Below are 57,671 nucleotides of genomic sequence, written 5' to 3' on the forward strand. Positions count from 1 at the left end.
GTTTATCCGCAGGCCGGGAATCGTCTTTTTCAGGGCATCGAGGACGGGGCATATTTTTACTTTGTGCACAGCTACGCCATGCCGGTCAATCCGTGGACCATCGCCCAGTGCCACTACGGCGAACCGTTCACTGCTGCCGTGCAAAAAGATAACTTCTTCGGCGTGCAGTTCCACCCGGAGCGCTCCGGTGCCGCTGGCGCGCAGTTGCTGAAAAACTTTCTGGAGATGTGATGATTATTCCGGCTTTAGATTTGATCGACGGTACCGTCGTGCGTCTCCATCAGGGCGATTATGCGCAACAGCGTGATTACGGCAGCGACCCGCTACCGCGTTTGCAGGATTACGCGGCACAGGGTGCCGAAGTGTTACATCTGGTTGATTTAACGGGTGCGAAAGATCCGGCGAAACGGCAGATCCCACTGATTAAAACCCTGGTCGCGGGCGTGAACGTACCGGTTCAGGTGGGCGGTGGCGTACGCACCGAAGACGACGTCGCCGCGCTGCTGGCAGCGGGTGTCGCTCGCGTGGTGGTCGGCTCCACGGCGGTAAAATCGCCGGAGATGGTGAAAGGCTGGTTCGAGCGTTTTGGAGCCGACGCGCTGGTCCTCGCACTGGATGTACGTATTGATGAGCAGGGAAACAAGCAGGTAGCCGTAAGTGGCTGGCAGGAGAACTCCGGCGTTTCGCTCGAAGAACTGGTAGAAACCTATCTACCGGTGGGCCTGAAACATGTGCTCTGTACGGATATTTCTCGCGACGGCACGCTGGCGGGCTCAAACGTCTCTTTGTATGAAGAGGTTTGCAAAAAATATCCACAGGTGGCCTTTCAGTCTTCTGGCGGGATCGGTGATATCAACGACGTCGCCGCATTGCGCGGAACTGGCGTGCGCGGCGTGATCGTCGGACGTGCGCTGCTGGAGGGTAAATTCACCATTAAGGAGGCGATCCTATGCTGGCAAAACGTATAATCCCATGCCTCGACGTTCGCGATGGTCAGGTCGTGAAAGGCGTGCAGTTCCGCAATCACGAAATCATCGGAGACATCGTCCCGCTGGCAAAACGCTATGCCGATGAAGGTGCCGATGAGTTGGTGTTCTACGATATCACCGCGTCCAGCGACGGCCGTGTGGTCGATAAAAGCTGGGTTTCGCGCGTCGCGGAAGTGATCGACATCCCTTTCTGCGTGGCGGGTGGGATTAAGTCGGTCGACGATGCGGCCAAAATTCTCTCGTTTGGCGCAGATAAAATCTCCATCAACTCGCCAGCGCTGGCTGACCCGACGCTGATTAGCCGTCTGGCGGATCGTTTTGGCGTGCAGTGTATCGTGGTCGGTATTGATACCTGGTTTGACGCGCAAACCGGCAAGTATCATGTCAATCAGTATACCGGCGATGAAAGCCGCACCCGCGTCACCACCTGGGAAACCCTCGACTGGGTGCAGGAAGTGCAAAAGCGCGGTGCCGGCGAAATCGTCCTTAACATGATGAACCAGGACGGCGTGCGTAACGGCTACGACCTGGAGCAGTTGAAAAAGGTGCGCGCAGTGTGCCGCGTGCCGCTGATTGCTTCCGGTGGCGCGGGCACCATGGAACATTTCCTTGAGGCCTTCCGCGATGCCGATGTCGACGGTGCGCTTGCCGCCTCCGTCTTCCACAAGCAAATCATTAATATTGGTGAATTAAAAGCGTACCTGGCAACACAGGGCGTGGAGATCAGGATATGTTAACAGAGCAACAACGCAGCCAACTGGACTGGGAAAAAACCGACGGGCTGATGCCTGTCGTCGTGCAGCACGCGGTGTCCGGTGAAGTGTTGATGCTGGGATATATGAACCCAGACGCGCTGGATAAAACCCTTGCAACCGGCAAAGTCACCTTCTTCTCACGCACCAAACAGCGCCTGTGGACCAAAGGCGAGACGTCAGGAAACTTTCTGAACGTCGTCAGCATTGCGCCAGATTGTGATAACGATACCCTGCTGGTGCTGGTGAATCCGATCGGACCCACCTGCCATAAAGGCACCAGCAGCTGCTTTGGTGACACCAGCCACCAGTGGCTGTTCCTGTATCAGCTTGAACAACTGTTAGCCGAGCGAAAAACGGCCGACCCGGCGAGTTCCTATACCGCGAAACTCTATGCCAGCGGCACCAAGCGTATCGCCCAAAAAGTGGGTGAAGAAGGTGTCGAAACCGCACTGGCCGCCACGGTGCATGACCGATTCGAACTGACCAATGAAGCGTCGGATTTGATGTATCACCTGCTGGTTCTGCTGCAGGATCAGGATCTCGACCTGACAACGGTCATTGAGAATCTGCGCAAGCGGCATCAATGATCTTAAGGCGTAAAAAAACCGGGCAAGGCCCGGTTTTTTTATTATATAAATCAGATTACTGTGCTTTTGGCTTGTAGTTACGCAGCGCATTGCGTCCCAGTACCACACCTGCGCCAATCACCCCACCGAGCAGTGCCGCCAGTATCAGAGTAATTGCCCTTTTCGGACTGTCGCGACGAATCGGTAACGTTGGTTTCATCACGTAACGATAGGCATGAATGCTGTCCGTATCGACCTTCAGCGCCTTAACCGCTAAAAGGTTCTGGCGGGTCAGGTAGTAGTCATCCGAAAAGGTTAACGGGCGAGTCGCTTCGTTATTAACCATCGATGAAAGCGCATCGCTACCCAGCATAAACATGGTGTCCTGGGAGACCTGATCGGCCTGCTGGACCTGTGGCAACTTGATGTTCGCCTGTTTGGCTACGGAGAGCGCCTGGTTGATCTGCGCAATACGTAGTGTTTTTTGCTCTTTCGCCACCTTTTCCTGCGCTTCAAGTGAATGTTCTAAGCCAGATGTCCGAGTTTTAATGCTCATATCAAGGTCGACGATAATTTCTTTGGATACCGCTTCATCAACCTGCTGAATGTACTGCGCCAGCGTTTTTTGCGCGGATTCAGCCGAGGTTGCCTGATAGGAGACTTTCAACGGAAGAGGCTGGCCTTTTACAGATGCGTCAACGGTCAATTTCTCTGGCTCTTCCTGATTATCGAGCATTTCAGAAAGCGCGGCAAAGGCCGAGTTAAAACGGCCAATAACACCCGACTGAACATCATTTACTTTTGGCGCATCCTGACCGTAAAGGATACTCATGGCATTGGTATAGGTCGCTAATTGACCGGCGTCCGGTTGAGTGATTATCGCCGTCGAGGTCCATTTCTCTTTCGCGATTGCCAGGTAACCTACAGCCAAGAAGATAGCCACGATAACGCAGAGGATCACTGTCACTTTTCCGCGCCATATTTGAATTACTAAGTCAATCAAATCAATCTGTTCCGGTTCGTTACTGCGCCCGGACACGTTGTTATTTTCCACTGTCATCATTGCCCTAAATAAGAAAGGTCTACTCACGCCACAGTTTATCGGGAAACGTAATTTATGCCATAGGAAAATTGATAAGATTGTGAAAATTCTGGTAGGTTTTTAACCCATTATCAGGGACTCCCTTCCCCTCTACTTACAGCTCAATCACTGCCAAAGAGGTCCCGGGTATAGACTTTTTCGGACACATCTTTGAGTTCCTCAGCCATACGATTCGAGATGATTACGTCCGCCTGTTGCTTAAACTGCGTTAAATCACGCTCGATACGAGAGTTAAAAAACGTCTCTTCCTGCATCACCGGTTCATAAATCACCACTTCCACACCTTTGGCTTTAATGCGCTTCATGATCCCCTGAATGGAAGATGCGCGGAAGTTATCCGAGCCGCTTTTCATGATCAGACGATAGATTCCCACAACCTTTGGTTTTCTGGCGAGAATAGCATCAGCGATAAAGTCTTTACGAGTACGGTTGGCATCAACGATTGCGGAAATAATATTATTCGGGACTGACTGATAATTAGCCAAAAGCTGCTTCGTATCTTTTGGCAGACAATAACCGCCGTAACCAAATGAGGGATTGTTATAGTGATTGCCAATACGCGGATCCAGACAAACCCCCTCGATGATCTGGCGGGTATTTAAACCTAAACTTTCAGCGTAGCTATCGAGCTCGTTAAAGTAGGCCACACGCATCGCCAGATAGGTGTTGGCAAAAAGCTTTATCGCTTCTGCTTCGGTAGAATCCGTAAACAGCGTAGGGATATCTTGCTTCACCGCTCCTTCCTGAAGCAAAGCGGCAAACCGCTCTGCTCGTTCAGAGCGCTCGCCAATGACAATACGCGACGGATATAAATTGTCATAGAGCGCCTTACCTTCACGCAGAAACTCCGGAGAAAAAATTACATTATCAACTCCCAGCTGTTCTTTAATAGCTCGAGTGAAGCCGACAGGAATTGTTGATTTGATAATCATTACTGCATTAGGATTAATTTCCACCACATCACGAATTACAGATTCAACACTTGAGGTATTAAAATAATTAGTCTTTGGGTCATAGTCTGTTGGGGTCGCAATTATAACGAAATCGGCATTTTGGTACGCATCGTATTTATCTGTCGTAGCACGAAAATTGAGTTCTTTAGTTGCCAGATATTCTTCAATCTCTTTATCGACAATTGGTGAGTGCTTCCTGTTGAGCATATCCACTTTAGCCTGCACAATGTCCAGTGCGACAACTTCGTGGTTCTGCGCAATGAGAATGCCGTTTGAGAGGCCGACATAACCTGTTCCTGAAATTGTTATCTTCATTAGCTCTGACTTCTTCTGGTTAAATATGTTGAAGGGATCTAAAGCACCCAACAACCGATACAATTGTAGGGGTTGTAACCCTGATGCTGATTCCCTGTCAAGGTAAGGAGGTAGGCAGTAAAGCGCGTATTATAACCCTACTTTTCTTAACTCTATGCTCTTTCTCCCCCGGTGATGTGGGTCTTCACGCAATAAAAAAGCCCGAAGAATCTCTTCGGGCTTTGCTCCAAAAATGGGACTGAATCAGATTAATCCAACCATTCCGTATGGAACACGCCTTCTTTATCAGTACGCTTATAGGTATGTGCACCGAAGTAATCACGTTGTGCCTGGATCAAGTTAGCCGGCAATACCTCTGCACGGTAGCTGTCGTAGTAGGCAACAGCAGCAGAGAATGTCGGTACCGGGATGCCATTCTGAACGGCGTAGGCGACGACATCACGCAGCGCCTGCTGATATTCATCTGCGATGTTTTTGAAGTAGGGATCCAACAGCAGATTGGCAATGCCTGCATTCTTCGCGTAGGCGTCCGTGATCTTCTGCAGGAACTGCGCACGAATAATGCAGCCTGCACGGAAAATCTTCGCGATTTCACCGTAATTCAGATCCCAGTTGTACTCGTCAGACGCTGCACGCAACTGAGAGAAGCCCTGCGCATAGGAAACGATTTTACCGAGGTACAGCGCACGGCGCACTTTCTCAATAAACTCAACTTTATCACCCGCGGGTTGCGCTTTCGGACCTGTCAGGACCTTAGAGGCAGCAACGCGCTGATCTTTCAGTGAGGAGATGTAACGTGCAAAGACCGATTCGGTTATCAAAGACAGCGGTTCACCGAGATCCAGAGAGCTCTGGCTGGTCCACTTACCGGTCCCTTTGTTAGCCGCTTCGTCCAGAATGACATCAACGAGGTATTTACCTTCTTCATCTTTTTTGGTGAAGATGTCTTTAGTGATGTCAATCAGGTAGCTGCTCAGCTCACCATTGTTCCACTCAGTAAAGGTGCTGGCCAGTTCTTCATTAGAGAGATTCAGACCACCTTTCAACAAGGAATAAGCCTCAGCAATAAGTTGCATGTCGCCATATTCAATGCCGTTGTGTACCATCTTCACATAATGGCCTGCGCCATCTGCACCGATGTAAGTCACGCAAGGTTCGCCATCTTCAGCAACTGCGGCGATCTTAGTCAGAATTGGCGCAACCAATTCGTACGCTTCTTTCTGTCCGCCAGGCATAATAGACGGCCCTTTCAGCGCACCCTCTTCGCCACCGGAAACACCGGTGCCGATAAAGTTGAAACCATCAGCAGAAAGTTCTCGGTTACGACGAATGGTGTCCTGGAAGAAAGTATTTCCGCCATCAATGATGATGTCGCCTTTATCCAGATACGGTTTCAGAGAATCAATGGCAGCATCGGTACCCGCGCCCGCTTTCACCATTAACAGGATACGACGAGGCGTTTCGAGGGATTCAACAAACTCTTTCACCGTGTAGTAAGGCACCAGTTTCTTGCCCGGGTTCTCGGCAATCACTTCTTCGGTCTTTTCACGGGAGCGGTTAAACACGGAGACGGTATAACCACGGCTTTCGATGTTGAGCGCCAGGTTGCGCCCCATCACTGCCATGCCGACGACGCCGATCTGTTGCTTAGACATTACATACTCCTGTCAGGTGTGGTCACCGCGCGACTCATGCGCGGCTTGAAATGTGGCTTAGATGTTAACTCAGGTTGCAGGAGACTGTGTAGTGTAAGATGCCCTTATCTTATGATAATCGCCTCTTATCAGTGTATGTCACACAGGAATGAAGCATTTACGTGGATTTATATGTTCCTATCAGAAAAAGAAATCTTAGTTCAGCGTAACGACTTTGTGCAGAATTTGTTCCACATACTCTTTAGCTTTTATCTCTGTACTCGCTTCTGCATAACAGCGCAATTCAGGGGCATTACCTGATGGACGGAGATGGAAAATATCCGAGCAATCAAGCGTTATTCTCACACCATCAGTTTGATCAATGCTGACACATTTAACAGAAGCTAATCCGAGCTTAGTTAAGAGTTGCTCTGGCGAAATCAGTGCTTCAGTAATAATTTGTTGGCTTTTCTCTGAAGGGAAATCTTTCACTCTGTCGGACCAGGTGAATCGTTGAGGCAGTTGGTCGACAAGTTGTGAAATTTTCTTGTTCCTGGAAGCAGCCAATAACATCAACGCAGGCAATACCGCGTCTCGCGTAGGTAAAGACCTAAGACGTTTACCGTTGATTGTTAAGTCCGATGCCAGCAGGAAACCACCATTAGCTTCGAATCCTGCAACGTTTGAATAACGATTTGCCAGAGAATTAAACGCAGCGATAACGTACGGGGAACCAATTTTTGTACGCGTCACAGTTTTGAATTCATTAGATAACTCGATCGCTGTGTTACAACTAACTGGGATGGCGAGAGCTTCAATGCCCAGCTCGTTTGCCGTCAACAAACCCAGTATATCGCCACGCAGCCAATTACCGGTTTCATCAGAGACTAAAGGTCTGTCACCATCACCATCTGTTGAAAAAATCGCGTCAAGTTTAAACTGTTCCGCCCAACCTTTTGCAAGCAACCGATCTTCTTCACTGACTGCTTCAGTATCGATAGGAACAAACTCATCGCTTCTTCCTAAAGAAATCACTTCAGCACCAAGTTCCTGGAATAATGGGGCGTAAAGATCCCTGCCGGCACTCGAATGTTCGTAAATGCCAATGCGCTTTCCGGCTAAAATCTTATCAGCATAGAGTGATGTGTACCGGGAAACATAAGCTTCAGCTCCCAGAGAGCTGATTTGCAATTCAGGAAGCTGTTCCACAGATGAAAACTCGAAAGCGCTGCCGATAATAGCCAGCTCATCTTCTTTGGAAATTTCTCCATCTGGACGATAAAATTTCAGGCCATTACGGTCGAACGGAATGTGACTCCCTGTAACCATAATGCAGGGCATATCATTCTGCATGGCATAATACGCTAATGCAGGGGTCGGAATAACACCATGATATTCAATCTGAAACCCATGCTGCTTAATTGCAGCTGCGCAGGCCTGAGCTATTTCATAGCTGCTTGGCCGATTATCAATTGCCAGAGCGACTGTTTTGAACTCAAATTTGTCACTGGTAACCTGAAGAAAAGCATGCGCGAAAGCGGCACAAACATTATGCGTGAAATCAACTACCAGACCACGAGCGCCACTGGTACCAAAAGCGATTCCACTTTCATTAATTACTTTACTAGCAGTTAGCATATTTGTTATTTCTTTATGAATTGAGGAATTTTGGAAAGATTTTTATAGGCCAACGCCAGCGGCCATATAATCCCATTTTTCTTCATAATCCTGACATCTTCCATCGACTTACTCATCATTGAAGATAATGAGCGATTACTAATCCCCCCGACCCTCATTTTCACGAGAACTTTAGGGAGATAAGCCATTCCAATGCCACTTTTCAATATATATCGCAAAAGAGAGTCATAATCAGCTGAAATACGGTAATCGAGGCTAAAACCGCCATATTCAATGTAGCATGAACGTTTCATGTAAAAAGAAGGATGTGGCGGCATCCAGCCTAACCGCATTTTGGTGCGGCTGAAAGGACCGCTTTTCCACATTCTGATGCGTTTACCCGTATCCTCCTGCGAAACATACTCCAGATCGCCATATACAGCATCACAACCTGTTGTTTCGAAGGTATTGGCTATATCAGCCAGTGCATCGTTATAGGCTAACAGATCATCCGAATGCAAAAATCCAATAACATCACCCGTGGCAGCATTGATACCTTTATTGAGTGCATCATATATTCCCTGGTCAGACTCACAAATTATTTTAGAGACTTTCGTACAGTTATCTTTGATTAGCTGAATAGTATTATCTTTCGAAGCTCCGTCAACGATAATGTACTCAATATCGGTATAAGTCTGATTCTCCAGAGAACGAAGAGTATCGATCAGCGTTTTTTCGCTATTATACGTTGCTGTAATTATGGAAATCCGCATTAATAACCCACTCCAGAAGATGACACTCTGACCACATCATCCTCTTCAAGATATACACCCGATCTGACCTCAATAATTTCAAGAGGTATCTTGCCAGGGTTTTCAATTGCATGAGGTACACCGACAGGAATATAGGTCGATTCATTTTCAGAGACCAGATATGTTTTGTCTTCAAGATGAACTTTCGCTGTTCCAGACACGACAACCCAATGCTCTGTACGATGAAAATGAATTTGTTTTGCCGTAATCTGACCAGGAAGAACAATAACATGTTTTACCTGATAGCGTTGTCCTTCAGCAATAGTGTCATGACTTCCCCAAGGGCGGAAAATTTCACGATGCTGTAAGTATTCAGAACGATTCTGCTTCTTGAGCTGAGCGACAATACCTTTAACTTGCTGAACCTTATCTTTATGCGCGACAAGAACCGCATCTTTCGTCTCCACGACGACCAGATCTTTCACACCAACAACACCTATTAGACGATGTTGTGAATAAAGGTAGCTATCAGAAGCATCCTCTAAAAGTACATCCCCTCGTATTGCATTCCCATTAGTGTCTTTTTGGCTAATTTCCCACAACGCAGACCAGGAACCTACATCGCTCCATCGCGCATTCAAAGGCACCACAACAGCATCCGTTGTTTTCTCCATCACCGCGTAGTCAATTGACTCTTCCGGACAGCAATCAAAAGCTTCTTTGTCCACTCTAATAAAATCGAGATCCTGGCTGGATGACGTCAAAGACCTCTCACACGCCTGAAGGATATCGGGGCGGAACTGGCGGAGTTCATTGATAAAAGCCGAGGCTTTAAACATAAACATACCGCTATTCCACAAATACCCTCCATGGTTAATGTATTGATTCGCCAGCTCAAGCTCAGGTTTCTCAACAAATGCAGCGACTCTATATCCTTCACCATCGAGCTTTTCTCCGGTTTTGATATAGCCGTATCCCGTTTCCGGCGCAGTAGGGACAATTCCAAATGTCACCAATTTGCCTTCTTCTGCAAATTTCTTGGCATGCGACACAGCCTGTCTGAAACTATCTTCATCCTGGATTTCATGATCGGCGGCAAGCACCAGCAAAATAGGATCTTCACCCAATGAAACGGCCTGCAAAGCGGCTAATGCAACCGCTGGCGCGGTGTTACGTCCGGCAGGTTCAAGTAAGATCCCGCCATGCTTGAGCCCTTCTTTACGCAACTGTTCTGCCACAATAAAGCGATGAGACTCATTACAAATGACCAGCGCCGGGCTATGCTCAACGTTCTCAAGGCGACGTAAGGTCTCCTGTAGCATTGTGAAACGAGTATTAAGCGAGAGAAACTGTTTTGGATAAAGTGTGCGAGAAAGAGGCCAAAGTCTGGTCCCCGAGCCACCGGCCATTATGACAGGAAGAAGCATATCTATTACCTTGATAAGAAATAATTTTTGGTGTACTGATGCACTATATTACTACTGAGAAGAGTCTGGATATCAAACCACTGATACGCGGTGTGTTGAGTCCGCGGCAAATCAGGATCCAGAAGCTCAAGTTCTAACCTGTAGCCATGGACGACATAGTGGGTTGTAAAATCAGCCCCGGTAAAATTATCACGGTAAAAGTGCTCATATACCCCCAGGAATGTCGACTCATTCAGGCATACTTCTTTCCCAAGCTCTTCCTTCGTGATTCGTTTAAATGCCGTTTCGAAAGATTCATCCTTGAAGATTCGCCCACCAGGCACAAACCAATAATTTTGTGCTGGCCGGTTTTGGCGCTGCCCAAGCAGCGCGTTTCCTTCATTATTCACTACGATGAGATCTATCGAGATTAGCGGCGTATTCTCAACGATAGTTGAAAATAAATTTTGCTCCAATCTCTTGCTCATGCTCTACCCCCGGAATGAGTAGAGGTTTGCCAAATACCACTTGTAAGTTAACTCCAGGCCATCTTTTAAATTATAGTGGAATTTCCAACCCAATTTTTCCAGACGCGAAACATCCATTAGCTTACGTGGTGTACCATCAGGTTTTGAAGCGTCAAAAACAATATTGCCTTTATAGCCAACAACCGTTGCTATTGTTTCCGCCATTTCGCGAATAGTACAATCAACACCCGTGCCAACGTTGATGTGCGAAAGCATCGGATCGGTGTGCTTATGGTACACTGATTCATCGAGCTCCATCACATAGATTGACGCAGCGGCCATATCATCAACGTACAGAAACTCTCTCATAGGTGTCCCCGTCCCCCAAACAACCACTTCTGGGGCATTTTGCTCTTTGGCTTCATGGAAACGACGCATCAGAGCTGGAATAACATGTGAATTTTGCGGGTGGAAGTTATCATTCATCCCATAAAGGTTCGTCGGCATTACGCTACGGTAATCACGACCATATTGTCGATTATAGGATTCACACAATTTAATGCCGGCTATTTTCGCAATAGCATAAGGTTCATTTGTTGCTTCAAGAATCCCTGTCAACAGTGCCGATTCTTGCATAGGCTGTTTTGCGAGTTTAGGATAAATACAGCTTGAACCTAAGAAGAGTAATTTTTGCACACCCGCTAAATGCGCGGAGTGAATGATATTACTTTCGATCATTAGATTCTCATAAATGAATTCAGCAGGATAGGTATTATTAGCATGAATCCCCCCGACTTTTGCTGCTGCAAGATACACTTCATCAATTTTTGTAGTAGCAAAAAATTCCTGAACGTCTGGTTGTGAAGTTAAATCTAATTCTTCGTGCGTTCTCAGCACCAGTTCGATATCATTGCGAGAGCCAAGCTCACGACAAATTGCCGAACCCACCATGCCTCGATGACCAGCAACGTAAACACGTTTGTTAGACATCAGATTAGCGCTCCAGTGAAACTGCGACATCATAACCATGGCTTTTTAGCAATGCATGCTGCTTGGCTTTCGCCAAATCGTTAGCAACCATCTCTGCACACATTTCTTCCACCGTAATTTCAGGCACCCAACCCAGCACCTTTTTAGCCTTCGTTGGGTCACCAAGCAAAGTTTCAACTTCTGCAGGGCGGAAGTAACGAGGATCAACGCGGACAATAATATCGCCAATATTCACACCAATGGCGCAATCTGAAGTTTTGCTGATAACAGTTGCAATTTCATCTACACCTTCGCCGCTAAATTCAAGTTCAAGCCCAACTTCTTTAGCAGACATGCGAACAAATTCACGAACAGAAATTTGTTTGCCTGTAGCGATGACAAAATCTTCAGGCTGATCTTGTTGGAGCATCATCCATTGCATGCGGACATAATCTTTCGCATGGCCCCAGTCGCGCAGGGAATCCATATTGCCAAGATACAGGCACTTTTCGATTCCTTGAGAAATATTGGCTATCGCACGAGTAATCTTGCGAGTGACAAATGTTTCACCGCGGCGTGGTGATTCATGGTTAAAAAGAACACCATTACAGGCATACATGCCATAGGACTCACGGTAATTGACCGTAATCCAGTAGGCGTAGAGTTTTGCAACAGCGTATGGGGAGCGAGGATAGAATGGTGTTGTTTCGCGCTGAGGAACTTCCTGAACAAGCCCATACAATTCAGATGTTGAAGCCTGGTAGAAGCGAGTTTTCTTTTCCAACCCACAAATACGGATAGCTTCTAACAACCGTAATGTCCCTAATGCATCTACATCAGTAGTATACTCTGGCGATTCAAATGAAACGGCAACATGCGATTGTGCGCCAAGATTATAAACCTCGTCAGGTTTTATTTCTTGAATTATACGAATTAAATTTGAAGTGTCTGTCAAATCACCATAGTGTAGAATGAAATTAGGATCATAATGATGTCGATCTTGATAAATATGATCTACTCGCTCTGTATTAAAAGAGGATGCACGGCGTTTGATACCATGAACTTCATAACCCTTTTCCAAGAGAAGTTCAGCAAGATAGGAACCATCTTGACCAGTGACACCCGATATTAACGCGATTTTTTTTCTCATCTTATTTCTCATTTCTTTTAATTAATTCATTGTAGACAGCTAATGTCTCCTGAAAACAACGATTCCAAGAAAACTTTTCAGCTTGTTTAAAGCCATCACTAATTAATTGTTCACGACAAGAACGAGATGTCAATTGAGTCAACGCATCTCGCAGTGAATCGGCAGACAGAGAATTGACCAATATAGCAGCATCACCTGCAACCTCAGGAATTGAGGAAGTATTAGAAGCTATCACAGGACATCCTGCACGCATCGCCTCTATTACTGGTATCCCAAAACCTTCATAACTTGAAGGGTACAGCAGGGCATAACTTTGATTATATGCAATATTAAGCTCTTCATCACTTAGTCGACCAAGCCAACGATACCGTTTTGGCAGTTTATTCTCTAAAAGCTTTAGCTCTTCTGTTGTTAAACTACCACCACCAACAATATCCAACTCTAGATTCTCAATTGAAGATACTGCATCAATTGCTAAGCCAAAATTCTTATAACCCCCACGAGCCCCAACGAATAACACCCGGTTGCTATTCTCCCTATTATTATCAAGTAATGGATAATAGGCTTCAGAGACACCATTGTAGATAACACGGATACATTTTGGATCTACAGAACAATATTCAACCAGATCTTTAGCAGTATTTTTAGAAACACAAATGATAATATTACTTCTTTTTATCGCTCTTTTTTTTTGCCATGAATGTAACCATTTTGCTGGTCCCTTGACAAATTTTTCATAAGTGAAATCATGAACTGTAGTGACCACTGGAATTTTTGAAGAGTTAGGCAATCTATAATAAGTAGAATGGAATACTGAGCCAATGCCCCTCTCTTCAGTATTCAATATAACATCTCTGTATCTCTCGAATAATCTAGCTTTATATGTAATCTGGTTAGCAGGCAGTGATAGTTTGGAGTCTTCATCGTAACATATATATATGTAATTATTCATCCTAGAGATGATCTCACGGAATACGACACTTACTCCTCCTCCAGATTGCAGTTTCTCAATAATGCCGTCATAAATAATCATTTTGATACCTATCTGATTTCTTTTTTCAGTGACAGCATAAATGTTTCATTGAAAATATGCTGATTATGATACTTAATGAAATGATTTCTAATGGATTTTTTTTTACTGAGAATATTATCGATACTTAGTTGACCAGCTTCCCATATTGCTTTTTGCACAGCTTGCAATGTCAAGGATTCGATTTGAATCATATCTAGATTGAAGTCAAAACCACATTCCTTCGTAATTACAGGGATAGTACCAAAGTTGTAAGATAAGGTAACTATCGACGTTGCCATTGCTTCACTGCAGGAAGGTAAAATAGAAAAAGGTATTTTTTTTGCTAGCAAATTAAACTCACTCGACTCAATATCAAGAAAACCTAAGTAATCAAAGTTTTCAGGATATTGAAGCAATTTATCTTGGAAAAGTTTTATTTCATCATCCAATGGACCAGCAATATATAACTTATAATGACTTCCCGCAAACGCGTCGATACACAGATCTAATCCCTTATGTATACATCCCTTGCCACCAAACCATATAAAGCTATTTAGCTCAATTTCTGAATTTTCTATACTGCCCTTATTAGCAGTAGTACTATCTAAGCTAAAACATGTCGAAGGTACACAATATATCCTGTCATGAAACAACTCAAATAATTTTTTTATATATTCGTTTCCAATAGTAATTATTGCATCACTTTTTACAAGTTGGTTTGGCCAGACATTTTCAGTTATTCTCACATATTTATTTGCCGAACCAATTACTTTGTTTGGATAATTTTTCTTAAACCTAAATAAAGCTTCCAAAGCATTTTGATTCTGAATAAAGGCAGGAAATCCTGTTGAATAAAGTATATTTTTTTTCCCAAGATTGTGAGTTATAGCATATTCGAAACAATCACCAAACCCTATAACTAAATCATACATTCCAAATATTTTCTTTCTACGATAATCTACAACCGTTATATGATAATCTAGTTTCTCTAGAATTGAGACAATGTTTTCGAGTTCAATACTATTTGGATGTTTTTTCCCTTTGACAAAAAAGGGATGAACAATAAAGCAAAGCAAAGCTTTCTTTTTACCACATTTATTTTTTGTGATAAAAGTGAAACGAATAAAGAACTCCTTCAAAATTTTCTTGATCATTGGAATTTACTTTTCAATAGTCTCATTAATCTTTTAAAATAATATTTTTTCTTAACAAATTTATTAAATTCTTTAAGAATTTTTTCGTTAACTTCAAATTCGTACGACAATCTAGTTGGTAGTTTTTCGTTTAAAATCCGATTAATAATATAACTTTCGTTGACGCCTTTATGTGTCCCAGAACCATCAGTTCCAATGTTAGAGATATAGGACTTAACAGGATAAGAAGCCAGTTTCTTTAGGAGAAAACAATTGAATACAAATCTTACGGCCCAAGAATCGATCTCACCTTTAAGTTGTTTTTTTAGCATCCTATCTATATCTCGACCTGCATATAGTTTAAAATCTTCTTGCATCCTCTTGTTATACAGATAATCCTCATAAACCTTTCCATCCCACTGAACTTCAGTCCAACGATCCTTCCATGTAGCCCATCCCCACGAACAAGGTCTTCCCGAGAAATAGTTATCGAATTCATATTCAGAACTTATTTTTACGGTGCTATTTGGATATGAATAGCTTGTAATTGACATTATCGATTCAAAATTCTGATAGGTATTCAACATCAAATTTAAATATTCAAGAGTCAATGGACTTGAGATTAAGTCATCTTCAAAAACAATTACTTTCCCGTGCTTATTGATTACATCTGTCACACCAGAAATGATAGAATTTGCTAATCCCTTATTATTAGATGATTCAATTATAGTCACTGATTTAAAACCATCAATCAGCTTTATATAATTTCTTATTTTTTGCACAGGTTCAATAGCCTGATTATTTTTAGCCGCATCACTAAAAATGTAAATATCAGACTGCTCTGCTAATTTGTTCTTTTTTAGAGCCTCTATTGTTTTTAATGTATGCTTGTATCTATTATACACAAACAGACATATCGGTGCTAATTCATGATTCATTGATCAATACCTATCTTATTCTTTGCGTTATTTTTAATGCATAATATGAAAGAGCCAGCCATAGATATATAAAGAAAAAAGAATCTATAGGACCTCTTAGCAAATGAAAACCTGTTAAACTCAGTGATAAAACCAAGGACGAATATAATAAATTATTCTTGTTGCGTAAATACGTGTTATCTATTAAGCCCAAGAGATAACCTAATGCAGCATATATAACTAAAGAGAAATATGAGAAGTTCCAATATAGCTCGCCAAATAAGGTTACAGGTTCACTTCCTCCCACTGAATAAAATGGTGGGTTAAAATATTTAGGAAATAATCTACTAGATGTTTCTGGTTTATCCGGAAGTAATTCCCTTGGAATAAATGAAATAAAAGGCTTAACTAAAGTTAAACCATATAAATAATCTACACTCGAATATCTGTCATCGAATAGTAATAAATAATCATCATAAACGATGCTAAAATCAGTTTCTACTTCAAGTACAACTAGAGTGGATTGAATTGATTCAGCCCTGTCTTTTACAGCTTCAATATTAAATATATTACCACCACTCCGAAATGCTACGCTGACATAAACCAGCAAGAGCAATCCCAAAGCACCAGGAATAATTATTTTAACTACACTTTTCATATATACAAATAAGTATATATATATAGGCGCTCCTATTGCTACCAACCAATCCCTTCTGTCGTCAGATAGAAAGTAGAGCATAAGCATTAAAAAAACATAATAGAATAGACAAAGTAATAAATTACTATAAACACCAAACCTCTTGAACTTAATAATATTATAGAACATTAAGCACAAAATAAAAACGAAACAAATATAAAATGGTAGAATAGTTAATGATAATACAAGAAAAATCACTTGAAGAAAATGAAAAACATTAATTTTGCTATTTGCCGCAATATCATTTGAACCATCAGTTTCTGAAATTTTGAATGTTTTTTTCGTTCTGAAGTAAACTAACAAAAAAATTAAGAATGATAATAGAGTATATAGCAAGCATATCATTAATCCTTTCTCACTATAGTCATCTATAGACTTATTCAAATAAGCATATATATTATAGTAGCCTAAAGCTAACAATACTGGACGAAGAGACAAATATATAGTAAAAAAGACACAAAAAATAAGCAACATTGGTTTTTTTTTCGTTATTGCCTTAATTGTAGTAATTATACCGAAGGATAATATAAAAATTGACAAAGCTATATTCAAATTGGGCACCTTTAAATTATAGTAATAACAAGAAAATTATCATTTATTTTTTACATCATAAGTAATGTTATTAATTACTTGCTGTATAATTTTCAAACATGTCGATATATTTAATACAAGAATACAGCCTTGCCTATTATATAGCATAGAGAAAAATACCTTGATCAATTTTATTTATTTTGTATAGTGTCTCACTTGAATTTTATCAAGAACAAACTAAAAAATTGCATATAAAAAATTTTGCGACACAGAACGAAGTTAGCCAAAAATGATGAAAACGCTTGCGCCAATAATGCGCTTATCGCTGCGCCTGTAATTCCAAATCTTGGAATCATAATTAAATTAGACACCACACAAACTACAGCACCTATTACTGTCCGATAAAGACTAATTTTTGATTTCCTTTCATTTAATATCCATAGACTTTGCGCAACTCCCATACTAATGAAAACATTCGAAAATACCACGATAGAAAGTACAATTGTACCACCACGATATTCTTGACCTAATAGAACATTGATAATAGTATTTGATAATAAAGCTATGGGAACACTAATAATCCATGCTTGCATTGCGAATATACGAAATATATTGCTAAGACAGTCCCAATATTCGTTCTCCCCTTGTTGTTTCATTCTGGCAACTAATGGGGCAAGACTGACAGAAAGAGTTACTGGTATAAAAGACCACAATGTTGCCAGAGGTAAAACTGCTGCATAGATACCTAAATCAGCATCAGTTAAAAACTCCTTAATCATTATTTGATCTATACGCATATAAATAGCAATTGATAAACCACTTAAGATAAATGGCCATGACTCATTAATAATTCCTGATGCTTTTTTCTTTAAATATATCCATGAATTACCACATGGAAACTTTCGATATGCGTAGATCAAAGCAATAGCGCTAATTAATGTTTCTAACGCGACGACTACTGCAAACGCAATTAATGGAGCTTTACTTAAAATTAAAGCGACCTTAATTCCATTTGAAATAAAGTATGAGAATAATTTAGCAATAACTGTTCTCCGACTTTGACTTTGACTTTGAAACCATAAGTCGATCGTATCAACCGCTTGAAAAATCAATATAGCTCCTGCAAGGGCCGTAATATATACACTACGATCTTGCCAACCATTAACTATTATCATACCTCCAACAGCAATAAGCCAGCATACCGTGCCAACTGCAAGCCTAAGTACAAATGCTGTACCTAATATTTCCCCTGCTTTATTATTATCTCTCGCTATATCCCGCACGATGATTCCATCCATACCCAATATGGATACTGTTTGAAAAAATGCTAAGTACGCTAGCACATACGATAATTCACCAAACTGAGCAGGTCCAAGATAACGAGCAACCCATGCGCTAACCAATAAGCCTAACAACAGTCTAACAAGCTTATCAAAGAGCAACCATGCGCCATTATTAATAACTACTACTAGTTCCTTTTTATTTATAAGCTTAAGAGCTAATGTTTTAGGCAGCAATTTTAACCATAGTGGCTGCGAACTTTGTATTTTTAACAATAGAAATTTCCTTCCTGTATTAAATTAAAGCTATATGATTTTATTTCCATTGTTCATTATTCAGACACGCTACCGCCCCTGGCTTTACAGCTACCAGTGCACTGCGTACTCTCACAGACGTGTTAAGCTCTGCTTTCTCTGCCGCAAAGCCTCAAAACTCAAACGCTAATTGTCTTACCAATTGATGTCAGAAACAAGAAGAAATCTTATAAAAAGCGGTGCTAAATTTTGTAGTTAAACCAATGAAATCACAAATCTTTTTCTAAAATAGAAAAACGGCAGCAACATTCCAGGCATACTTGCATCGCCGCGCCGAATGTTGACTACCGTTATTTTTTACGCCTGTCGGGACGTCTATTTTTTAAACTTACTCGCTAAGCAACTTCTCAATACCTTTGCGGAACTTCGGCCCTTCTTTCAGGTTACGCAGTCCGTATTTCACAAACGCCTGCATGTAGCCCAATTTCTTGCCGCAGTCGTAGCTGTCGCCGGTCATCAGCATGGCGTCAACAGACTGTTTTTTCGCCAGTTCTGCAATTGCATCAGTCAACTGGATACGGCCCCAGGCTCCTGGTTCGGTTCTTTCCAGTTCGGCCCAGATATCCGCAGAGAGGACATAACGCCCTACCGCCATGAGATCGGAATCCAGCGTCTGCGGCTGATCCGGTTTCTCAATAAACTCGACAATGCGGCTCACCTTGCCTTCATTATCCAGCGGCTCTTTCGTCTGGATAACAGAGTACTCGGAAAGATCGCCCGCCATACGTTTCGCCAGCACCTGGCTACGCCCTGTTTCTTCAAAGCGCGCAACCATCGCAGCAAGGTTATAACGCAGTGGGTCGGCACTGGCGCTATCAATGACGATATCAGGCAATACGACTACAAAAGGGTTATCACCAATTGCCGGACGCGCGCAGAGAATAGAGTGACCCAACCCCAGCGGCTGCGCCTGGCGCACGTTCATGATGGTGACGCCCGGAGGACAAATGGATTGCACTTCCGCCAGCAGTTGGCGCTTCACGCGCTGCTCAAGGAGTGACTCTAGTTCATAAGAGGTGTCGAAATGGTTCTCAACGGCGTTTTTAGACGCGTGGGTCACCAGGAGGATTTCTTTGATCCCTGCAGCCACAATTTCGTCAACGATGTATTGAATCATTGGCTTGTCGACGATCGGCAGCATCTCTTTGGGAATTGCCTTGGTGGCTGGCAACATGTGCATACCCAGACCCGCTACCGGTATAACTGCTTTCAAATTACTCATTATTTCATCCACCTGTAAATGGTTGCTGAATTATAGCCTTTTGACTCGTTTTAGCCAGCATGAATTAGTTGAGGAAATCATTGCTGCTTTGTGACTGATGCTACGCCGCTCGGTGTTAAATTGCAGTAGCCATAATCTTAAGTATGGACCGGTTTTGCCAGGAATGGTCGCAAATCACCCCCTCCCCTCCGGCAACCGGAAGTTGATCGCATCAACATTCACTACATGATGGTTTATCCGGTCGATATCCACTGAACTTTGCCCTTTCTCATTCACCGCGTGCACGTTCGCCAGCGACAGCAACGTGTCGTCTTTTGCCATGAACTTGCCGCGTACGTCTTTACGCAGGTCAAAGTGCATTTTCAGCGCCGGACCGGTTGCTGATTCCTGCATCACCTTGATATTGCGCAGAAAGAGATGCTGGGGCTGATTGTGCAACTCCAACGTCGCCCGCTTCATCTCGATGTTGGTCAGTGCAACGAAAGAGGTCGCATTACCCGACGAAATTTGAATGCCGCGCAATGTGTATTCAAGCTGCGTGTTATCGAGGGAGATATTATTGAGTTTGAAATTTTGTGGGATGGAGAGATATTTCCCTTTAACCACGCCATAGCCAATGAGCATCCCGGCACTGTCGACCATGTTGATATTATCAATCACAAAATTATCGCAGCCGTAAATGGCGACCGTCGCATTGTCGATGCCCGCCTTCTTGCTGAAATCCGGGGTGATGTTCTTCGCCTTAACATTGCGAATAACAAAATGTTTGCCGTTTTCGACATGTACCAGCTGCCGACAATCTGATCCGGTAATGTTGGCAACCACAAAGTTTTTGACCGTCTGCTGTTCGGGATAGGTGTTGTCATAAGTGCTCCCCGCGAGCCCAATGCCTATCCCCCAGTTAATCTTGCCGTTGGTACAGTTGATCCGTTCAATCACGTGGTCGGAAATCAGGATATTGCTGTCGTTAATCGCGACGTTCCATTCGATGGCGTCCCCCTGCAAATCACTGAAGCGACAGTGAGTAATACGCGCACCGTCAACCTGATTGTGGAACCCCTGGCGCAGTATCGCGTAATTGGCCTGGGTCACGGTGAGATGATCAATGACCAGATTGCGCATCACGCGCGGCTTTTTCCCGCCGATATAAATTTGTGTCACCGGCCCGAAACCGCTCATCGTAAGACCGGTAATTGCGCAGTCGGAACCGCGGACATCCAGCGTGATATTGTGCAGGCTGCCGCCCTTCTCTCCAGTCACCTGGCAGGCATCCTGGAGCACAAAGCGACCGCGCCCGTTGCCGCTCAGACGGCCCAGCACATGCAGCGTTTTGCCCGGTGGAATAACAATGCCGGTATTGATGTTCTCACACACCAGTCCCGCCGGCACCACGACGGTCCCGGCGTCGTTAAAGGCCTGTTTAAACGAGGCAATCCAGTCTTTCGCATCGTAATCCTGAATGTTGACGGTTTTACGGGACGCAATAGCGCGGGCAAAGGGAGAATGGAGGACAGGAAGTACGGCAAGCGCGGAGCTTGCCGTCAGGAAGGTACGTCGGGAGAGTGTTTTCTCTGGCATACAACCTCGGTTTACATCGTTTGCAGCAGGCAGGCCAACTGACGATTGATCACCTGCTGATTAAAATCATGTTCAACTTTTTCACGCGCGCGCTGAATAATGGGTTCCAGCGTACGGCGGTCAAATTGGCTGAACGAGGCGAGCTGTTGCGCCAGCGCCCGGGCATCGTTTTCCGGCACCAGCCAACCAGACTTTCCGGCATCCACCAGTTCCGGGATCCCGCTGTGAACGGTAGAGACCACCGGGATCCCCACCGCCATCGCTTCCATCAGCGCCACCGGGATCCCTTCCATGTCGCCATCCGCACCGGTGATCGACGGCAGAAGAAAGACATCCGCGTTATCCAGCATCGTTTTCACTTCATGGCTGGGCTTAAAGCCCGGCATATCAATCACATCGTCAAGCTGATACTGCTCAATCAGCGTGCGCAACCGCCGCTCCCAGGGACCGATGCCCAGAATGCGATAGCGAAACGCCACGCCCTGCTCCTTCAACTGGCGACAGGCCTCTATCGCCACATGCAGCCCTTTTTTCTCGGTCAGTCGTGCAACAGAGATAATCTCCAGCGGCGTGCCGGGTGCTTTCACTGGCCGGTGTGTAAAGCGCGTCATATCCACGCCCATTCGCGAAACGGCAATCTTCTCGGGAGGACAGCCCATGCTTCTCAGCCGTCCAGCCCAGAGATCGCTAATCGGCAGCATCAGGTCGCCACGGCGGAACAGTTGCTGGTACTCCGGTGTGTAATGGTTAAGGACGTCCCGACTGGAAATATCGATGCCGTGGAAAATCGTTGCAATCTTGCCCTGAATGACCCCCAGCTCGCGCAGCTTCGCCGCCGTCACGCCTGCCGGACCGAAGTGAGCGATAAAGACATCCGCACGCAGCGGTTTACTCACCTGCGCACAGATCGACGAGAGGATCAGATTACGCGACTCATCACCATAGCGGGTGAAGTTAAGTGATTTCCACGTTGCCGCCCGGTGCAACCCCGGCAGCGTTTTTATTGCCCGAGAGCGCAGTTTTGCCAGGCGTCCCTGCGGTTCATCCTGCAACCAGCGTGTTCTGGCCGCCAGACCATATTTTTCCCAGGCGGCATGCGTATTTTGCGTATCGCCTTTCTGTAGGGCGACAATCTCAACGTCAAAGCCCATATCGATAAACGCGGTAATTTGATTGAGGACGAAGGTTTCCGACGACAGCGGAAATTTCAGTAAAAAGAAGCTGACCTTCATTTCCCCTCCCCGATGCGTGTTAACACCGATTCCACCATGCGGTATCCCTGCTCGCGTTCGCGACGCACCGCCTGTGCAAGGCGCTCATTGATCTGCGGTAATTGTCCCAGCGTATCCGCCACCATCGCTTGCAGACTGCCATCCAGCAGGTGACGAATATCTATCGCCATCTCCGGCATCCCCAACTGCTGCATGATGCCTGCCGATTTGTGTTCGTAGTTAATGGCAATCGCAGGCGTTGCGAAGTTCATCGAGATAATCGCGGAGTGCAGGCGCGTACCAACCGTCAGGTCGCATGCGCCAAGGATCTTGCCCATCTCAAGGTCGTTCAGTTCATCCATCACCACGTGGTAGCGCGACGGATCGCTGACGTGCTGGCGCAGATTCAGCGCCACCATGCGATCGTCTTTGTTATAGCTGTCGATGCCGGTACAGGTGGACAGCGCGATAACCTGATACCCCTCATCCAGAATGCGGTTTACCACGCCAGCGAAGGCCTTCTCATAAGCCTGCTGAGTGGTGCCCAGACGTTTATCAAACGGAGCAAGTTCACGCAGGGTGATCGCCACCGTCTTCTGCTGCGCCGCCACCGTCAACCAGTGCTGAACGGCATACCCTGGTTCAAAGTCCGCCTCGTGATGATCCACCAGCCACGCGGTATCCACGCCGTGTTCAACGTTATCCGTGGTGATTTCACTGCGTTTCATTAGTTCCAGACTGACGGATTCGCGCAGGATCAGCGCGTCACAGTGACCGAAAACGTAATTAGCCAACTGGTTGAACTGAGGATCCTGGAACGGCCCCACGCTGTGGCCTACCATGTACAGCGGTTTTTTCGCCATAAAGGTACACAGCGCGTGTTCAAACTGTGGGACGCCGTACAGATCGACGAAGAACGAACCGCCCACCTGGATGATGGCATCATAGCCCGAGAGCAGACGCACGAAGTCGGTAAAGCCCTGAGCAATCGCGATATTTCGCAGCTTGCCGGTATCGGTAACGCGGGAAAGCAGCACCTGGTGCTGGTAGCGACGGCGGAGGACTTTTTTCACCCGCCCCACCACGCCAGCCGCGCTGTTGTGCTGTTTCATCTGTAAAAAAAGCGGATCGCCCATCACCGGACGATTCAAAAGCCAGGACGAACTCACCGGGTAGCGGCTCATGACGTCCACTTCCGCATCAGGTTCGAGGCGGTTAATGGCGTCCAGCAGGCCGCGCAGAATCGCGCTATCGCCACGGTTGCCGCAGGTATGGTTGCCCAGAATCAGTAATTTCATTTCACCCTCGTAAAATCGTTGCCGGATGGCGGCTATCGCCTTATCCGGCCTACAGCGTTATTTCCCGGTCCGATAACCGCAGCGCCATGCGCCCCGTGAGCCTGATAAGCGCAGCGTCATCAGGCATGGTTTGCCGGATGACGGCTATCGCCTTATCCGACCTACAGCGTTATTTCCCGGTCCGATAACCGAAGCGCCATGCGTCCCGTAGGCCTGATAAGCGCAGCGTCATCAGGCATGGTTTGCCGGATGGCGGCTATCGCCTTATCCGGCCTACAGCGTTATTTCCCGGTCCGATAACCGAAGCGCCATGCGCCCTGTAGGCCTGATAAGCGCAGCGTCATCAGGCATGGTTTTGCCGGATGGCGGCGGTAAGGTTCAACCTGCGCGAAGCAGGGCTTTCATTTTTTCGCTGCGGCAAAACTGGCGCTTCATCTCCACCACCAGCGGGTGGCGCGAGAGCACGATCATCACCGCGAACGCCAGGACACCGGCGGTAATCTGTGTCGCCAACAGCACGCCCAGTGACAGATGCCCCTGTAGCGCAATGCCCAACCCATAACTCACCGCCAGCGTTGGTAGTGAGAGATACAACGGCAGCCACAGGCTCAGGATGTACTGACGATAGCTGGAACCCAGCACCGGTTTGATCATCACGAAGTAGCTCAGAATGGTGTTGATGATTTGCACCAGCAGGAAGCCCAGCGTCACGCCGATGGCGCCCGCCATGTGCCCGCCAACAATAATCGCCGGGATGAACAGGAACGTTTTAAAAACATTGAATTTAAAGCTGATATCCACGCGCGCTTTCGCCATCAACAGCGAACCAATCGGATTGCCGACCGAGCGCAGCAGCCCCACCACGCACAGCAGTTGCAGCACGGGAATGATGCTGTTCCACTTTTCACCAAAGACCAGCGGCACGACGTTATTGGCAACCACCATCAGGCCGAGCAGCGCCGGGAAGTTAATGATCCCCACCACGGAAAGCAGCTTGTAAAAGTTCACGCGCAGCTTCTGTGTGTCGTCCTGAATTTTGGCAAATGCAGGAAACAGCACGCGGGTGATGATCGGGTTGAGCTTCATCGGCGGCACCACCGCTACGTTGTACGCCAGGTTATAGCCCCCCGCGACACCGGCCCCGAGAATGCGCGCCAGTACCAGCGTGGAAAGGTTGGTATTGACGTAGTTGATAATGCTGTCCGCCGTCAGCCACGCGCCAAAGCGCAAATTCGACGAAACGGACGCCAGCGAAAAGTGCAGGCCCGGACGGTAGATCTTGCGACCAAAGTAGCCAAACAGCAGCGTGCGTACCGCGCTGTTGACCAGGTAGCCAAGAATGGCGGTCATCGCCAGCGGCCAGAAATGGGCGCTGATGACGGTAAACGTAAAGCCCGCCAGCACGGAGCTGGTTTCAATCATCCCAATCTTGTTGAACTCCAGTTCCTTCTGCATCAGTGCGCGAAACTGCTGTCCGTGCGGGATCGCCACGAACGCCAGCGACAACGTTTTAATCAACGGCACCAGATCCGGGTTATGCAGCACATTGCCAATCACATCACTAAGCAGGAACACCGCCACACAGACAACAATCCCCAGCCCAACGTTCAGCCAGTACAGCGTGGTCAGTTCAAGATGGCTTATCTCCTTGCGCTGAATAATGGAGTTGGCAATACCGAAGTCAGACAGCGTATCGGCCAGCGCAATGATCACCAGCGATACGGTCAGCAGGCCGAACTGGTGGTTATCGACGATCCGCGCCAGCACCGTCATCTGGATAAGCCCCAGGCTGATGATAATCACCGTGGCGATAGCCGACCATTTCGCACCGCTGATGGTTTTTTCACGTAAGCTCATAACCGTTCCTCAGTACGCCGCTTTGTTGACAAAGCCCTTGAACACCGTCAGAAAAACGATCTTGATGTCGAACCACACGCTCCACTCGCGGATGTACTCCAGATCGTACTCCACGCGTTTTTCCATTTTCTCCAGCGTGTCGGTCTCACCGCGCCAGCCGTTGATTTGCGCCCAGCCGGTGATCCCCGGCTTGACCTTATGGCGCAGCATGTAGCCTTCAATCAGCTGACGATACTGTTCGTTATGCGCCACCGCATGCGGGCGCGGCCCGACGATGGACATCCCGCCGGTCAGCACATTGATAAACTGCGGCAGTTCATCCAGCGAGGTACGACGCAGGAAGTTCCCCACGCGGGTGACGCGCGGATCGTTCTGCGTCGCCTGCGTAACGACCTTGTCGTTTTCCATCACCTTCATCGAGCGAAACTTCCACACCTTGATTGGTTTACCGTCCATGCCATAGCGGGTCTGACGAAAGATAATCGGCCCCGGCGAACTCAGCTTCACTGCCAGCGCAATGCAGCACAGCACCGGGGAGATCAGCAACAGAATCAGCGATGCCAGCACAATATCTTCCGCACGCTTAAGCAGACGGTTAATACCCGACAGCGGCGTGTCATACAGTGGCACCACCGGCACGCCGCTCACCTCTTCGATACGGGAATGCAGAATGTTAAAGGTAAACACGTCCGGAATGAGGATCACCGAACAGGTGGTATCCGCCAGCTCGCGCACCAGTTTTTTCACCCGCGCGCCGTCGCACATCGACATGGCGATATAGACGTTATGAATCCGCGACGCTTTGGCATCTTCAACCAGCTGTTCCAGGTTCCCTGCCCAGTCGGACGTTACGCCACCCGGTTTCGGGTCGTGATAGACGCCGACCACTTCAAAGCCCAGCCACGGTTCATTGCGAAAACTGTCGAGCAGCGACTGTCCGGCAGGCAGATCGCCCGCGACCGCCACCCGGCGCGTGTTATAGCCACGATGACGCAGCCAGCCCGCACCGTAGCGGATAAACGACCGACAAAAGACCAGCCCGACGCTGGTCAGCAGATACCACGCCAGCCAGATGGCGAGACGGTTATCGAAATCGGCGTTAAACGCGACCAGACCGGCAGTAAAGACGAGGCTAAGCGTCCAGTTTTGCAGCAGAAGTGTCAGTTCTGTGAAAATTTTGACGCCGCGCCATGAGCGATAGAAATCGGTTATGCCGCCCAGCATCTGAAAAACAACCAACGTGATCAGCGCCACCAACAGGTGCATATACAGGAAAGGCAATCCACTGACTTTGCAGACGACCCACAGCCCGCCAAACATGATGGTGATATCTGAAAAGCGTTGCACCATAGAGATTAACGATGCATTGGTTTTGGCCCGTTCGCGCTTTTTTAGATTTGTCATCGTTGTTCCTGTTATTAGCCCCCCTTACCCGTTAACGAGTAAGGGGAGATCTGACCTTACTGATTCAGTAACGTAAGCAGAGTGCGCGTTCGCGCTTCCATCAGCGGGATATCCCCGCGAGACTCCACGTTCAGGCGCACCACCGGTTCGGTGTTGGAGGAGCGCAGGTTGAAGCGCCAGTCGACGAACGACATGCTGATGCCGTCCGTTCTGTCCACCGCCAGCGCCTCACCGGCGAAGTGCTGTTCCACCCGCGAAATCGCGGCCGCCGGTTCGTCCAGCGTGCTGTTGATTTCACCACTCGCCGGGAACGCCTCCATCCGGTCTCGTACCAGTTCACCCAGCGACTGCCCCTTCAGACACACCAGTTCCGCCACCAGCAGCCACGGGATCATCCCGCTGTCGCAGTAGGCAAAATCACGGAAATAGTGGTGGGCGCTCATTTCTCCACCGTAGATGGCGTCTTCGCGGCGCATCCGTTCCTTGATGAAGGCATGGCCGGTTTTCGACATCACCGGCGTGCCACCCGCCGCCGTTACCACATCCACCGTGTTCCAGGACAGACGCGGGTCGTGGATAATTCTGGCGCCCGGCTGTTTTTCGAGGAACGCTTCCGCCAGCAGGCCGACAATGTAGTAGCCCTCGATAAACTGCCCTTTCTCGTCGAACAGGAAGCAGCGGTCGAAATCGCCGTCAAACGCGATGCCCATATCGGCACCATGTTCAACCACCGCATTACGGGTGTCGGCGCGACACTCCGGCAACAAGGGGTTAGGAATACCGTTCGGGAAATTGCCGTCAGGAATGTTGTGCACTTTGATCAATTCCACCGGCACGCCCTGCGCCTTAAAGCGCGCTTCGATGGCATCCACCACCGGGCCTGCCGCGCCGTTACCGGAGTTAATGACCAGCTTCAGTGGCGTGAGGTTTTTGACGTTGATGTAGCCGAACAGGTGGTCGATATAGGCGTCACGCAGCGTGATTTGCTTATAGCTTCCGCGCGTCGCATCGTTCACCGGCGGAAAGTCGTTGGCTTCCGCCAGGCGCTGCACGTCGCGCAGACCGGTATCGCCGCTGATGGGGCGTGCGCCTTCGCGCACCAGTTTCATCCCGTTGTAGTCCATCGGGTTATGGCTGGCGGTCACTTCAATCCCGCCATCCACGCCGAGGTGGAAGGTGGCGAAATAGATCTCTTCGGTCCCCGCCAGACCGATGTCCAGCACGTCAACGCCCGCGTCCTGCAACCCTTTCGCCAGCGCCAGCTTCAGCGCCTCGCTGGTCAGGCGCACGTCGCCGCCCAGCACAATGGTTTTCGGCTTGAGAAACTCGCCGTACGCGCGACCAATCCGCCACGCAATCTCTTCATTCAGTTCTTCGCCGAGCCTGCCGCGAATATCGTAGGCTTTGAAACAGGTTAAATTCGTCATGTTTTTACCCTTATTCAGGCAACAGTTAGCCCTGACCCGTAGTTGGCCAAAAAAGTGTTTTGTTGTTTTTGCCGGGTAGTGGCCCGGCGCGCGTCGTAGGCCGGATAAGCAACGCGCCATCCAGCGGTCATTGCCTGATGGCGACGCTTCGCGTCTTATCAGGCCTACACGCTACAGAATCGTAGGCCCGGTAAGCACAGCGCCACCGGGCGCAATAAAGGCGTTACACCCGGCCGTAGCGATCCATAAACCGCACCACGTCATCCTCTTCGAGGTAAGAACCCGAGCGCACTTCAATCAGATCGAGCGGAATTTTCCCTGGGTTTTCCAGACAGTGGGTGGCTCCCAGCGGAATGTAGACAGACTCGTTTTCACCGAGCAGTTTGATATCACCGTCAATGGTGACTTTGGCAGTACCGGCCACTACCACCCAGTGTTCAGCGCGGTGATGGTGCATCTGCACCGACAGCCCCTCCCCCGGTTTCACGGTAATGCGTTTGACCTGATAGCGGTCACCGGCGTCGATGGAGTCATATTTCCCCCACGGACGGTACACTTCGCGGTGAATATGGTGCTCGTGGCGGCCATCGGCTTTGATTTGTTCAACCACTTTTTTCACGTCCTGTACCGCATTACGGTCGGCGATCAGTACCGCATCTTTGGTCTGCACCACCACCAGATCTTTAACACCGACGGTGGTCACCAGACCCGATTCGGCATAGACGTAACTGTTCTGGGTTTTATGGCTGATAACGTCGCCGTGGTGGACGTTCCCCTCGGCGGTATGGGCACTGATTTCCCACAGCGAAGACCACGAGCCAACATCGCTCCAGCCCGCGTCCATGGGCATCACCACCGCATCCGCCGTACGTTCCATCACCGCGTAATCGACGGATTCTTCCGGGCAGGCGAGGAATGCAGCTTCATCCACGCGGATGAAATCGAGATCCGGATCGGCTGCGCTCATCGCGTTTTCGCAGGCGTCCAGAATATCGGGACGGTATTTTTTCAGCTCTTCCAGATAGCGTCCGGCGCGGAACAGGAACATCCCACTGTTCCAGTAGTAGTCGCCGCTGGCAACATAAGCCTGAGCCGTTTCCAGATTCGGTTTTTCCACAAACTGCGCAACGTCAAACGCCACGGCATCTTCCTCACCGGGCGTAACATTGCCGCGACGGATATAGCCGTAGCCGGTTTCCGGCAGATCCGGAACGATACCAAATGTGACCAGCTTTCCGGCTTCGGCGTACGGCATTGCGTTTCGCACCGCATCACGGAAAGCGTCTTCATTGGCAATCACGTGATCTGCCGCCAGCACCAGCATCAGCGGGTCGCTGTCCGGACTGTGGCGTTTTGCCGCCAGCGCCGCTAAGGCAATGGCCGGCGCGGTATTGCGGCCTGCCGGTTCGAGAATAATGTTCTCAGTCAGTTTGTTGAGCTGGCGCAACTGCTCAGCGACGATAAAACGGTGCTGCTCGTTGCAGATCACGACCGGGCTTTCGCACTCCACGCCGTTCAGACGACAAATGGTCGTTTGCAGCATGGTGAGATCGCCTTTCAGGCACAGGAACTGCTTGGGATAAAGTACGCGGGAAAGCGGCCATAAGCGGCTACCGGAGCCACCGGCCATCACGACCGGATAGAGTGTTGTCTGACCCATAATTTAATCCCGAATATCAGTAATAAATTGACGTAACACGTTCTCTTTATCGAGCGTGCGTTCGGCATATTCACGTGCCACCGTGTTGTTTTTTGGCATGGCGAGCGCCTGAGCAATCCCAGTCACCAGCGCATCGACCGATTCCGGCTCAACGCACACCGCAATGCCTGTAAAGTTGTCGCAAAGCTGGCCGAGTTCCGTCTCCGGTTCTGCGGTAATCACCGCATTGCCGCCCACCGCCAGAATATTGGTCAGTTTGGAGGGCAGAACGGCATCCGCCGCCCCGCGTTTTTGCACGACCAGATGGCAATCGCCCATCTTCAATAGCGCAGGCAGCGCCTCGTACGGCTGCAACGGGAAAAAAAGCACGTTGTGCAGACCGCGATCGCGAGCCATTTTTTCCAGGCGCGCTTTACCGCCCCCCTGACCGACGATGGCAAAAATGAGCGGCTGCTCACGCAGTTGTTCCGCCGCCATAATCACGTTTTCCAGCCCCTGCTTCTCGCCGATATTGCCGGAGTAAAGAATGATTTTTTTGTCATCCGGCAGACCAAGCCGTTGGCGGAAGGCAATGACGTCGTCATCATTAACGTTTTGAAAACGGGCGACTTCTGACCAGTTGGGGAAAAAAATCACCTTCTCTGCCGCCACCCCTTTCTCCTGGGCTTTATTCATCATTGAGCGGGAGATGGTGGAAACATTGTCGACGTTATGCAGGCCGCTACGTTCGAAAGCGGTCGCCAGTTGCGCCACTTTGCCGGCTTTACCGTTACCCGCCATACCAAGGCCCAGCATCGCATCGACTTCGTAATCCTGAATGTGCAGCAAGGTGCGGGCACCGGAGAGTTTTGCCAGCAGACGCATCCCCGGCGTACAAAACAGTGTGGGCACCACGCCAATAATGCGATCCGGCTTCCAGCGACGCTGCGCCATCAGCGGGAAAAAGCTGCTGAGGGCAAAGCTGCCCAGATGCAGTAATCGTTTCAGTGTTGACGGCTGCTTTGGCACATACAACGGGCAGCGCCAGACGGTGGCGTCGCCCTCTTCCCGGCGATAGCGCCAGGCAGAGTAACGCGCACCCACTTTCCATTGTGGGTAGTACGGCGGCGCGGTAATAACCCGTACTTCATGGCCTTCACGCGCCATCCACTCCACCATTTCACCGGTGTATTTGCCGATGCCGGTCAGTTCTGGTGAGTAGTTGATGCCATAAACGAGGATTCTCATAATCCCAGCGCCTTAGCCTGACATTCCGGCAAAAAATACGCCCGGCTGTTGTCATGGACATTGTCGCTCGCCAGCAGCGCCGCAGGCGTCAGCCAGCGGTAAGCGTTGTGCTGCGCGTCAGGCAGAGGCAAATCGCGCTCCTGCAGCCGCAGACGGAAACCGAGCACGATGTAATGCGTCGAGAAGTCTTCGCCGGAAAAGTTATCGTCATAGAAATGCTGCCAGACGCCATAAAATTCCCCGGCGGACAGCGGTAAACGTTGCCCCAGTTCGGCTTCGGTCAGGCGTTCGAAGGCCGCACTCAGTGGCTCATCTTTTTGCACCCGCCCACCGGGCACAAACCAGTAGCCCTGCGCCGGTCGGTTCAGCCGTTTACCCAGCAGAAATTCCCCCTGCGCGTTTTCCACGATCAAATCGATGGAGATAAGCGGCGTGGAACGCACGACGGTGGCAAAATCTTCCTGACGTAAAAACATGTTTACCCCCGGAACCGATGCTGATTCTCAAGAAACCACTGATACGTGCTGGCAAGGCCGGCTTCCAGTGAGATCTCGTGATACCAGCCCAGTTGATGCAGACGCGTCACATCCAGCAGTTTTCGCGGCGTACCGTCCGGCTTCGTGGCGTCAAACACCACGCGGCCTTTATAGCCCACTACCTGCGCGATGGTCTGCGCCAGTTCGCGAATGGTGCAGTCCACACCCGTGCCGACGTTAATGTGCGACAGCATCGGCTGGGTGTTCTCCTGCCAGACTTCGCTGTCCAGCTCCATCACGTGGATGCTGGCAGCAGCCATATCATCGACGTGCAGGAACTCACGCATCGGCGTCCCGCTTCCCCACACCACCACGTCCGGCGCACTCTGCACGGTCGCTTCATGGAAACGACGCAGCAGCGCCGGGATCACATGCGAGTTGCTCGGATGGAAATTGTCATGCGGGCCGTACAGGTTGGTCGGCATCACGGAACGATAGTCGCGCCCGTACTGGCGGTTATAAGATTCGCACAGCTTGATACCGGCAATCTTGGCAATGGCATAGGGCTCATTGGTCGGTTCCAGCGTGCCCTGTAACAGTTCACTTTCCGCCATCGGCTGTTTCGCCAGTTTGGGATAGATACAGGATGAACCGAGGAACAGCAGCTTATTCACGTTGTGCAGATGCGCGGCGTGAATAATGTTGCTTTCCATCATCATGTTCTCAAAGATGAAATCGGCCGGATACGTGTTATTAGCAACAATGCCGCCTACCTTCGCCGCCGCCAGATAAACCTGATCGATCCGCTCAGTGGCAAAGAAGTCCTGCACCGCGCGGCTGTCCAGCAGGTTCAGCTCATCACGCGTGCGCAGAACTAGCTCCACATCGCCGCGTTGTTCAAGCTGGCGGGCAATCGCGGAACCCACCATTCCGCGATGACCGGCAATAAAGATACGTTGTTTGCTCATTCTCAGGACTCCAGCGCGATGGCAACCTCGTAGCCGTGAGATTTCAGCAGGGAGTGTTTCTTCGCCGCTTCCAGATCGTTGGCGACCATTTCGGAAACCATCTCCTGCAACGTAATTTCCGGTTTCCAGCCCAGCTTCTCGTGCGCTTTGGTTGGGTCGCCCAGCAGGGTTTCCACTTCCGCCGGACGGAAATAGCGCGGATCGACGGCGACCATGATGTCACCCGGTTTCACGCCCGGCGCGTCATGACCGGTGACCGAAACCACAATCCCTTTCTCTTCCACGCCTTCACCTTCAAAGCGCAGTTTGATCCCCAGTTGAGCCGCCGCCATTTCGACGAACTGACGTACGGAGTACTGCACGCCGGTGGCGATGACGAAATCTTCCGGCTGTTCCTGTTGCAGCATCATCCATTGCATTTTGACGTAGTCTTTCGCATGGCCCCAGTCACGCAGGGAATCCATGTTGCCGAGGTACAGGCAGGACTCCAGACCCTGAGCGATGTTGGCAATCGCGCGAGTGATTTTACGGGTGACGAAGGTTTCGCCACGACGCGGCGATTCGTGGTTAAACAGAATGCCGTTACAGGCGTAGATACCATAGGATTCACGGTAGTTGACGGTTATCCAGTAGGCGTAAAGTTTGGCAACCGCGTACGGCGAGCGCGGATAGAACGGCGTGGTCTCTTTCTGCGGGATTTCCTGCACCAGGCCGTACAGTTCGGAGGTCGATGCCTGATAGAAACGGGTTTTCTTCTCAAGGCCGAGGAAGCGGATGGCTTCCAGCAGGCGCAGCGTGCCCATCGCATCGACATCGGCCGTGTATTCCGGTGATTCGAAGGAGACCGCCACGTGGCTCATGGCCCCCAGGTTGTAGACCTCATCCGGCTGCACTTCTTGCAGGATGCGCGTCAGGTTAGAGGAATCCGTCAGGTCACCGTAGTGCAGATGGAATTTCGGGTTGCCCGCATGCGGATCCTGATAGATGTGATCGACGCGCTCGGTGTTAAATGAAGAAGCCCGACGCTTAATACCGTGAACTTCATAACCTTTTTCCAGCAGAAGTTCTGCCAGGTAAGAACCGTCCTGCCCGGTTACACCGGTGATGAGAGCGACTTTTGACATTTTATTACCTCTTAATTGATCCCATTAGGGTGTAACGTTGTAACGCGTTCACGCGTTGCCACTGCGGGATTGCCACGGCAAATCGTATTTGCCGGTAGCGATTTAAAAACACTGCTGCGCGCACCGACGACGGTGCCATCGCCTATCGTGACGCCTGGTGCCACGAACACATCCGTTGCCAGCCAGCATTTCTCGCCAATCACAATCGGGGTGGCATTAATATCAAAATGCGCACTTGCGTGATCGTGACTGCCGGTACACAAATAACTTTTCTGCGAAACCACCGCATGGGCGCCAATTGTAATATCGCCAAGCGTATATAAATTAACGTCATCCCCCACCCAGGCATAATCACCAATGGTTAATTTCCACGGATAGGTAATTTTCACTGACGGTCGAATGACTACGTTTTTTCCTATTTTTGCGCCAAACAGTCGGAGCAAAAAAGCGCGCCAGCGATACAACACTTGTGGCGACCAGGCAAATAATGTCGCCTGTACCGCCCACCACAACTGGACTTTGATTGCATTACCGCCCCGAAATCCTTTGGGTACGGTGAAACCACTCAGATCCTGCATATTGCATCCTTATATTTTAAACTTTGTTATATAAGGCTTTCGTTTTACCCGTTGTACGTAAACGTAATAGTTTCGATAATTCAGCCCAAAAACCCGGCACGCGTAATATCTGACGCTGCACTTTTTTCGCGTCTTCGCATAATTCCAGATTATTCGTCGTTGACACGCCGCCCATTGAAAATTCAGACACCAGCCCGTCCAGTTTTTTAAAGTCATAGCCTTCTTTATACAATCTGGCGGCCAACGCATAATCCGATGACACTTTATATTGCAGGTCATAGCGCCAGACTTTCAGTCCTGCCAGCGGGAAAAAGATGGCCTGATGACTTGCCGGCAGGCTGTGATAAATATACCAACCGGGTTTCGCGCTACGTTTCGTTTTATGACCATCGCCAAAATCAAGCAGCGCGTCGCCGGTAATCATCACGTCATCTTTTTGTGTCTTGAGCTGACGGACAACGTGGGTAACATCCGGATGGAAAATATCGCCGGAGTTGAGGAACAGCGCGAACTTTCCACGCGCCATTTCAATGCCCTTGTTCATCGCATCATAGATGCCGTTATCCGGTTCGCTGACAAAGCGTAAGTGATAGTGACCACAGAGGTTTTGCAGAAATTCCTCTGTACCATCATTTGAACCGCCATCCACCACGATCCACTCAAAGCTGATGTCACTCGCCTTCGCCAGATGCGCCAGAGACGCATGGGTTTTGGCGATGCCGTCCAGATTGCGAAACGCGACGGTGATAACACTGAGCAGCATAGGATTAACCTCATCATACTTTTGTAATATTCAGCGCTTTGCGCAAAATAAACGGACAAACAATTAAAAATGCATATTCCGGGCTAAATATTGAACCGGTAAAAAACAGCGACACCGGCGTAAAAAGATAAAGTTGCACCCGAAAATTCTGATTATCGCCAAATGCGTTTAACGTCATTTTAAAGATTTTCCACATGTACCACAGCGTCATTAACACCGCGAACCAGGAAAAATAAATAATCAGCAGATACAAACCATTGTCTATTGTTTTCCCGACATCTGCACCGTTAAAGATTCCGAATGATGCGACATATTCATAAAGTGAGCCAAATCTGACTACGCCATCAATATGGGTTAAAGAATAACCGACCATGACTAACGGGCCCACAATGCGATAATAAGAGGACGACCCTTCCGTGCCTAAATCTCCCAGACGCGTAGAGATATAAGGGAATGCAAATATCACCCCTACCAAAAATACGGTTAATGAGATTATCGCCAGCGGTAATTTTTTCTTTATCGCATCCTTATTCAGATACTGAAACGCCCATTCCAGCAGGTAAAACAGGATAAATGTCATTACCCCTGAAAACGATCCTGATAATATTATCCCTGCCAGAATCATAGCATCGGTTTTAGGCGTTTTGATACCAAACTGTTTGATACTGAGCCAAATTGAGATTAACGCCAGAGCAAAAAATGCCGGTTCGAAATAGAGCGCGGTCGTTCGCTTGCCGCCAAATTTAATAAAATTCAGTACATAGCTATTACTGTAAATTAGATACTTCGAAATGCCTTCCATCAGGCTGCTGCCGCCGGTCAGGATAATTTGCGCCATTTCCGCCGCGGCCAATATCACCACCAGCGCCACCACCAGATAGAAAAAACGCAGGATCTTGCGGTAGTTATGCGGGGAAATGGTTTTGAAACGTATGCTCCAGACCATGCCGATAATGATCACGATATAGACAAACAGCATCGTCGACGTGACGTACTTGCTGGCGTCCAGCGACAGACCGAACAGATAGTTAAACGCCGTAAGCCCTGCCCCAATCCCTAACGCAATCATCAGCTTTTTAATGCTGATGCGCTCAACGAACAGCAGCAATAAAACGGGTAAAAAAGTGACAATGGTGATGGGGAAGCTTTCGCCCAGTTGGGCAATTTTGACGTTGACCAGCAGGTAGATCAGCGGCAGCAGCAGATAGCTACAGATTCTGATAGAACGAGACATATTCCTCCAGCATCTGTTGACCACTGTATGCCGCACGACTGCGCTCGCGAAACGCGCTGAGCGAGGTGCCAAAAACGGTCTGCGCGATCCCGGCCTTATCCATCTGCACCAGTTGTAGCACCTCTTCAGCCGCAAACGTTTTTCCGCCCGACTTATGCAGCACTTCTTGCGCCGCGTCGCTGTGGGTAGCGACCACCGGCACGCCTATCGACAACGCCTCGCATAAAATCAGCGGGTAATTGTCCACGCGGGAGCTGAACACCAGCGCGTCCATCTGATTGAGCGCGCTCATCAGCTTGCGCTTGTCGGTTTCGAAGCCATGATTCACCACGTTTGCCCCGTCAAACGGCGAGAATTTGCCAAAGGTATGCAGCTCAACCTTATCGCCCAGTGCCATCATGTCGCGCACCAGACGCTGATTGGTTTTACCGTCGTAGCGCAGGTCATGAGCAACAATCGCAATTTTCGGTTTTCCCCGGGTCTCATTGACCGGGGACAACTCCGCCAGAATCGCTTCGGTCGCCACATCGATACCGTTATTAATAATGCGACAACGCCCCGCGCCGTACAGACCGTTAAACGCGTCGGCAACGTGTTGGCTCGGAGAGATAAACTGACAGCCCAGCGCCAGCATCTGGCGGAACAATTGACGTTTTCCGTCGACCAGCGCATGCGCACGGTCAACCTTCACCGGCGGGTAATTATTCAGCGTCGGGCATTTCTGACAGCCAGATTTCCACCCCTCGCAGCCGTCGGTAAAGGCGCAACGCCCGGTCACACTCCAGTGATCGTGCAGCGTCCAGACCAGCGTCACGTCCGGCTTGTGGTTTTTCACCTTTTCGCAGAACGCCACCACGTCAGCCAGATTCAGCCAGTAGCTGTGCAGAACGTGAAAGTGCAGCACCAGCGGACCCGGTGTGCGGGTCACGGTACGGTAGAGATTGTTCAGATTGCCAAACAGATCGCGATTGAACAGACGAAACAGGGCGATATTGGCTACCGACGTTAAACGTGGCGTCTGTTTGATGACATGGGAATAGTGACTATGGCTGACGCTCTTCTTCCCACCCTTGCCGTAGCCGTAGATAAATTGCGAAGCCAACCCTTTTTGCAGCGCACGCTGATGCAGATCTAATGCCACTCCAGCCGCACCGCCTTCCGCCAGTCGCACATTAAATTGCAGAATGTTCATTTAATTACCTTAACCCGGGCCTTCTCACCCACCACCAGCGTATTGTCCGGGATGCTGTCTAGCACCACGCTGCCTGCACCAATGGTCACGTTATTACCAATGCGAATGTCACCCAGCAGGATAACGTTGGCCCCCAGCTCCACGCCGTTGCCAATCACCGGACAGGCCAGGCTGTCTGCTCCACGATTGCCGATAGTGACGCCATGACGAACCGTGAAATCATCACCGGCCACCACGTTTTTGTTGATCACCACGGCGTAACCGTGATGAATGGTGAAGCGCCGTCCGATGGTGGCCGCCGCCTGAATTTCATAACCGAACAGGCATTCGGTCATCAGCCGATACAGCACCAGCACCGGCGCTGCCCACAGATTGTTCAGCCCGTTTTTTTTGCGCCAGACGGAGCAGAAATGGGCCACCCGGTAGGCCAGCACCATGCAGCACGGACGCAGACTCCAGCTGTTCGCGCGGATATCCTCCAGCATGCTTATCGTCCTCGCAGTCCATCCGCCAGACGCTTGCCGTTGCGCAGTGAGAACAGCGTCAGCAGCGTGCGCCAGGTCATGCGCTTGTTGCGGATCTGGTAGAGCGTAAACAGCTGATATTTCTTGCTGGCGCGGTCGAATTTGTCTTTGTGCTTGCGGTAAAAATGGAAGTAGCCGGAGAACTTCTTCGGCGACGAAGTGATCTGCATTTCGCCATGATTGATGTGCAGGATTTGCGTCGCCTCCTCCACCTTCCACGGCTCGCCGTACTCCACCACCATTCGCAGAAAAATGTCGTAATCCTGCGCGGCCTTCAGTTCGGTATCGAACAGGCACTCTTTGAAACGCCACGCCCACGTAAAGACCTGATTACCAATGATGTTGCGCTTGTAGAACAAGTGACGCGAGTAAGGGGATTTCGGATACAGCGGCAGGCTCGCCGGCTGAGAATAAACCTCGCCTTCGCAGACATAATCGTTGGCGTATAAAAATGCGTGGGTCACCAACTGATGCTTGTGCGCAAGGAACACGCTCAGGCGGTTTGGTGTCCACTCGTCATCATCATCAATTCCGGTGATGTAATGCCCCTGCGCCTGGACGATGGCCTGATTACGCACCGCGCAGGCGCCAGAGTTGATCTCATTATGGGTGTAACGCACGCGGGGGTCGTTTAATCCCTCAACAAACTGTTGTAGCTGCTCATAGGAGGAGGAGCAATCATCAACAATGATCATCTCCCAGTGGGGATAATCCTGGCGCAGTACCGATTTAATCGCCCGAATGGCAAGCTGTTGCCGGTTCCAGGTTGGCATATAAATGGAAATCAATGGCTTGTCTGTTTTCATCTTCATTTCCCAGGAAATATTGCCGGAGGGCCGAACGTGTAGGCCGGATAAGGCGTTTACACCGCCATCCGGCAGCGATGCCTGACGGCGCAGCGTGTAGGCCGGATGACGCTTTGCTTATCAGGCCTACTCAATGAGCAGGCCACTCACGATTTATTATTTTGTGTCTGATTTATATTCGTACTCGTAGTACCCGTAGTCCTGGTACCCGGTGGCGCGACGGAAGATAGAGTTGAGGATCACCCCTTTCACCTGAATGCCGTTTTGCGCAAAGCGGCCCAGACTGGTTTCCACCTCTTTCAGGGTGTTGACGGCATAGCGGGCGACCATCAGCGTCGTACCGGCATGGCGTCCGACAATTGCGGCGTCGGTGACGGCCAGGATGGGCGGGGTATCTATAAGCACCAGATCGTAGTGGCTGCTCGCCCAGCGCAACAGCTCGCCTAAACGATCGCTCATGAGCAGTTCAGACGGATTTGGCGGCACCTGACCACGCGGTACGAGGTCAAAGTTGGCAATGGACGTGGGTTTCGCACAGGAGGCAATATCCCCTTTGCCGACCAGAATCTCAGACAGGCCGTTGACGTTGTTGGTACCGAGCAGTTCGTGGGTATAGCCCTTGCGCATATCGCAGTCGATCAGCAGCACACGCTTGCTGGTCTGGCTGATCACCGCCGCCAGGTTGGCGCAGACAAAGGTTTTCCCGATGGACGGACTGACCCCGGTGAGCATCAGCACATTGTTTTGCGCCTGCATCATGGCGAAATGGAGGCTGGTACGCAGGCTGCGCACCGCTTCGATCGCCAGATCGGTCGGATTGCCCACCGCCAGCAGTTGACTCTGTTTGTAACGCTTGACGCCCTTCACGGTCTTGACGTTATCCCGCGCTTTCTGCCATTCCGACAGCGGAATGCTGGCGTACACGCTGATGCCATTCTCTTCCAGCACCTGCGGGCTTTCGATACCGCGGTTGAGCAGTGAACGCAGCAGCACGCCCACAATGGAAAGCATCAGGCCCAGGATGATGCTACCGAGAACGATCAGCGCTTTCTTTGGTTTCAACACGCCGGGCTGAGCAATGGCCGGGTCAACGATCCGCACGTCCCCCACGGTGCTGGCCTCGGTTATCTTCAGCTCCTGCTGTTTGTTCAGCAACTGCATGTAAACCTGCTGGCCGGACTCTACATCACGCGTCAGACGCACAATCTCCTGCTGCGTTTTCGGCATCGCCGTCACACGTCCGTTCAGTTTGGCTTTTTCATCTTCCAGCGCCTGACGTTTTTCCAGCAGCGTGCGGTACGCCGGGTGTGCTTTGGTGAAGAGCTTGGAAATTTCTGCTTCTTTAAAGGTCAGTTCGTTGAGCTGCGCGTCGATGTTAACCATCGAGTCCAGCACCGCTTTGGCCTCCAGCGGTAAGTCGACGGAGTCTTTATCCTGACGGAAGGCATTGAGTTTATTTTCCGCCACGTCCAGATGGTTTCGCACCTCCGGCAACTGTTTCGCCAGGAAGGCCAGGCTTTTCCCCGCCTCTTCCGATTTGCGCTCAACGTTCTGTTCCAGATAGTTGCGGGTAATGCTGTTGAGGATGTCGCGGATCTGTTCGCGATCCTCACCGGTAAAGCTCAGGCTAAGCACCCCGGTATCCTTGCCGTTTTCCGTCACCGTCAGGTTATTTTGCAGATTATTGATCATCCCCAGAGTGGAGAATTTGGTGACGGTAAATTCGGTATCCGGGCGGGCGTGAATTTCACTGACCACCATCGTGACGCCGTCTTTACTTAGCGTCTGACCAGTCTGTCCGTGCGCGCTGAAACCGCCGTCGCTGTACAGCTCATAACGTTTATCGTTCAGTACTTTCAGGGTGAAGGTCTGTTCGTTCATCCCTTTCGGCAGGGTAAAGGTGGTGACTTTCGCCGATTCATTCTGGCGCCCCATCAGCCGTTCCCAGCCCGCACCAAACAGCGGGAAAGTGTTCTTAGTAACCGAAATATCCAGATCCAGATCGTCTACCGTTTTGCCTAATACCAGACGCGACTGGATCAATTGAATTTCCGCTTCGGAGGCCGGCGGTTTATTGGATAACGCAGAGCCAATATCCTGCACCAGTGAGTTGCCGGTGTTTTGTTCAATCTGTACCAGCGCATCCGCACTATAGATAGGCGTAGCGAAAAGCGTGTAAATCACCGCGCATAGCGCAAAGACCGCCGTAATGCCCAGCACCCACCAGCGTGCTTCAATGACGGTTCCCACCAGGCGACCGATATCAATCTCATCGTTGCCCGTTACCGGAGCGGCAGACTGTTTTACTTTTTCTGTCATTATTTTACCTGCTCTGCGTTCAATGCCTGCGCCCACTGGCGAGCAGACCGTTCAAGTAATGCGTACACCGCTTCAAACGCCTCGCGGCTTTTGCGATAGGGGTCGGGAATGTCGCGCTCGTTATCCCAGTGACCGAAAAGCATGACCTTGCCGCGCATCTCGGGCGCCATTTCGTGCAGAGAGGCGATATGCCTTTTTTCCATCGCCAGGATCAGGTCATAGTCCCGGCACAGTCGTCCGGTAACCTGCCGCGCGCAGTGCCCTTCGAGAGAAAGTGCATGGCTGGCTGCGACGTTCACCGCCGAGGCATCAGCGCCTTTTCCCACCAGCGCCCCCAGACCGGCGGATTCCACTGTAATCTGCGGGTGATACTGTCTGAGCAGGCGCTCTGCCGTTGGGGAACGGCAAATGTTCCCCACGCAAACCACTAATATTTTGTTAAACATGACGATTACCAGTTATGAAGGTCGCTGGCCGTATCCGTCATGTAACGGACACCGCTGATGGTCGGCAGCAACTGATTGATCAGACGGTTCCAGCGCGCAACCGGTGCGGTCGTGACATACACCACGTCATACGGTTGTAGACGGAATTCCGTCGCCATGACCAGAGAGGTCGCATCAGACATATCGAGCTGATAGATGTTGGCAATCTTGCCGCCCGGGCCTTTGCCTTTCAGCGGACGGATCACGAAGATGCCGCTGGCGTTGGAGGTGGTCATATCGATACCTTCGGCATTACCCAGAGCTTCGGTCAGCGTCATGCCGCTGAAGTCCATTTTGAGTGTGCTCTGTTTTTTCACTTCCCCCATCACGAACACTTTCAGATCGTCATTACGCGGCACATAGAGGATGTCACCCGGATAGAGCAGACGGTTCTGGCTGAGATCGCCGTTTTGCATCAGCGCCTGCAGTGAAATGCGTTGTTCTTTACCCTCGTGCGTTAGCACCACGTTGCGCCAGTCGGCCACTTCCGTCAGGCCACCGGCGGCGTTAATCGCGTCCAGCACGGTCAGCGGCACGTTGGTGATCGCCTGCTGTCCGGATTTATTCACTTGCCCGGAGATGTAAGCTTTTTGCGAACGGAACGCGGCGATATTAACGTCCACCTGCGGGTCAGCAATGTACTTCGCTAAGCGCCCGGTAATATCACTGCGGATTTCTGCCAACGTTTTTCCGACCACGCTAACCTTGCCGATGTAGGGATAAAACATGGTGCCATCGGGCTGAACCCAGTTGCCGGTATCGCTGGAGCTACGGTATTGCCCAGCAGGCGTGGTGAGTTCCGGGTGATCCCAGACGGTCACACTCAGCACATCCCCCGCGCCAACGCGGTACTGATAGCTGGCGAGTTCCTGGTCCAGCGACATATTCGGTTGGGCGACGTTAGGGCGAGGACGTAATTGTTCAACCAGTCGCGGAGTGAGTGGATACACGTTCACCATCCGGTCGAGATCAAAATCAGCGTCTTGCTGTTTAATCACGTCTTTACCCATCGTAGACATATTGCTGCCCGGAAGTACTGTGCAACCGCTTATCAAGGTTACCGACACCAATAATGGCATCAATTTCATTTTGGATTTCATCATTGATTATTTATCACTTTGGCAGAGTAATTATCCTGTGCAATTTAAATAGCGACTTCGCCGTACACATTTACATTGCAGTTAATTGAAAAGAAATTTAACTGGCATCAGTCCTAAAAAAATTGAATTCATCCGTAAGCTATTGACAGAATAATGCAGACTCGTCATCAGGCGTTCAGGCACGCTACCGCCCCTGGCTTTTTAGCTACCAATACACTGATTAGGTTATGTTTTTCAAGCCTCGTCATTTCGTGATTTGCCGCAACAGAGAAATACGTAAGGCATTCTGAATGTCAGCCATTAATGAAACGGGATCCAACTTAATATATTTACTCTTCCATCATTAACGCTGGAAGAATTGTTACAGCTAACGTAATTGCAGGCAAGGTAACAAGCCTGCTATTCTCTGTTTTTAAGATTAATATTAAGCGATATATTGACCTGTTTTTAGGAATTACTTGAGGTTGACAGAATCTATTTCCTCAATTCACCCTGCGATATTTCCTAAATAGTTTTTAGCTTTTTTAATTATTCCCGACAGAAACTTTATGGTTATTTTCAGTACAGTCAGTAAGATGAATACGCGAGAAATCCCTTCTCGCCATTGCATTTTCCGTCCGCTTTATCCATGATCGAATTGTGACAATTGTCATATAACGAAAGGTTTTACGTTTACTATGGAATGGATCGCCGATCCGTCAATCTGGGCGGGACTGGTCACGCTGGTCGTGATCGAATTAGTCCTCGGCATTGATAACTTAGTCTTTATTGCCATCCTCGCAGAAAAACTGCCACCTGCGCAGCGTGACCGTGCGCGCGTCACCGGGCTTATCCTGGCAATGCTGATGCGCCTACTGCTGCTGGCATCGATCTCGTGGCTGGTCACGCTGACAAAACCGCTGTTTAGCGTGCAGGGGTTGAGCTTCAGCGCCCGCGATTTGATTATGCTGTTTGGTGGCTTCTTTTTGCTGTTTAAAGCCACGATGGAGCTGAACGAACGACTCGAAGGGAAGGACAGCGACAACCCCACCCAGCGCAAAGGGGCGAAATTCTGGGGCGTGGTGGCGCAAATTGTGGTGCTGGACGCCATCTTCTCGCTCGACTCAGTGATCACGGCTGTCGGTATGGTGGATCACCTGGCGGTGATGATGGCGGCGGTGATTATTGCCATCAGCCTGATGCTGCTGGCAAGTAAGTCACTCACCCGCTTTGTGAACAGCCACCCAACCATTGTCATCCTCTGTCTCAGTTTCCTGCTGATGATCGGCTTCAGCCTGGTAGCGGAAGGCTTCGGCTTCCGGATCCCGAAAGGGTATCTGTACGCCGCAATTGGCTTCTCGGTGATGATCGAAGCGCTTAACCAGTTGGCTATCTTCAACCGCCGTCGTTTCCTGTCGGCCAATCACACGCTGCGCCAGCGTACGACCGAGGCGGTAATGCGCCTGCTGAGTGGGCAGAAAGAAGAAGCCGAACTGGATGCGGAAACCGCCTCGATGCTGGTTGACCATGACGACAGCCAGATTTTCAACCCGCAGGAACGTCGGATGATTGAGCGCGTACTCAACCTCAATCAGCGTACCGTCAGCAGTATTATGACCTCGCGTCACGACATCGAACATATCGACCTCACCGCACCGGAGGAGGAGATTCGCGCCCTGCTGGAAAAAAACCAGCACACGCGTCTGGTGGTGACCGGCGGTCATGATGAAGAAGATCTGCTCGGCGTGGTGCACGTTATTGATCTGCTGCAACAGTCGCTGCGCGGTGAACCGCTCAACCTGCGGGTATTGATTCGCCAGCCGCTGGTGTTCCCGGAGACGCTGCCGCTGCTTCCGGCGCTGGAGCAGTTCCGCAACGCGCGGACGCACTTTGCCTTTGTTGTGGATGAATTTGGTTCGGTAGAAGGGATCGTAACGCTGAGTGACGTCACGGAAACCATCGCCGGTAATCTGCCGAACGAGGCACAAGAGATCGATGCCCGCCATGACATCCAGAAAAACCCGGACGGCTCGTGGACCGCAAACGGCCATATGCCGCTGGAGGACCTGGTGCAATATGTCCCGCTGCCGCTCGATGACAAACGGGAATACCACACTATTGCGGGCCTGCTGATGGAAGAATTGCAGCGCGTGCCGAAGCCGGGGGAAGAAGTTCAGGTGGGCGATTACCTGCTCAAAACGCTACAGGTAGAAAGCCATCGCGTGCAGAAAGTGCAGTTAATTCCATTGCGCAACAATGATGAGATGGATTACGAGGTTTAACGTTAAAGGATGCCGGATGAGCGTTAGCCCTATCCGGCATTTCCCGCCGAATCAGTTTGTAGGCCGGATAAGACGCACAGCGTCGCCATCCGGCACACACGCCCTGCCGAATCAGAGTTTATCCAGCAGCTTCTTCACGTCTTTGCCGTTGCGGGAATCTTTATTGCGATCCGCCCAGTCGTTCAGGCGACGCTTCGCTTCATCCTGCATATGCTTACGCAGTAGCTGATCAACCTGCAGATTGTAATTCAGCGCCTGCCAGTTACCGTAGACCCGTAGCGGAACCGGGGTTGCCTTCAGGAAATCGATCAGCTTGCCCTCGCCCTTCCAGCCGTCCAGAACCCGCACGTTAAACTGCGTATCACAGGTTTGTCCGACCAGGTCGAGCGTCCCCTGGCCCGTCAGGCTCAGCATCGTGGATTCCCCTTCCATGTTATCCAGCATCAGCTTACCGCTATCCAGCGTCAGGTCCGTGACAAAGCGCGCCAGACGAGTTGCGTTATCGAAGTTTTGCATCGACTGTACATCGCCGCCGCTGCGTTCTACGGCCTGCTGAATCAACTGCTGGAAGTTCATGCCGTCCATCCGCGTGTCGCGCATGTCAACATGGGCTTTCCCCTGCCAGCTATGGCGGAATGACTGCGCATCGATATCCGCACCAGAGAAATCACCCGCCAGCGACATCTTGCCGGTCAGGGCTATCGGGTAATTGAATGCCTTAAGGATCGTGCCGATTTCGACCTCGTCCAGACGCGGCTGGAACACCACTTGCGGGGTTTGCGCACGCGTATCCAGCGTCCCTGGCAGCGATATCGTTCCGCCGTCGAGCTTGCCTTGCAGTTCGGCAATAGTCAGCACGTCGGACTGATTTGTCATGCGGCTACTGACGTCGGTAAAATTCATCCCACGCCAGATAACGGTATCCGCTTTCAGCGCGATATCCGCACTAAAGCCTTTCAGCCCCTGATAAGCAGGTTCATCCACACGACTTGAAATCACCGGACGCGCCAGCGGCGGCTGACTGCCCCCTTGCTCCGTCGAACCGTTAGTACTGCTGGCGTTCTCAGGTGGGGCTAACAGGTTATCCAGATTCAATCGGGCAAATTGCAGATTGACGAGCCACGCCGGTTGTTCACTCAGCGTCACCTGCACGTTTCCGGTTAGCGAACTGTCGTTCGCCGTCACATTGAGCTGGCTGAAGGTGAGCGTTTTTTTCTCTTCCTGCCACTGCGCCTGCAGTTGTCCCTGCCCCTGGATGCCCTGTTTCGGCAGATCGGCGCCCTGCAATTGCCAGCTTAACTGCTGAATACCGGCGGTTAAATTATGTGGATAGTCGGAGGCATCAACGGTTCCGTTGAGGGCAAGGGTAAGGTCGCGCTGGTCGCGATTCACACGTCCGGAAAATTCGAAGGAACCGCGATGCTGCGCATCCTGCTCCATCTCCAGACGAATATCGCGAACGGTGACCTGTTCATCATTTTCATGCTGAAAGACCAGCACGCTGTCCGCCACGCGCAGACTGGCAACATCAAACGACCAGCCGCGATCTTCGGCGACGTCGGGCAAGGTGTTGTCTCTCGGCGCCACCGGCGCGTTTGCGCGGCGTACCGCTTCCGTTTGCGGCGTCAGCTGAATCACTGCGCCTTTGAGCATCACCTGTTTGACGCTGAGCTGATGGCTCAGCAGCGGCCACAGTGCGACGTCCAGACGCATGTTATCCGCGCGAATCAGAGGCTCACTGGCCCCTTCTGCCGTTAATACCATGCGCCCGGAGAGGATGCTGAGCTGCGGCCAGACGTGCCAGCGCAGTGGGCCGTCCAGTTGCAGTTGATAACCGCTGCGCGCGGCCACCTGTTGCACCATATAGGCACGAAAATCATTCGGATTGACTAGCAATACTAACGCAGAGAAGCCGGCCACCAGCACGACCAGCAAAATCATCAGCGTCGTCAGAAATCGTCTCATGCTATCCTCAATGGATTAGACTCAGTCTTTATCAATCCGGCTGGCGACAGCACCCTGCTGATCGCGATACTTCGCATCTTCACGACGGTTGTACGGTCGAAGCGCAGGCCCCGAAAGCGGCTCGAAGCTCAACGCGCCGATCAGCATTCCCGGGCGCAGCGCCAACGGTAATTTACCGGAATTATAGAATTCCAGCACAATACAGCCGGACCAGCCCGGATCGATACGGTGCGCGGTCACATGGACCATCAAACCGAGGCGCGCCAGTGAAGAGCGGCCATCCAGCCAACCCACCAGATCCGCCGGCAAAGTCACCGACTCATAGGTCACCGCCAGCGCCAGTTCACCCGGATGCAGGTAAAATGCGTCACCTTCAGCCAGTACGATCTCGTCGCTCATCACGCGATCCAGCGCGGCGCTCACTTCCGCTTTTGGCCCGCTGAGATCGATAAAAGCAGCGGTATGTCCACTAAATGTACGAAATTTATTGCCCAGGCGCACATCCACCGTCGCACCATTAATGCGCTCAACGGGCGGACGCGGGTTGATCGACAAACGGCCTTCATCAAGCCAGGCTTCAATATCTCGGTCACACAGACGCATGGCACTTTCTCCTTTCGTGCATCGGGCACTTAACGCATTGTGCATTAAGGGCAAACCAGGTTATCACTGAACGGTACACAATTCGCCGGGCTTATTCAAAGAACTGACTGATTTTCGCTTTCAGAATATCGATAGCGATGCGATTTTTCCCACCACGCGGCACGATAATATCAGCGTACTGTTTAGACGGTTCAATAAATTGCAGGAACATCGGACGCACGGTCTTCTGATACTGCGCCATCACGGAATCCATCGAACGACCGCGTTCATTAACATCACGTTTGATACGGCGCATCAGACAGATATCCAGCGGGGTATCGACAAAAATGGAGAAGTTCATCTCTTCACGCAGGCGCGCGTCGGTCAGTAGCAAAATCCCTTCAAGAATGATGACTTTCTTGGGTTCAACGCGAACCGTCTCTTTCATGCGGGTATGTTCAACATAGCTGTAAACCGGCAACTCGATCGCCGAACCCCGTTTAAGGGCCTGCAGGTGCTGAAACAGCAGACTGTGATCCATCGCGTTCGGATGGTCGTAGTTGGTTTTGACGCGTTCTTCCATCGACAGATGGCTTTGATCTTTGTAATAGCTGTCTTCGGGAATAACGCCGATATGTTCGTCACCGACTTGTTCACGCAACTCGCGATAAAGGGTACTGGCAATAAGACTCTTGCCGGAAGCCGATGCGCCAGCGATACCGATAATGACGCACTGATGAGACTGATCAGTCATAAATTTAGCGACCTGAATAACCTGGTTAGGAAGGACGACGCCGCACGGGCGTCAAACGCGGCAATTATAGGGATTTCAGCCGGACGATACCAGTCGAGATAGCAGGGAGCGTATTTAGCCCCCAATGATTCCCTGTCGCAAATTTATTTGTTCAGATTTGGAGCAACTCGCGGAATTAACCCGATTTCGCAGTAATTAATCGCCATATAATGTCAAATTATGAGCAACTGGGATATAAATTGTAAATTGTTTGTACTAGCATAAACAGAGATTACTACGATGCGTCCGGGCGTTCCGCGACGTTCCGGACACTCGGATACAGGGTAATGAGTAAACAATTCCAACATGTTTTAGTTACCTTGCCGCATCCTCTGCTGCGCGTCGTCAGTTTAGGGCTGACGGCTTTTATTTTTACCCTTTTCTCGCTGGAATTATCACAGTTTGGTACCCAGCTCGCCCCGCTCTGGTTCCCGACGTCTATCATGATGGTGGCCTTTTACCGTCATGCCGGGCGCATGTGGCCGGGCATTGCGCTTGCCTGCTCGCTGGGGAGCATTGGCGCATCGCTGGTCCTGTTTCCCCCCAGCGCGCTGAATTTTACCTACACGGCGATCAACATCATTGAAGCCGCCGTCGGCGCAATGCTATTGCGTAAGCTGCTCCCCTGGTACAACCCATTACAGAATCTCAATGACTGGCTACGTCTCGCCTTCGGCAGTGCGGTTATCCCGCCGTTGTTGGGCGGAATTCTGGTCTGGATGTTGTCTGCGCACGAAACGCCGCTGAAAGCGTTTCTGATTTGGGTCCTGTCGGAATCCATTGGTGCCCTGGCGCTGGTGCCGTTGGGCTTATTGTTCAAACCGCACTACCTGCTGCGCCACCGCGATCCGCGCCTGCTCCTTGAGACGCTGCTGACGCTGACGGTGACCTTAGTCCTGAGCTGGTTCGCCATGAAGTATGTTCCATGGCCCTTCACATTAGTGATCGTGTTACTGATGTGGAGCGCCGTGCGCTTACCGCGGATGGAGGCATTTCTCATTTTTCTCGCCACCGTCATGATGGTGTCAATGATGATGGCATCCGATCCGTCGCTGCTGACCACCCCCAAAGTGCATGTGATGAACAACCTGCCGTGGCTGCCGTTCTTAATGATTCTCTTACCGGCGAACATCATGACCATGGTGATGTATGCTTTTCGCGCCGAACGTAAGCACATTACGGAAAGCGAAGAGCGTTTTCGCAACGCGATGGAGTACTCGGCGATCGGCATGGCGCTGGTTGGTACGGAAGGGCAATGGCTGCAGGCCAACAAAGCGTTATGTCAGTTTCTTGGCTATAGCCAGGATGAATTACGCTCACTGACCTTTCAGCAACTCACCTGGCCGGAAGATCTGGATAACGATCTGGAACAACTCACGATGCTGGTGTGCGGCGACATTAATAGCTATTCAATGGAGAAACGCTATTACACCCGCGCAGGCGAGGTCGTCTGGGCGCTGCTGGCCGTTTCGCTGGTCCGCCATCCTGATGGCACGCCGCTTTACTTTATTGCCCAAATCGAAGATATCAACGATCTCAAACATACCGAATGGGTCAACAAACGGCTGATGGAACGCATCACGCTGGCCAATGAAGCCGGCGGCATCGGGATCTGGGAGTGGGAACTGCAACCCGACGTCATCAGTTGGGATAAGCGCATGTTCGAACTGTACGATGTCCCCGCCCACGTTAAGCCTACCTGGTCGGTCTGGTACAATTGTGTGCTCCCGGAAGATCGCGAGCATGCAGAAAAGGTGATTCGTGACTCATTAGCCGCGCGCCTGCCCTTTAAGCTGGAATTCCGGATTGCGGTCAACGATGGCATCCGCCATATCCGCTCGCTGGCGAATCGGGTGTTAAATAAAGATGGCGAAGTCGAACGACTACTCGGCATCAACATGGACATGACGGAAGTGAAGCAGTTGAATGAAGCGCTGTTTCAGGAAAAAGAGCGTCTGCACATCACGCTGGACTCCATCGGCGAAGCGGTGGTGTGTATTGATGTCGACATGAAGGTCACCTTTATGAACCCGGTCGCTGAGAAGATGAGCGGCTGGCAGCAGGAGAATGCCATTGGCATCCCGCTGTTGACGGTGTTGCGGATCACCTTTGGTGATAACGGCCCGTTGATGGAGAACATCTACAGCGCCGATATGTCCCGTTCCGCCATCGAACAGGATGTGGTTCTCCATTGTCGCAACGGCGGCAGTTACGATATTCACTACAGCATTACCCCACTCAGCACGCTGGACGGCGGCAATATCGGTTCGGTGCTGGTGATTCAGGACGTCACCGAGTCGCGCAAGATGCTGCGCCAACTGAGCTACAGCGCCACCCACGACGCCCTCACCCACCTGACCAACCGGGCCAGTTTTGAAAACAAACTGAAGCAACTGCTGCAAACCGAGCGCAATTCGCATCAGCGTCACGCACTGGTCTTTATCGATCTTGATCGCTTTAAAGCGGTGAACGACAGCGCCGGTCACGCGGCGGGCGATGCGTTGCTGCGCGAACTGGCGCAACTGATGCTTAGCATGTTGCGTTCCAGCGACGTGCTGGCGCGGTTGGGTGGCGATGAGTTCGGACTGCTGCTGCCGGAGTGTAATATTGAAAGCGCGCGCTTTATCGCCACGCGGATCATTAACGCCGTCAACGATTACCACTTTATGTGGGAGGGCCGCCTGCACCGCATTGGTGCCAGCGCCGGGATTACGCTTATCGACGAAAACAACTGTCAGGCGGTTGAGGTAATGTCGCAGGCGGATATCGCCTGTTATGCCTCTAAAAATGGCGGACGTGGTCAGGTGACCGTGTATGAACCACAGCAGGAACTGGCGCATCACGAGCGCGCGATGATGTCGCTGGATGAGCAGTGGCGGATGATTAAAGATAACCATTTGCTGATGGTCGCCCGCGGTGTGGCGTCCCCGCGCATTCCCGAAGCGAGCAATTTCTGGCTGATCTCGCTGCGCCTGTGGACCAGCGAAGGGGAAGTCATGGAAGAACAGGCCTTCCGGGCCAGCTTAGTCGATCCGGCGCTCAACCATGCGTTAGATCGCCGCGTACTCCATGAGTTTTTTCATCATGCAGCTCCGGCAGTTGCCAGTAAAGGATTCAGCGTCGCCCTGCCCCTTTCCGCTGCCGGGTTGACCAGCGCAACGCTTATCGATGAGATCCTGGATCAACTGGAGCAGAGCACCCTGCCGGGACGCCTGCTGCATCTGATGGTGCCTGCAGAAGCGCTGTTGCTGCATCCGCAGGAGAGCGCCTCGGCACTCCAGAAATTACGTCAGGCAGGTTGTCACATTATTGTGAGTCAGATTGGCCGCGATCTGCAGATCTTCAATCTGATGACCAAAAGCATGGCGGATTACCTGCTGCTCGACAGTGATCTGAGCACCAGCATTCACGGCAATATGATGGATGAAATGCTGGTGTCGATTATTCAGGGTCACGCCCAGCGTCTGGGCATTAAAACCATCGCCGGGCCGGTGCAAACGCCGATCGTCATGGATACGCTATCGGGCATTGGTGTCGATCAGATTTATGGCGACATCATCGCCGAAGCGCAGCCGCTGGATCTGCTACTCAATACCAGTTATTTCGCTATCAACTGACGGCTGCCATCCCTCGGTATACCAGATATGTAATAACGCGTAGGAGCGCCAGGGTTTCCAGCGCTCCGCATAGCGACGGATTTGCGCGGGGGTCATCCCCGGAAAACGCTGCTTGATCAGATAGTCGTCAGGCAAAAACACATCCTTCGCCTGCCAGCCGCGCAGGGCAAAATAGCTTGCTGTCCAGCGGCCTATTCCCGGAAATTCCTGTAGCGTTTTAATCCCCTGTTCGATATCTTCCGGCGGCTGGGTTATCAGTGTTCCATCCCGCGCGACCTGCGCCAGATGGATGAGCGCGTTGGCGCGCATCAGCGGCATACCCAACGTTTTCAACTCCAGCGGATCGGCTGCGGCTAACCGTTCAGGGGTCGGAAAGCAGACGTACTGCGGTGCGTCCGCTAACACGTCGCCATATAAACGTGCGACTTTCGACGTCAGCTTTGCCGCCATCGCCACACTCACCAGTTGGCCCAGAATCGCACGAACACCCTGCTCAAAGGCGTCCACCGAACCCGGCAGGCGCAGCCCCGGACGCGCCGCGCCCAGTTCACCTAAAACATGGCCTATCTGCTGAGGTTTACAGCGCAGGTCGAAGAGTCGTTCCATTTTTTCAAGACAGATATCCGCGACCGGCAGCAGCCCTTCGCTCAGCGTGACCTGAAGCGTGTGAGTTACCGTGTCGGGGACGACGGTGATGATTCCCGTGTGCTGACCTATTGCCAGACTCCGCGTGTAGCGTAACGCCTCTACCGTTTCCACACCGCTGACCGCACGAGCGGCAAGAAAACCTAAAATCCATGACCAGTCATACGGCGGCTGCCAGCTCAGGGTAAACATCATCTTCTCCTTTTTCTGCAAACCTTCAGCATAAACGCTATTCAGGCGTTGTGCTTTGCTTTCATATTCCAGTTGTCGCGACGACGACATTTCGCTAAAGTCACGCCCCTTCTTCACTGGCATGGGGATTTCTAAGGTGTTTATTGGATTTGATTACGGTACCGCTAACTGCTCTGTCGCCGTCATGCGCGACGGCAAGCCGCAACTGCTGAAAATGGAAAACGGCAGCACGCTGCTGCCCTCCATGCTTTGCGCGCCGACGCGTGAATCGGTGAGCGAATGGCTCTACCGCCATCATGATGTGCCGACACCGGACAATGAAACGCAGGCGCTGCTGCGCCGGGCCATTCGTTTTAATCGCGACGAGGACATTGACGTTCACGCCAGCAGCGTACAGTTTGGCCTGTCATCGCTTGGGCACTATATTGACGACCCGGAAGAGGTGTACTTTGTTAAATCGCCGAAATCCTTCCTCGGCGCCAGCGGGCTGAAGCCGCAGCAGGTCGCGCTGTTTGAAGATTTAGTCTGCGCAATGATGCTGCATATCCGTCAACAGGCGCAAAACCAGCTCCCTGAAACCATCACCCAGGCGGTCATTGGACGTCCTATTAACTTCCAGGGATTAGGCGGCGATGAAGCAAACCGCCAGGCGCAGGGCATTCTGGAGCGTGCGGCAAAACGAGCCGGATTCCAGGATGTCGTTTTCCAGTATGAGCCCGTCGCGGCTGGGCTGGACTACGAAGCGACATTGCAGGAGGAAAAACGTGTCCTGGTGGTAGACATCGGCGGTGGTACCACCGACTGTTCGCTATTGCTGATGGGGCCGCAGTGGCATCACCGCGCCGACCGCGAGTCCAGCCTGCTCGGGCACAGCGGCTGTCGTGTTGGCGGGAACGATCTGGATATCGCGCTGGCATTTAAACACCTGATGCCGCTGCTCGGAATGGGAGGCGAAACGGAAAAAGGGATCGCCCTGCCAGTACTGCCCTGGTGGAATGCGGTGGCTATCAACGATGTCCCGGCGCAAAGTGATTTCTACAGCAGCGCCACGGGCCGCCTGCTGAACGACCTGGTGCGCGATGCCCGCGAACCGGAACAGGTGGCACTGCTGCTGAAAGTCTGGCGTCAGCGTCTCGGCTATCGTCTGGTCCGCAGCGCTGAAGAGGGCAAAATTGCACTGTCCGCCCAGCCCGAGATAAACGCAACGCTCCCGTTTATCCGTGACGATCTGGCAACCGTTATTAGTCAGCAGGGACTGGAGAGCGCGCTGGAACAGCCGCTCACCCGAATTCTGGAACAGGTGCAACTGGCGCTGGATAACGCCCAGGAAAAACCGGAGGTCATCTATCTGACCGGCGGTAGCGCCCGCTCGCCGCTGATCAAAAAAGCGCTGACCGCCAAACTGCCGGGCATTCCCGTTGCCGGAGGCGATGACTTCGGTTCCGTCACCGCCGGTCTGGCCCGCTGGGCTGAGGTGGTATTCCGCTAAACGCCTCGCATGCTGAATGCGGATGGATTGACATTCCTGTTTGTGTGGCTTAACGTCAGGAGTGAGGGCAAGGGAGGGTTACCCCTCCCCCTGGTATCTTAGTAAGTGTGGAAACTGATCACTAAGAGTATCACCAGTATGATGACTAGCCTCATCATAACCCTTTCCTTATTTTGGCCCCTTCCTCGGGAGGGGCTTTCCCGTTCCAGCATCCTGCTGAAATCCGTGGCTTACCTCCTTTTTGCCGTGCCGCCACTGTAGCGCACAATTTTACATACGTTTTATTCGACGATGATTGCTGCGTAGCGCCTCGCAAAGCGCGCCGCCATTCGGATGAATCCGTACCGGGTTTCATAATTCCTCCATTTTTCTCCCTTGATGGCTGACTAAACTAGTATCATTCCGTGAAACGTTTCAGGATGAGAAACTCATAACGATGAAAGGCAGTAACAAATCCCGCTGGACGATCGCCATCGTGGTGGTCATCGCCGCCATCGCCGCATTCTGGTTCTGGCAGAACCGTAGTGAACCGCAGAGCACAGCGCCCGGCGCAACCGGGCAAGCGAAGCCAACGGCTGGCGCAGGTCGTCGCGGCATGCGCTCGGGCCCACTCGCGCCGGTTCAGGCCGCGACCGCCACGGAGCAGGCTGTTCCTCGCTATCTCTCCGGACTGGGCACGATTACCGCTGCCAACACCGTCACCGTGCGTAGCCGCGTGGATGGACAACTGCTGGCGCTTCATTTTCAGGAAGGACAACAGGTTAAAGCCGGTGACCTGCTGGCGGAGATCGATCCCAGCCAGTTTAAAGTGGCGCTGGCACAGGCGCAGGGCGTCCTGGCGAAAGACAAAGCCACCCTCGCCAACGCGCGGCGCGATCTGGCCCGTTACCAGCAACTGGTCAAAAGCAATTTAGTCTCCCGCCAGGAGCTGGATGCCCAGCAGGCGCTGGTGAGCGAATCCGAGGGCACGATTAAGGCCGATGAGGCCAGCGTCGCCAGCGCGCAACTGCAACTCGACTGGAGCCGCATCACCGCGCCGGTCGATGGTCGCGTCGGTCTGAAACAGGTCGATGTCGGCAATCAGATTTCCAGCGGCGATACCACCGGCATTGTGGTGATTACTCAAACACATCCCATCGATCTGGTGTTCACCCTGCCAGAAAGTGACATCGCCACCGTGGTACAGGCACAAAAAAGCGGACAGCCGCTGGTGGTTGAAGCCTGGGATCGGACCAACTCGAAAAAGCTCAGCGCGGGTGTGCTGCTGAGTCTGGATAACCAGATCGATGCCACCACCGGAACGATTAAAGTGAAGGCTCGCTTTGATAATCAGGATGACGCGCTGTTCCCGAACCAGTTTGTCAATGCCCGGATGCTGGTCGACACTGAACAAAACGCCGTGGTGATCCCGACCGCCGCTCTGCAAATGGGCAACGAGGGTCACTTCGTCTGGGTGCTGAACGATGAAAATAAGGTCAGTAAGCATCTGGTTAAAACGGGCATTCAGGACAGCCAGAGGGTGGTGATCAGCGCCGGGATTTCGGCAGGCGACCGCGTCGTTACCGATGGGATTGACCGCCTGACGGAAGGGGCGAAGGTGGAAGTGGTGGAAGCACAGACCGCCACCACAACCGATGCAAAAGCCACCAGCCGCGACTACGGTAAGAAAGGAGCACGCTCCTGATGCAGGTGTTACCTCCGAGCAGCACAGGCGGCCCGTCGCGCCTGTTTATTATGCGTCCTGTCGCCACCACGCTGCTGATGGTGGCAATTCTTCTCGCCGGGATCATTGGCTATCGTTTCCTGCCCGTCTCTGCGCTGCCAGAGGTGGACTACCCCACCATTCAAGTGGTAACGCTGTATCCTGGCGCCAGCCCGGACGTGATGACCTCTGCGGTTACCGCGCCGCTGGAACGGCAGTTTGGTCAGATGTCTGGTCTGAAGCAGATGTCGTCGCAAAGCTCCGGCGGCGCATCGGTGGTGACCCTCCAGTTCCAGTTGACTCTGCCGCTGGATGTGGCCGAGCAGGAAGTTCAGGCGGCCATTAACGCCGCCACCAATCTGCTGCCGAGCGACCTGCCAAACCCGCCGGTCTACAGTAAAGTCAACCCTGCCGATCCGCCGATCATGACGCTGGCGGTGACGTCCACCGCCATGCCAATGACTCAGGTGGAAGACATGGTAGAAACCCGCGTAGCGCAGAAGATCTCTCAGGTCTCCGGCGTCGGGTTAGTGACGCTCTCCGGCGGTCAACGCCCGGCGGTCCGCGTGAAGCTCAATGCGCAGGCCATTGCCGCGCTGGGCCTGACCAGCGAAACCGTCCGTACGGCGATTACCGGGGCGAACGTCAACTCCGCCAAAGGCAGCCTCGATGGCCCCACCCGGGCGGTCACGCTCTCGGCAAACGATCAGATGCAGTCCGCCGACGAATACCGCCAGCTTATCATTGCTTATCAAAATGGTGCGCCGGTTCGTCTTGGTGACGTCGCCACCGTTGAACAAGGGGCGGAAAACAGCTGGCTTGGCGCATGGGCAAACAAAGAACAGGCCATAGTGATGAACGTCCAGCGCCAGCCTGGCGCTAACATCATCTCAACGGCAGACAGCATTCATCAGATGCTACCACAGCTCAAAGAGAGCCTGCCGAAGTCGGTGAACGTAACGGTACTGTCCGATCGCACCACCAATATCCGCGCCTCGGTGAGCGACACCCAGTTCGAGTTAATGCTGGCCATCGCGCTGGTCGTGATGATCATCTATCTTTTCCTGCGCAATATTCCCGCCACCATTATTCCTGGCGTCGCCGTCCCGCTGTCGCTGATCGGGACCTTTGCGGTGATGGTGTTTCTCGATTTCTCTATCAACAATCTGACGCTAATGGCGCTGACCATTGCCACTGGCTTTGTGGTGGATGATGCGATCGTGGTTATCGAAAACATTTCGCGTTACATCGAAAAAGGGGAAAAACCGCTGACGGCCGCGCTGAAGGGGGCTGGCGAAATCGGCTTTACCATTATTTCGTTAACCTTCTCGCTGATTGCGGTCCTGATCCCGCTATTGTTCATGGGCGATATTGTGGGGCGCCTGTTCCGCGAATTTGCCGTGACGCTGGCA

Annotated in this window: 49 protein-coding genes (2 of these 49 cut by a window edge); 9 read left to right on the forward strand and 40 right to left on the reverse strand. The window is 50.9% G+C overall.

Annotation, left to right across the window (positions count from 1 at the left end; translation table 11 throughout):
* The 4 genes in view from hisH to hisIE are tightly spaced (each overlapping or abutting the next) and all read left to right on the forward strand, a layout consistent with a single transcriptional unit that may run on beyond the window.
* Positions 1–231, forward strand: the 3' portion of a protein-coding gene (gene hisH, locus QQZ17_RS17595; RefSeq protein ID WP_152403758.1) for an imidazole glycerol phosphate synthase subunit HisH. It extends 360 nt beyond the left edge of the window; 231 of the gene's 591 nt are visible here — the last part of the coding sequence; its start codon lies off the left edge, out of view; its stop codon occupies positions 229–231.
* Entirely contained in the window at positions 231–968 is a 738-nt protein-coding gene (gene hisA, locus QQZ17_RS17600) for a 1-(5-phosphoribosyl)-5-[(5-phosphoribosylamino)methylideneamino]imidazole-4-carboxamide isomerase (RefSeq protein WP_152403756.1), read from the forward strand. Before hisH ends, hisA begins: the two co-directional genes overlap by 1 nt.
* Complete coding sequence (gene hisF, locus QQZ17_RS17605) at positions 950–1,726, forward strand: imidazole glycerol phosphate synthase subunit HisF (protein ID WP_152403754.1); 777 nt, start codon at positions 950–952, stop codon at positions 1,724–1,726. The genes hisA and hisF overlap by 19 nt, the downstream gene beginning before the upstream one ends.
* Positions 1,720–2,331 (forward strand): bifunctional phosphoribosyl-AMP cyclohydrolase/phosphoribosyl-ATP diphosphatase HisIE, encoded by a 612-nt coding sequence (gene hisIE / locus QQZ17_RS17610; RefSeq protein WP_152403752.1) that lies wholly within the window; start codon positions 1,720–1,722, stop codon positions 2,329–2,331. The genes hisF and hisIE overlap by 7 nt, the downstream gene beginning before the upstream one ends.
* Positions 2,332–2,386: 55 nt before the next feature.
* Here the strand turns inward: hisIE and wzzB are convergent, their stop codons facing one another.
* The 35 genes from wzzB to QQZ17_RS17785 all read right to left on the reverse strand — a co-directional run bounded on the left by wzzB (position 2,387) and on the right by QQZ17_RS17785 (position 43,016).
* Positions 2,387–3,370: an LPS O-antigen chain length determinant protein WzzB gene (gene wzzB, locus QQZ17_RS17615; RefSeq protein WP_152406294.1), complete on the reverse strand. Its 984-nt coding sequence runs from the start codon at positions 3,368–3,370 to the stop codon at positions 2,387–2,389.
* 143 nt (positions 3,371–3,513) lie between these two features.
* On the reverse strand, positions 3,514–4,680 hold the full coding sequence (ugd, locus tag QQZ17_RS17620) for a UDP-glucose 6-dehydrogenase (protein ID WP_152403749.1): 1,167 nt from the start codon (positions 4,678–4,680) through the stop codon (positions 3,514–3,516).
* A gap of 248 nt (positions 4,681–4,928) precedes the next feature.
* On the reverse strand, positions 4,929–6,335 hold the full coding sequence (gene gndA, locus QQZ17_RS17625; protein WP_152403747.1) for an NADP-dependent phosphogluconate dehydrogenase: 1,407 nt from the start codon (positions 6,333–6,335) through the stop codon (positions 4,929–4,931).
* Between the two features lie 195 nt (positions 6,336–6,530).
* Positions 6,531–7,952, reverse strand: a complete 1,422-nt coding sequence (locus QQZ17_RS17630) for a phosphomannomutase (protein ID WP_284554147.1) — start codon at positions 7,950–7,952, stop codon at positions 6,531–6,533.
* A gap of 5 nt (positions 7,953–7,957) precedes the next feature.
* The gene (locus tag QQZ17_RS17635) at positions 7,958–8,704 is read right to left on the reverse strand and encodes a glycosyltransferase family 2 protein (protein ID WP_152403744.1); all 747 of its coding nucleotides are present in this window, start codon (positions 8,702–8,704) and stop codon (positions 7,958–7,960) included.
* A complete protein-coding gene (locus QQZ17_RS17640) occupies positions 8,704–10,110 on the reverse strand; it encodes a mannose-1-phosphate guanylyltransferase/mannose-6-phosphate isomerase (RefSeq protein WP_152403742.1) in 1,407 nt (468 codons plus the stop codon). Before QQZ17_RS17640 ends, QQZ17_RS17635 begins: the two co-directional genes overlap by 1 nt.
* 5 nt (positions 10,111–10,115) lie before the next feature.
* The gene (locus QQZ17_RS17645) at positions 10,116–10,577 is read right to left on the reverse strand and encodes a GDP-mannose mannosyl hydrolase (protein WP_152403740.1); all 462 of its coding nucleotides are present in this window, start codon (positions 10,575–10,577) and stop codon (positions 10,116–10,118) included.
* Positions 10,578–10,580: 3 nt separating this feature from the next.
* Positions 10,581–11,546 carry a GDP-L-fucose synthase gene (gene fcl, locus QQZ17_RS17650; RefSeq protein ID WP_152403738.1) on the reverse strand — a complete coding sequence of 322 codons (966 nt, stop codon included), beginning with the start codon at positions 11,544–11,546 and terminating at the stop codon, positions 10,581–10,583.
* A 4-nt stretch (positions 11,547–11,550) separates the two neighbouring features.
* A complete protein-coding gene (gene gmd / locus QQZ17_RS17655) occupies positions 11,551–12,675 on the reverse strand; it encodes a GDP-mannose 4,6-dehydratase (RefSeq protein ID WP_152403736.1) in 1,125 nt (374 codons plus the stop codon).
* 1 nt (position 12,676) lies between these two features.
* Positions 12,677–13,708, reverse strand: coding sequence for a glycosyltransferase family 4 protein (locus QQZ17_RS17660; RefSeq protein ID WP_152403734.1), 1,032 nt, complete (start codon positions 13,706–13,708; stop codon positions 12,677–12,679).
* 8 nt (positions 13,709–13,716) lie between these two features.
* Complete coding sequence (locus tag QQZ17_RS17665; protein ID WP_152403731.1) at positions 13,717–14,841, reverse strand: hypothetical protein; 1,125 nt, start codon at positions 14,839–14,841, stop codon at positions 13,717–13,719.
* Positions 14,838–15,758: a glycosyltransferase gene (locus QQZ17_RS17670; RefSeq protein WP_152403729.1), complete on the reverse strand. Its 921-nt coding sequence runs from the start codon at positions 15,756–15,758 to the stop codon at positions 14,838–14,840. Before QQZ17_RS17670 ends, QQZ17_RS17665 begins: the two co-directional genes overlap by 4 nt.
* Positions 15,759–15,768: 10 nt before the next feature.
* Positions 15,769–16,986 carry a hypothetical protein gene (locus QQZ17_RS17675; RefSeq protein ID WP_152403727.1) on the reverse strand — a complete coding sequence of 406 codons (1,218 nt, stop codon included), beginning with the start codon at positions 16,984–16,986 and terminating at the stop codon, positions 15,769–15,771.
* Between the two features lie 191 nt (positions 16,987–17,177).
* On the reverse strand, positions 17,178–18,521 hold the full coding sequence (locus QQZ17_RS17680) for a flippase (RefSeq protein ID WP_152403725.1): 1,344 nt from the start codon (positions 18,519–18,521) through the stop codon (positions 17,178–17,180).
* A 367-nt stretch (positions 18,522–18,888) separates the two neighbouring features.
* Entirely contained in the window at positions 18,889–19,782 is an 894-nt protein-coding gene (gene galF / locus QQZ17_RS17685; RefSeq protein WP_152403723.1) for a UTP--glucose-1-phosphate uridylyltransferase GalF, read from the reverse strand.
* Positions 19,783–19,956: 174 nt separating this feature from the next.
* Positions 19,957–21,360, reverse strand: a complete 1,404-nt coding sequence (wcaM, locus tag QQZ17_RS17690; protein WP_152403721.1) for a colanic acid biosynthesis protein WcaM — start codon at positions 21,358–21,360, stop codon at positions 19,957–19,959.
* Positions 21,361–21,371: 11 nt separating this feature from the next.
* Positions 21,372–22,592, reverse strand: coding sequence for a colanic acid biosynthesis glycosyltransferase WcaL (gene wcaL / locus QQZ17_RS17695; RefSeq protein ID WP_152403719.1), 1,221 nt, complete (start codon positions 22,590–22,592; stop codon positions 21,372–21,374).
* The gene (wcaK, locus tag QQZ17_RS17700) at positions 22,589–23,869 is read right to left on the reverse strand and encodes a colanic acid biosynthesis pyruvyl transferase WcaK (protein WP_152403717.1); all 1,281 of its coding nucleotides are present in this window, start codon (positions 23,867–23,869) and stop codon (positions 22,589–22,591) included. The genes wcaL and wcaK overlap by 4 nt, the downstream gene beginning before the upstream one ends.
* A 378-nt stretch (positions 23,870–24,247) precedes the next feature.
* On the reverse strand, positions 24,248–25,726 hold the full coding sequence (wzxC, locus tag QQZ17_RS17705) for a colanic acid undecaprenyl disphosphate flippase WzxC (protein WP_152403715.1): 1,479 nt from the start codon (positions 25,724–25,726) through the stop codon (positions 24,248–24,250).
* Between the two features lie 9 nt (positions 25,727–25,735).
* On the reverse strand, positions 25,736–27,130 hold the full coding sequence (gene wcaJ / locus QQZ17_RS17710; protein WP_152403713.1) for an undecaprenyl-phosphate glucose phosphotransferase: 1,395 nt from the start codon (positions 27,128–27,130) through the stop codon (positions 25,736–25,738).
* Between the two features lie 56 nt (positions 27,131–27,186).
* Positions 27,187–28,557 carry a colanic acid biosynthesis phosphomannomutase CpsG gene (gene cpsG, locus QQZ17_RS17715; protein ID WP_152403711.1) on the reverse strand — a complete coding sequence of 457 codons (1,371 nt, stop codon included), beginning with the start codon at positions 28,555–28,557 and terminating at the stop codon, positions 27,187–27,189.
* 223 nt (positions 28,558–28,780) lie between these two features.
* Positions 28,781–30,217: a mannose-1-phosphate guanyltransferase gene (gene cpsB / locus QQZ17_RS17720; RefSeq protein ID WP_152403709.1), complete on the reverse strand. Its 1,437-nt coding sequence runs from the start codon at positions 30,215–30,217 to the stop codon at positions 28,781–28,783.
* A gap of 3 nt (positions 30,218–30,220) precedes the next feature.
* Positions 30,221–31,444, reverse strand: coding sequence for a colanic acid biosynthesis fucosyltransferase WcaI (gene wcaI / locus QQZ17_RS17725; protein ID WP_152403707.1), 1,224 nt, complete (start codon positions 31,442–31,444; stop codon positions 30,221–30,223).
* The gene (locus QQZ17_RS17730) at positions 31,441–31,920 is read right to left on the reverse strand and encodes a GDP-mannose mannosyl hydrolase (protein WP_152403705.1); all 480 of its coding nucleotides are present in this window, start codon (positions 31,918–31,920) and stop codon (positions 31,441–31,443) included. Before QQZ17_RS17730 ends, wcaI begins: the two co-directional genes overlap by 4 nt.
* A 2-nt stretch (positions 31,921–31,922) precedes the next feature.
* Positions 31,923–32,888, reverse strand: a complete 966-nt coding sequence (fcl, locus tag QQZ17_RS17735) for a GDP-L-fucose synthase (protein WP_152403703.1) — start codon at positions 32,886–32,888, stop codon at positions 31,923–31,925.
* 2 nt (positions 32,889–32,890) lie between these two features.
* A complete protein-coding gene (gene gmd / locus QQZ17_RS17740) occupies positions 32,891–34,012 on the reverse strand; it encodes a GDP-mannose 4,6-dehydratase (RefSeq protein ID WP_152403701.1) in 1,122 nt (373 codons plus the stop codon).
* A gap of 11 nt (positions 34,013–34,023) precedes the next feature.
* Entirely contained in the window at positions 34,024–34,590 is a 567-nt protein-coding gene (gene wcaF / locus QQZ17_RS17745) for a colanic acid biosynthesis acetyltransferase WcaF (protein ID WP_152403699.1), read from the reverse strand.
* A gap of 16 nt (positions 34,591–34,606) precedes the next feature.
* Positions 34,607–35,353: a colanic acid biosynthesis glycosyltransferase WcaE gene (gene wcaE, locus QQZ17_RS17750; protein WP_152403697.1), complete on the reverse strand. Its 747-nt coding sequence runs from the start codon at positions 35,351–35,353 to the stop codon at positions 34,607–34,609.
* 13 nt (positions 35,354–35,366) lie between these two features.
* Complete coding sequence (gene wcaD / locus QQZ17_RS17755; protein ID WP_152403695.1) at positions 35,367–36,587, reverse strand: colanic acid polymerase WcaD; 1,221 nt, start codon at positions 36,585–36,587, stop codon at positions 35,367–35,369.
* Entirely contained in the window at positions 36,562–37,779 is a 1,218-nt protein-coding gene (gene wcaC, locus QQZ17_RS17760; protein ID WP_152403692.1) for a colanic acid biosynthesis glycosyltransferase WcaC, read from the reverse strand. Before wcaC ends, wcaD begins: the two co-directional genes overlap by 26 nt.
* A complete protein-coding gene (wcaB, locus tag QQZ17_RS17765) occupies positions 37,776–38,264 on the reverse strand; it encodes a colanic acid biosynthesis acetyltransferase WcaB (RefSeq protein ID WP_152403689.1) in 489 nt (162 codons plus the stop codon). The genes wcaC and wcaB overlap by 4 nt, the downstream gene beginning before the upstream one ends.
* 2 nt (positions 38,265–38,266) lie before the next feature.
* A complete protein-coding gene (wcaA, locus tag QQZ17_RS17770; protein WP_152403687.1) occupies positions 38,267–39,109 on the reverse strand; it encodes a colanic acid biosynthesis glycosyltransferase WcaA in 843 nt (280 codons plus the stop codon).
* Positions 39,110–39,265: 156 nt separating this feature from the next.
* Positions 39,266–41,428 carry a tyrosine-protein kinase Wzc gene (gene wzc / locus QQZ17_RS17775; protein ID WP_152403685.1) on the reverse strand — a complete coding sequence of 721 codons (2,163 nt, stop codon included), beginning with the start codon at positions 41,426–41,428 and terminating at the stop codon, positions 39,266–39,268.
* Positions 41,428–41,874 (reverse strand): low molecular weight protein-tyrosine-phosphatase Wzb, encoded by a 447-nt coding sequence (wzb, locus tag QQZ17_RS17780; RefSeq protein WP_152403683.1) that lies wholly within the window; start codon positions 41,872–41,874, stop codon positions 41,428–41,430. The genes wzc and wzb overlap by 1 nt, the downstream gene beginning before the upstream one ends.
* Positions 41,875–41,879: 5 nt before the next feature.
* The gene (locus QQZ17_RS17785; RefSeq protein ID WP_152403681.1) at positions 41,880–43,016 is read right to left on the reverse strand and encodes a polysaccharide export protein; all 1,137 of its coding nucleotides are present in this window, start codon (positions 43,014–43,016) and stop codon (positions 41,880–41,882) included.
* A 674-nt stretch (positions 43,017–43,690) separates the two neighbouring features.
* On the opposite strand from QQZ17_RS17785, the gene QQZ17_RS17790 reads away from it, so the two are divergent.
* Positions 43,691–45,274, forward strand: a complete 1,584-nt coding sequence (locus tag QQZ17_RS17790) for a TerC family protein (protein ID WP_152403680.1) — start codon at positions 43,691–43,693, stop codon at positions 45,272–45,274.
* Positions 45,275–45,385: 111 nt separating this feature from the next.
* Here QQZ17_RS17790 and asmA read toward each other — a convergent pair whose 3' ends face one another.
* From asmA to udk, 3 genes are all read right to left on the reverse strand, one after another.
* On the reverse strand, positions 45,386–47,239 hold the full coding sequence (gene asmA / locus QQZ17_RS17795) for an outer membrane assembly protein AsmA (protein WP_152403678.1): 1,854 nt from the start codon (positions 47,237–47,239) through the stop codon (positions 45,386–45,388).
* 21 nt (positions 47,240–47,260) lie between these two features.
* Positions 47,261–47,842 (reverse strand): dCTP deaminase, encoded by a 582-nt coding sequence (dcd, locus tag QQZ17_RS17800; protein ID WP_043000174.1) that lies wholly within the window; start codon positions 47,840–47,842, stop codon positions 47,261–47,263.
* A gap of 91 nt (positions 47,843–47,933) precedes the next feature.
* On the reverse strand, positions 47,934–48,575 hold the full coding sequence (gene udk / locus QQZ17_RS17805; RefSeq protein ID WP_042318055.1) for a uridine kinase: 642 nt from the start codon (positions 48,573–48,575) through the stop codon (positions 47,934–47,936).
* A gap of 326 nt (positions 48,576–48,901) precedes the next feature.
* On the opposite strand from udk, the gene QQZ17_RS17810 reads away from it, so the two are divergent.
* Complete coding sequence (locus QQZ17_RS17810) at positions 48,902–52,231, forward strand: diguanylate cyclase (protein WP_152403676.1); 3,330 nt, start codon at positions 48,902–48,904, stop codon at positions 52,229–52,231.
* Here QQZ17_RS17810 and alkA read toward each other — a convergent pair.
* Positions 52,199–53,068 (reverse strand): DNA-3-methyladenine glycosylase 2, encoded by an 870-nt coding sequence (alkA, locus tag QQZ17_RS17815; protein WP_152406293.1) that lies wholly within the window; start codon positions 53,066–53,068, stop codon positions 52,199–52,201. The genes QQZ17_RS17810 and alkA overlap by 33 nt on opposite strands.
* Positions 53,069–53,204: 136 nt before the next feature.
* Between alkA and yegD the strand changes: the two genes are divergently transcribed.
* A complete protein-coding gene (gene yegD / locus QQZ17_RS17820; protein WP_152403674.1) occupies positions 53,205–54,557 on the forward strand; it encodes a molecular chaperone in 1,353 nt (450 codons plus the stop codon).
* Positions 54,558–54,655: 98 nt separating this feature from the next.
* On the opposite strand, the gene QQZ17_RS26490 is transcribed toward yegD, so the two are convergent.
* Positions 54,656–54,769: a type I toxin-antitoxin system Ibs family toxin gene (locus QQZ17_RS26490; RefSeq protein ID WP_152403671.1), complete on the reverse strand. Its 114-nt coding sequence runs from the start codon at positions 54,767–54,769 to the stop codon at positions 54,656–54,658.
* 224 nt (positions 54,770–54,993) lie between these two features.
* On the opposite strand from QQZ17_RS26490, the gene QQZ17_RS17825 reads away from it, so the two are divergent.
* Together QQZ17_RS17825 and mdtB are read left to right on the forward strand one after the other, a co-directional pair.
* Entirely contained in the window at positions 54,994–56,241 is a 1,248-nt protein-coding gene (locus QQZ17_RS17825; RefSeq protein ID WP_152403669.1) for an MdtA/MuxA family multidrug efflux RND transporter periplasmic adaptor subunit, read from the forward strand.
* A protein-coding gene (mdtB, locus tag QQZ17_RS17830; protein ID WP_152403667.1) for a multidrug efflux RND transporter permease subunit MdtB crosses the window boundary here: on the forward strand, positions 56,241–57,671 show its 5' portion. It continues 1,692 nt past the right edge of the window; 1,431 of the gene's 3,123 nt are visible here — the first part of the coding sequence; the start codon lies at positions 56,241–56,243; its stop codon lies beyond the right edge, outside the window. The genes QQZ17_RS17825 and mdtB overlap by 1 nt, the downstream gene beginning before the upstream one ends.

Source organism: Citrobacter sp. T1.2D-1 (genome assembly GCF_950098555.1).
Classification (GTDB): domain Bacteria; phylum Pseudomonadota; class Gammaproteobacteria; order Enterobacterales; family Enterobacteriaceae; genus Citrobacter_A; species Citrobacter_A telavivensis.

Bases quoted from the DNA above. Each gene is read 5' to 3' on its own strand.
- hisA (WP_152403756.1), top strand. From the start codon at position 231: ATGATTATTCCGGCTTTAGATTTGATCGACGGTACCGTCGTGCGTCTC.
- hisF (WP_152403754.1), top strand. From the start codon at position 950: ATGCTGGCAAAACGTATAATCCCATGCCTCGACGTTCGCGATGGTCAG.
- hisIE (WP_152403752.1), top strand. From the start codon at position 1,720: ATGTTAACAGAGCAACAACGCAGCCAACTGGACTGGGAAAAAACCGAC.
- wzzB (WP_152406294.1), bottom strand. From the start codon at position 3,370: ATGACAGTGGAAAATAACAACGTGTCCGGGCGCAGTAACGAACCGGAA.
- ugd (WP_152403749.1), bottom strand. From the start codon at position 4,680: ATGAAGATAACAATTTCAGGAACAGGTTATGTCGGCCTCTCAAACGGC.
- gndA (WP_152403747.1), bottom strand. From the start codon at position 6,335: ATGTCTAAGCAACAGATCGGCGTCGTCGGCATGGCAGTGATGGGGCGC.
- QQZ17_RS17630 (WP_284554147.1), bottom strand. From the start codon at position 7,952: ATGCTAACTGCTAGTAAAGTAATTAATGAAAGTGGAATCGCTTTTGGT.
- QQZ17_RS17635 (WP_152403744.1), bottom strand. From the start codon at position 8,704: ATGCGGATTTCCATAATTACAGCAACGTATAATAGCGAAAAAACGCTG.
- QQZ17_RS17640 (WP_152403742.1), bottom strand. From the start codon at position 10,110: ATGCTTCTTCCTGTCATAATGGCCGGTGGCTCGGGGACCAGACTTTGG.
- QQZ17_RS17645 (WP_152403740.1), bottom strand. From the start codon at position 10,577: ATGAGCAAGAGATTGGAGCAAAATTTATTTTCAACTATCGTTGAGAAT.
- fcl (WP_152403738.1), bottom strand. From the start codon at position 11,546: ATGTCTAACAAACGTGTTTACGTTGCTGGTCATCGAGGCATGGTGGGT.
- gmd (WP_152403736.1), bottom strand. From the start codon at position 12,675: ATGAGAAAAAAAATCGCGTTAATATCGGGTGTCACTGGTCAAGATGGT.
- QQZ17_RS17660 (WP_152403734.1), bottom strand. From the start codon at position 13,708: ATGATTATTTATGACGGCATTATTGAGAAACTGCAATCTGGAGGAGGA.
- QQZ17_RS17665 (WP_152403731.1), bottom strand. From the start codon at position 14,841: ATGATCAAGAAAATTTTGAAGGAGTTCTTTATTCGTTTCACTTTTATC.
- QQZ17_RS17670 (WP_152403729.1), bottom strand. From the start codon at position 15,758: ATGAATCATGAATTAGCACCGATATGTCTGTTTGTGTATAATAGATAC.
- galF (WP_152403723.1), bottom strand. From the start codon at position 19,782: ATGAGTAATTTGAAAGCAGTTATACCGGTAGCGGGTCTGGGTATGCAC.
- wcaM (WP_152403721.1), bottom strand. From the start codon at position 21,360: ATGCCAGAGAAAACACTCTCCCGACGTACCTTCCTGACGGCAAGCTCC.
- wcaL (WP_152403719.1), bottom strand. From the start codon at position 22,592: ATGAAGGTCAGCTTCTTTTTACTGAAATTTCCGCTGTCGTCGGAAACC.
- wcaK (WP_152403717.1), bottom strand. From the start codon at position 23,869: ATGAAATTACTGATTCTGGGCAACCATACCTGCGGCAACCGTGGCGAT.
- wzxC (WP_152403715.1), bottom strand. From the start codon at position 25,726: ATGAGCTTACGTGAAAAAACCATCAGCGGTGCGAAATGGTCGGCTATC.
- wcaJ (WP_152403713.1), bottom strand. From the start codon at position 27,130: ATGACAAATCTAAAAAAGCGCGAACGGGCCAAAACCAATGCATCGTTA.
- cpsG (WP_152403711.1), bottom strand. From the start codon at position 28,557: ATGACGAATTTAACCTGTTTCAAAGCCTACGATATTCGCGGCAGGCTC.
- cpsB (WP_152403709.1), bottom strand. From the start codon at position 30,217: ATGGGTCAGACAACACTCTATCCGGTCGTGATGGCCGGTGGCTCCGGT.
- wcaI (WP_152403707.1), bottom strand. From the start codon at position 31,444: ATGAGAATCCTCGTTTATGGCATCAACTACTCACCAGAACTGACCGGC.
- QQZ17_RS17730 (WP_152403705.1), bottom strand. From the start codon at position 31,920: ATGTTTTTACGTCAGGAAGATTTTGCCACCGTCGTGCGTTCCACGCCG.
- fcl (WP_152403703.1), bottom strand. From the start codon at position 32,888: ATGAGCAAACAACGTATCTTTATTGCCGGTCATCGCGGAATGGTGGGT.
- gmd (WP_152403701.1), bottom strand. From the start codon at position 34,012: ATGTCAAAAGTCGCTCTCATCACCGGTGTAACCGGGCAGGACGGTTCT.
- wcaF (WP_152403699.1), bottom strand. From the start codon at position 34,590: ATGCAGGATCTGAGTGGTTTCACCGTACCCAAAGGATTTCGGGGCGGT.
- wcaE (WP_152403697.1), bottom strand. From the start codon at position 35,353: ATGCTGCTCAGTGTTATCACCGTCGCGTTTCGCAATCTGGACGGCATC.
- wcaD (WP_152403695.1), bottom strand. From the start codon at position 36,587: ATGTCTCGTTCTATCAGAATCTGTAGCTATCTGCTGCTGCCGCTGATC.
- wcaC (WP_152403692.1), bottom strand. From the start codon at position 37,779: ATGAACATTCTGCAATTTAATGTGCGACTGGCGGAAGGCGGTGCGGCT.
- wcaB (WP_152403689.1), bottom strand. From the start codon at position 38,264: ATGCTGGAGGATATCCGCGCGAACAGCTGGAGTCTGCGTCCGTGCTGC.
- wcaA (WP_152403687.1), bottom strand. From the start codon at position 39,109: ATGAAAACAGACAAGCCATTGATTTCCATTTATATGCCAACCTGGAAC.
- wzc (WP_152403685.1), bottom strand. From the start codon at position 41,428: ATGACAGAAAAAGTAAAACAGTCTGCCGCTCCGGTAACGGGCAACGAT.
- wzb (WP_152403683.1), bottom strand. From the start codon at position 41,874: ATGTTTAACAAAATATTAGTGGTTTGCGTGGGGAACATTTGCCGTTCC.
- QQZ17_RS17785 (WP_152403681.1), bottom strand. From the start codon at position 43,016: ATGATGAAATCCAAAATGAAATTGATGCCATTATTGGTGTCGGTAACC.
- QQZ17_RS17790 (WP_152403680.1), top strand. From the start codon at position 43,691: ATGGAATGGATCGCCGATCCGTCAATCTGGGCGGGACTGGTCACGCTG.
- asmA (WP_152403678.1), bottom strand. From the start codon at position 47,239: ATGAGACGATTTCTGACGACGCTGATGATTTTGCTGGTCGTGCTGGTG.
- dcd (WP_043000174.1), bottom strand. From the start codon at position 47,842: ATGCGTCTGTGTGACCGAGATATTGAAGCCTGGCTTGATGAAGGCCGT.
- udk (WP_042318055.1), bottom strand. From the start codon at position 48,575: ATGACTGATCAGTCTCATCAGTGCGTCATTATCGGTATCGCTGGCGCA.
- QQZ17_RS17810 (WP_152403676.1), top strand. From the start codon at position 48,902: ATGAGTAAACAATTCCAACATGTTTTAGTTACCTTGCCGCATCCTCTG.
- alkA (WP_152406293.1), bottom strand. From the start codon at position 53,068: ATGTTTACCCTGAGCTGGCAGCCGCCGTATGACTGGTCATGGATTTTA.
- QQZ17_RS26490 (WP_152403671.1), bottom strand. From the start codon at position 54,769: ATGCTGGAACGGGAAAGCCCCTCCCGAGGAAGGGGCCAAAATAAGGAA.
- QQZ17_RS17825 (WP_152403669.1), top strand. From the start codon at position 54,994: ATGAAAGGCAGTAACAAATCCCGCTGGACGATCGCCATCGTGGTGGTC.